At 67.6% G+C, this 57,671-nt stretch carries 48 protein-coding genes and 3 pseudogenes (1 of these 51 running past the window's edge); 32 read left to right on the forward strand and 19 right to left on the reverse strand.

From position 1 onward, the window contains the following. Positions 1-1,317: a replication initiation protein gene (locus tag ACWMMN_RS32185; RefSeq protein WP_021163671.1), complete on the forward strand. Its 1,317-nt coding sequence runs from the start codon at positions 1-3 to the stop codon at positions 1,315-1,317. Between the two features lie 94 nt (positions 1,318-1,411). Here the strand turns inward: ACWMMN_RS32185 and ACWMMN_RS32190 are convergent, their stop codons facing one another. The 4 genes from ACWMMN_RS32190 to ACWMMN_RS32205 all read right to left on the reverse strand — a co-directional run bounded on the left by ACWMMN_RS32190 (position 1,412) and on the right by ACWMMN_RS32205 (position 7,206). Further along, positions 1,412-2,443: a ParB/RepB/Spo0J family partition protein gene (locus ACWMMN_RS32190; RefSeq protein WP_059241084.1), complete on the reverse strand. Its 1,032-nt coding sequence runs from the start codon at positions 2,441-2,443 to the stop codon at positions 1,412-1,414. Then, a complete protein-coding gene (locus ACWMMN_RS32195) occupies positions 2,436-3,131 on the reverse strand; it encodes a ParA family protein (RefSeq protein ID WP_059241085.1) in 696 nt (231 codons plus the stop codon). Before ACWMMN_RS32195 ends, ACWMMN_RS32190 begins: the two co-directional genes overlap by 8 nt. A gap of 1,805 nt (positions 3,132-4,936) precedes the next feature. Next, positions 4,937-5,953 (reverse strand): AraC family transcriptional regulator, encoded by a 1,017-nt coding sequence (locus ACWMMN_RS32200; protein WP_486424296.1) that lies wholly within the window; start codon positions 5,951-5,953, stop codon positions 4,937-4,939. 128 nt (positions 5,954-6,081) lie between these two features. Further along, on the reverse strand, positions 6,082-7,206 hold the full coding sequence (locus tag ACWMMN_RS32205) for an MBL fold metallo-hydrolase (RefSeq protein WP_174994659.1): 1,125 nt from the start codon (positions 7,204-7,206) through the stop codon (positions 6,082-6,084). An 83-nt stretch (positions 7,207-7,289) separates the two neighbouring features. Between ACWMMN_RS32205 and ACWMMN_RS32210 the strand changes: the two genes are divergently transcribed. Next, on the forward strand, positions 7,290-7,946 hold the full coding sequence (locus tag ACWMMN_RS32210) for a TetR/AcrR family transcriptional regulator (RefSeq protein ID WP_059241088.1): 657 nt from the start codon (positions 7,290-7,292) through the stop codon (positions 7,944-7,946). 192 nt (positions 7,947-8,138) lie between these two features. Beyond that, complete coding sequence (locus ACWMMN_RS32215) at positions 8,139-8,630, forward strand: flavodoxin family protein (RefSeq protein ID WP_059242378.1); 492 nt, start codon at positions 8,139-8,141, stop codon at positions 8,628-8,630. A 97-nt stretch (positions 8,631-8,727) separates the two neighbouring features. Here the strand turns inward: ACWMMN_RS32215 and ACWMMN_RS32220 are convergent, their stop codons facing one another. After that, positions 8,728-9,312, reverse strand: coding sequence for a DUF2889 domain-containing protein (locus ACWMMN_RS32220; RefSeq protein WP_342706165.1), 585 nt, complete (start codon positions 9,310-9,312; stop codon positions 8,728-8,730). 651 nt (positions 9,313-9,963) lie between these two features. On the opposite strand from ACWMMN_RS32220, the gene ACWMMN_RS32225 reads away from it, so the two are divergent. Together ACWMMN_RS32225 and ACWMMN_RS32230 are read left to right on the forward strand one after the other, a co-directional pair. Continuing rightward, positions 9,964-10,719 carry a ProQ/FinO family protein gene (locus tag ACWMMN_RS32225; protein WP_486424297.1) on the forward strand — a complete coding sequence of 252 codons (756 nt, stop codon included), beginning with the start codon at positions 9,964-9,966 and terminating at the stop codon, positions 10,717-10,719. Positions 10,720-11,194: 475 nt separating this feature from the next. Continuing rightward, complete coding sequence (locus ACWMMN_RS32230; RefSeq protein WP_486424298.1) at positions 11,195-12,256, forward strand: DMT family transporter; 1,062 nt, start codon at positions 11,195-11,197, stop codon at positions 12,254-12,256. 140 nt (positions 12,257-12,396) lie between these two features. Here the strand turns inward: ACWMMN_RS32230 and ACWMMN_RS32235 are convergent, their stop codons facing one another. From ACWMMN_RS32235 to ACWMMN_RS32265, 7 genes are all read right to left on the reverse strand, one after another. Beyond that, on the reverse strand, positions 12,397-12,987 hold the full coding sequence (locus tag ACWMMN_RS32235) for a nitrogen fixation protein NifQ (protein ID WP_486424299.1): 591 nt from the start codon (positions 12,985-12,987) through the stop codon (positions 12,397-12,399). 75 nt (positions 12,988-13,062) lie between these two features. Then, positions 13,063-13,488, reverse strand: a complete 426-nt coding sequence (locus ACWMMN_RS32240; RefSeq protein ID WP_486424300.1) for a TOBE domain-containing protein — start codon at positions 13,486-13,488, stop codon at positions 13,063-13,065. Positions 13,489-13,668: 180 nt separating this feature from the next. Continuing rightward, positions 13,669-15,177: an efflux transporter outer membrane subunit gene (locus tag ACWMMN_RS32245; protein WP_486424301.1), complete on the reverse strand. Its 1,509-nt coding sequence runs from the start codon at positions 15,175-15,177 to the stop codon at positions 13,669-13,671. Continuing rightward, positions 15,174-16,145 (reverse strand): efflux RND transporter periplasmic adaptor subunit, encoded by a 972-nt coding sequence (locus ACWMMN_RS32250; protein ID WP_059241094.1) that lies wholly within the window; start codon positions 16,143-16,145, stop codon positions 15,174-15,176. Before ACWMMN_RS32250 ends, ACWMMN_RS32245 begins: the two co-directional genes overlap by 4 nt. Position 16,146: 1 nt before the next feature. After that, positions 16,147-16,359, reverse strand: coding sequence for a DUF1656 domain-containing protein (locus tag ACWMMN_RS32255; protein WP_059241095.1), 213 nt, complete (start codon positions 16,357-16,359; stop codon positions 16,147-16,149). A gap of 34 nt (positions 16,360-16,393) precedes the next feature. Beyond that, on the reverse strand, positions 16,394-18,535 hold the full coding sequence (locus ACWMMN_RS32260) for an FUSC family protein (RefSeq protein WP_486424302.1): 2,142 nt from the start codon (positions 18,533-18,535) through the stop codon (positions 16,394-16,396). Continuing rightward, positions 18,532-19,011: a MarR family winged helix-turn-helix transcriptional regulator gene (locus tag ACWMMN_RS32265; protein ID WP_059241097.1), complete on the reverse strand. Its 480-nt coding sequence runs from the start codon at positions 19,009-19,011 to the stop codon at positions 18,532-18,534. The genes ACWMMN_RS32260 and ACWMMN_RS32265 overlap by 4 nt, the downstream gene beginning before the upstream one ends. 324 nt (positions 19,012-19,335) lie before the next feature. On the opposite strand from ACWMMN_RS32265, the gene ACWMMN_RS32270 reads away from it, so the two are divergent. The 3 genes and pseudogenes from ACWMMN_RS32270 to ACWMMN_RS32280 form a co-directional block, all read left to right on the forward strand. Next, on the forward strand, positions 19,336-20,196 hold the full coding sequence (locus tag ACWMMN_RS32270; protein WP_486424303.1) for an HTD2 family dehydratase: 861 nt from the start codon (positions 19,336-19,338) through the stop codon (positions 20,194-20,196). A gap of 75 nt (positions 20,197-20,271) precedes the next feature. Further along, positions 20,272-20,496: pseudogene (locus ACWMMN_RS32275) on the forward strand (acyl-CoA dehydrogenase family protein); the annotation flags it as partial. Further along, positions 20,493-21,127 (forward strand): annotated as a pseudogene (locus tag ACWMMN_RS32280) (CoA transferase); the annotation flags it as partial. The pseudogenes ACWMMN_RS32275 and ACWMMN_RS32280, both read left to right, overlap by 4 nt. Position 21,128: 1 nt before the next feature. Here the strand turns inward: ACWMMN_RS32280 and ACWMMN_RS32285 are convergent. Continuing rightward, the gene (locus ACWMMN_RS32285; RefSeq protein ID WP_081052078.1) at positions 21,129-21,824 is read right to left on the reverse strand and encodes a TetR/AcrR family transcriptional regulator; all 696 of its coding nucleotides are present in this window, start codon (positions 21,822-21,824) and stop codon (positions 21,129-21,131) included. A gap of 762 nt (positions 21,825-22,586) precedes the next feature. On the opposite strand from ACWMMN_RS32285, the gene ACWMMN_RS32290 reads away from it, so the two are divergent. From ACWMMN_RS32290 to ACWMMN_RS32305, 4 genes are all read left to right on the forward strand, one after another. After that, positions 22,587-23,951, forward strand: a complete 1,365-nt coding sequence (locus tag ACWMMN_RS32290; RefSeq protein ID WP_059241100.1) for a DUF1329 domain-containing protein — start codon at positions 22,587-22,589, stop codon at positions 23,949-23,951. Positions 23,952-24,038: 87 nt separating this feature from the next. After that, entirely contained in the window at positions 24,039-25,868 is a 1,830-nt protein-coding gene (locus ACWMMN_RS32295) for a DUF1302 domain-containing protein (RefSeq protein ID WP_486424304.1), read from the forward strand. 61 nt (positions 25,869-25,929) lie between these two features. Then, a complete protein-coding gene (locus ACWMMN_RS32300) occupies positions 25,930-28,290 on the forward strand; it encodes an efflux RND transporter permease subunit (protein ID WP_256087623.1) in 2,361 nt (786 codons plus the stop codon). A gap of 31 nt (positions 28,291-28,321) precedes the next feature. Further along, the gene (locus tag ACWMMN_RS32305) at positions 28,322-29,290 is read left to right on the forward strand and encodes a WD40/YVTN/BNR-like repeat-containing protein (RefSeq protein WP_486424305.1); all 969 of its coding nucleotides are present in this window, start codon (positions 28,322-28,324) and stop codon (positions 29,288-29,290) included. Positions 29,291-29,580: 290 nt separating this feature from the next. Here the strand turns inward: ACWMMN_RS32305 and ACWMMN_RS32310 are convergent, their stop codons facing one another. After that, positions 29,581-30,477 (reverse strand): LysR family transcriptional regulator, encoded by an 897-nt coding sequence (locus tag ACWMMN_RS32310; RefSeq protein WP_059241104.1) that lies wholly within the window; start codon positions 30,475-30,477, stop codon positions 29,581-29,583. 157 nt (positions 30,478-30,634) lie between these two features. Here ACWMMN_RS32310 and ACWMMN_RS32315 point away from each other — a divergent pair, with 157 nt between their 5' ends. From ACWMMN_RS32315 to ACWMMN_RS32390, 16 genes and pseudogenes are all read left to right on the forward strand, one after another. Beyond that, positions 30,635-31,897, forward strand: a complete 1,263-nt coding sequence (locus ACWMMN_RS32315) for an MFS transporter (RefSeq protein WP_404823528.1) — start codon at positions 30,635-30,637, stop codon at positions 31,895-31,897. A gap of 71 nt (positions 31,898-31,968) precedes the next feature. Next, the gene (locus ACWMMN_RS32320) at positions 31,969-32,859 is read left to right on the forward strand and encodes an amidohydrolase family protein (protein ID WP_256087625.1); all 891 of its coding nucleotides are present in this window, start codon (positions 31,969-31,971) and stop codon (positions 32,857-32,859) included. An 8-nt stretch (positions 32,860-32,867) separates the two neighbouring features. Further along, positions 32,868-33,755 (forward strand): isocitrate lyase/PEP mutase family protein, encoded by an 888-nt coding sequence (locus ACWMMN_RS32325; RefSeq protein WP_059241107.1) that lies wholly within the window; start codon positions 32,868-32,870, stop codon positions 33,753-33,755. Between the two features lie 63 nt (positions 33,756-33,818). Then, positions 33,819-34,574 (forward strand): annotated as a pseudogene (locus ACWMMN_RS32330) (MFS transporter); the annotation flags it as partial. Then, on the forward strand, positions 34,566-35,147 hold the full coding sequence (locus ACWMMN_RS32335; protein WP_422674393.1) for an MFS transporter: 582 nt from the start codon (positions 34,566-34,568) through the stop codon (positions 35,145-35,147). The pseudogene ACWMMN_RS32330 and the gene ACWMMN_RS32335, both read left to right, overlap by 9 nt. A gap of 174 nt (positions 35,148-35,321) precedes the next feature. Next, positions 35,322-36,734 carry a KamA family radical SAM protein gene (locus tag ACWMMN_RS32340; RefSeq protein WP_486424306.1) on the forward strand — a complete coding sequence of 471 codons (1,413 nt, stop codon included), beginning with the start codon at positions 35,322-35,324 and terminating at the stop codon, positions 36,732-36,734. Then, the gene (locus ACWMMN_RS32345; RefSeq protein WP_256087628.1) at positions 36,731-37,876 is read left to right on the forward strand and encodes an NAD(P)/FAD-dependent oxidoreductase; all 1,146 of its coding nucleotides are present in this window, start codon (positions 36,731-36,733) and stop codon (positions 37,874-37,876) included. Before ACWMMN_RS32340 ends, ACWMMN_RS32345 begins: the two co-directional genes overlap by 4 nt. Next, positions 37,873-39,228 (forward strand): lysine N(6)-hydroxylase/L-ornithine N(5)-oxygenase family protein, encoded by a 1,356-nt coding sequence (locus ACWMMN_RS32350; RefSeq protein ID WP_174994578.1) that lies wholly within the window; start codon positions 37,873-37,875, stop codon positions 39,226-39,228. Before ACWMMN_RS32345 ends, ACWMMN_RS32350 begins: the two co-directional genes overlap by 4 nt. Before the next feature lie 15 nt (positions 39,229-39,243). After that, on the forward strand, positions 39,244-40,509 hold the full coding sequence (locus ACWMMN_RS32355) for an ATP-grasp domain-containing protein (protein ID WP_340625788.1): 1,266 nt from the start codon (positions 39,244-39,246) through the stop codon (positions 40,507-40,509). 13 nt (positions 40,510-40,522) lie between these two features. Further along, a complete protein-coding gene (locus ACWMMN_RS32360; RefSeq protein WP_059241112.1) occupies positions 40,523-42,118 on the forward strand; it encodes a methionine--tRNA ligase in 1,596 nt (531 codons plus the stop codon). Then, the gene (locus ACWMMN_RS32365; RefSeq protein WP_069254736.1) at positions 42,115-43,296 is read left to right on the forward strand and encodes a CaiB/BaiF CoA transferase family protein; all 1,182 of its coding nucleotides are present in this window, start codon (positions 42,115-42,117) and stop codon (positions 43,294-43,296) included. The genes ACWMMN_RS32360 and ACWMMN_RS32365 overlap by 4 nt, the downstream gene beginning before the upstream one ends. Beyond that, positions 43,283-43,633 (forward strand): cupin domain-containing protein, encoded by a 351-nt coding sequence (locus ACWMMN_RS32370; RefSeq protein ID WP_059241114.1) that lies wholly within the window; start codon positions 43,283-43,285, stop codon positions 43,631-43,633. Before ACWMMN_RS32365 ends, ACWMMN_RS32370 begins: the two co-directional genes overlap by 14 nt. Then, complete coding sequence (locus ACWMMN_RS32375; RefSeq protein ID WP_486424307.1) at positions 43,623-44,780, forward strand: NAD(P)/FAD-dependent oxidoreductase; 1,158 nt, start codon at positions 43,623-43,625, stop codon at positions 44,778-44,780. The genes ACWMMN_RS32370 and ACWMMN_RS32375 overlap by 11 nt, the downstream gene beginning before the upstream one ends. Then, complete coding sequence (locus ACWMMN_RS32380) at positions 44,732-45,655, forward strand: AEC family transporter (RefSeq protein ID WP_486424308.1); 924 nt, start codon at positions 44,732-44,734, stop codon at positions 45,653-45,655. Before ACWMMN_RS32375 ends, ACWMMN_RS32380 begins: the two co-directional genes overlap by 49 nt. Positions 45,656-45,725: 70 nt before the next feature. After that, on the forward strand, positions 45,726-46,637 hold the full coding sequence (locus ACWMMN_RS32385; protein ID WP_340625791.1) for an amidohydrolase family protein: 912 nt from the start codon (positions 45,726-45,728) through the stop codon (positions 46,635-46,637). A gap of 61 nt (positions 46,638-46,698) precedes the next feature. Beyond that, positions 46,699-47,169 (forward strand): hypothetical protein, encoded by a 471-nt coding sequence (locus tag ACWMMN_RS32390; RefSeq protein WP_256087632.1) that lies wholly within the window; start codon positions 46,699-46,701, stop codon positions 47,167-47,169. Positions 47,170-47,217: 48 nt separating this feature from the next. Here the strand turns inward: ACWMMN_RS32390 and ACWMMN_RS32395 are convergent, their stop codons facing one another. From ACWMMN_RS32395 to ACWMMN_RS32405, 3 genes are all read right to left on the reverse strand, one after another. Then, complete coding sequence (locus ACWMMN_RS32395; RefSeq protein WP_486424309.1) at positions 47,218-48,918, reverse strand: dihydroxyacetone kinase family protein; 1,701 nt, start codon at positions 48,916-48,918, stop codon at positions 47,218-47,220. Positions 48,919-49,143: 225 nt separating this feature from the next. After that, positions 49,144-50,280, reverse strand: coding sequence for a sigma-54 interaction domain-containing protein (locus ACWMMN_RS32400; protein ID WP_486424310.1), 1,137 nt, complete (start codon positions 50,278-50,280; stop codon positions 49,144-49,146). Between the two features lie 247 nt (positions 50,281-50,527). Next, positions 50,528-50,704 (reverse strand): hypothetical protein, encoded by a 177-nt coding sequence (locus tag ACWMMN_RS32405; protein ID WP_486424311.1) that lies wholly within the window; start codon positions 50,702-50,704, stop codon positions 50,528-50,530. 52 nt (positions 50,705-50,756) lie between these two features. On the opposite strand from ACWMMN_RS32405, the gene msuE reads away from it, so the two are divergent. Next, positions 50,757-51,317 (forward strand): FMN reductase, encoded by a 561-nt coding sequence (gene msuE / locus ACWMMN_RS32410; RefSeq protein WP_059241121.1) that lies wholly within the window; start codon positions 50,757-50,759, stop codon positions 51,315-51,317. A gap of 35 nt (positions 51,318-51,352) precedes the next feature. Then, on the forward strand, positions 51,353-52,456 hold the full coding sequence (gene sfnG / locus ACWMMN_RS32415; RefSeq protein ID WP_059241122.1) for a dimethylsulfone monooxygenase SfnG: 1,104 nt from the start codon (positions 51,353-51,355) through the stop codon (positions 52,454-52,456). A gap of 60 nt (positions 52,457-52,516) precedes the next feature. On the opposite strand, the gene ACWMMN_RS32420 is transcribed toward sfnG, so the two are convergent. After that, entirely contained in the window at positions 52,517-53,164 is a 648-nt protein-coding gene (locus ACWMMN_RS32420; RefSeq protein WP_059241123.1) for a LysE family translocator, read from the reverse strand. A gap of 110 nt (positions 53,165-53,274) precedes the next feature. Between ACWMMN_RS32420 and ACWMMN_RS32425 the strand changes: the two genes are divergently transcribed. Further along, positions 53,275-54,126, forward strand: a complete 852-nt coding sequence (locus tag ACWMMN_RS32425; protein WP_059241124.1) for a LysR substrate-binding domain-containing protein — start codon at positions 53,275-53,277, stop codon at positions 54,124-54,126. Positions 54,127-54,148: 22 nt separating this feature from the next. Here the strand turns inward: ACWMMN_RS32425 and ACWMMN_RS32430 are convergent, their stop codons facing one another. Continuing rightward, a complete protein-coding gene (locus ACWMMN_RS32430) occupies positions 54,149-55,039 on the reverse strand; it encodes a LysR substrate-binding domain-containing protein (protein ID WP_342706180.1) in 891 nt (296 codons plus the stop codon). Positions 55,040-55,192: 153 nt separating this feature from the next. Here ACWMMN_RS32430 and ydiJ point away from each other — a divergent pair, with 153 nt between their 5' ends. Further along, positions 55,193-57,671, forward strand: the 5' portion of a protein-coding gene (gene ydiJ / locus ACWMMN_RS32435) for a D-2-hydroxyglutarate dehydrogenase YdiJ (protein WP_174994568.1). 581 nt of this gene lie beyond the right edge of the window; the window shows 2,479 of its 3,060 coding nt (coding positions 1-2,479); the start codon lies at positions 55,193-55,195; the stop codon falls past the right edge of the window.

A 57,671-nucleotide genomic window follows, 5' to 3' on the forward strand; every position in this document is an offset into this window, starting at 1 on the left:
ATGCCGCGCAAGCCAGCAAGCAAAGGCTCAGACAAGCAGGTTTCGCTGTTTCAGACACCCGAGCCTCCCGACTTGCTGCGCAAGGCGGTCCAGGCGATTCATATCGCGCCCAAGTCGGGAAAGATCGGCCTGCAGCAGCGCAAGATGTTCAGTTCGCTGATCAAGAATGCGCTTCGGCAGGAGGCGTTCGAGCCGGGCCGGACGAGCTTCTCGATCTCGATTGCGTCGCTGTCGCACGAGAGCGGGTTGAACAGCAACAACACGAAGTACGTGAAGGACACGGTCAACTCGCTGATCAGTACCGTCGTCAACTGGGACTACCTGGCCGCGGACCGCTCGACGGTCTGGAAGGCGTCAGGCCTGCTCGCCGGCGCGGAACTCGAGCAATCGGTGCTGAAGTACAGCTTCTCCGACCAGATTCGCAGCGAACTGCTCAATCCCGAAATCTACGCGCTGATCGATATGCGGATCGCCCGCGAGTTCCGGCGGTCGCACTCGCTCGCGCTGTGGGAAAACACGGTGCGCTACGAAGGGATCGGCATCACCGCGAAGATTCCGCTGCCGAAATTCCGTGACCTCATCCTCGGCCAGGACAAGGCGTCGCAGTCGTACAAGGAATACAAGCTGTTCAAGAGCAAGGTCCTGGTGCCGTGTATCCAGGAGGTGAACGAAGTATCGGACCACACGCTCGAGTTGATCGAACACAAATCCGGCCGCAGCGTGGAAGCCGTTCAGTTCAAGGTGACGCGCAAGCAGAGCGCCGATACGGTCGAAGACGGCGACGTCAAGAACGAAGCGCTGGTCGAGGAAGTCGCCAAGTTCGGCATTCCGCGTTCGGAAGCGCGCCGGCTGATCACGCAATACGGCGTGCAGCGGATCAAGGCGGCGATCGCCTACACGCTCAATCGGACTACGAAGAAGAATGCGGCGCCGGTCGACAATGTAGCCGCGTATTTCCGCAAGGCGCTGACGCACGGCTACACGCTGGCCGACGGACAGGGTACCGAAGCGGCCGCACCGGCGAAGGAATCCGCGCAAAGCAAGCAGGAGCAGATTCGCGACAAGTATCTGGCGGCGAAGGTCGAGGAAGCCGGCGCGTATTTCCGCGAACTGGAGATCGACGACCAGACCAAGCTGATCGAGCGTTACAACGAGACGGTCGCGGGTTCGAAGGACCTGACGCTGTCGCCGAAGAAGAAGGCAAGCAAGCTTGCGCAGACCAGCTTCTTCCGATGGCTCGCGCTCGATACCTGGGGCGAACCGACCTCGGACGACCTGCTGGAATTCCTGCTCAAGAGCAGTCTCGCAGGCAACTGAACAGGGCCTCGCAGCCGGGGGCGTCGTTTGCCGGATTTGATGGTGGTCCGGCTTCGCGGCGCAACACGGAGGCGAGGCCTTTTGTTTGCGGTGCTTACTTGGGCGTGGCCGCCGCGAGATCCGCGACGTACGCATCGATGACGGTCTTGAGCTTGTCGGCGAGCGCTTCCTGGTGAGAGGCGTCGACGCCCTTGAGCTGCAGATCCAGACGTCCGTCCGGATAGGTCTTCAACTGACCGATCGCCCGCGATTCGAGCGCAAAGTCGTGACGAACGCTGTAGCGCGTGCGACCCGCCTTCTTGTTGCCGTCGCTCTGCGCACGCAGGAAATTCTCGAGGTCGCGGACCGATTTTTTCCGGTCGATCACGGCCGTCAACAGCCGGTCGGCCGTCGGCTCGCCCAGGCGCTCGAAGATCAGCTTCAGGAAGTACGCTGCCTGCAGGCCAACCACGTCGTTCGCGCTGGCCATCCGCTCCAGCAGCGTGTTCGGCAGCGCGTTGAGCGACAGCGTCTTGCTGATCGATGCCTTGTCCTTGCCGATCTTTTCCGCCAGCGTGTTCTGGTCGGAAAAGACCTTCTCGTCGAGGAGGCGCTTCCACGCTACCGCATCGTCGAAGATCGTCTGGCGTTCGTGGTCGTGGTTGGCCCGATACGCGATCGTGTAGAGCTGCTCGGGGGTGTGGTCCGTACGGAACGTGGCGTTGATCGTCTCGTCGCCGTTGATGCTCGTTGCGCGCAGCCGGCGTTGCCCGTCGATCACGACGAGCTTGCCGGGAAACTCCGGGAGCCGCGTGACCTTGATCGGCTCGATCTGCCCTTCCCGTTTCAACGTCAGTGCGAGCTCGTGCAGGCTCGACTCCGAGTAGAACACGCGCGGGTTGAACGGGTTCGGGATGCAGTCCTTGACCAGAACCTTCTGCGGCGCGCCAAGATCGGCCGCACCGGCGGGCGCGGCTGCAGCAGTCGTGCTGACGGGCGCCGCTTCGACGGCGGCAGCCGGTGCGACCGCCGGCTCGGGCAGCCGCGTTTCGAGTGCCGCATTTTCCTGCGCAAGTCCGCGCAACAGGCCGGCCGCGAGATGCAGGTTGCCCGTCGGCTTCTTGTCTTTCGATGTGTCCTTAGCCATGGGCGGCTCCGGTAGCGCGCGTCGACGCGATGTATTGGGCCATTTCCGTGACCAGCTTCTCGATTTCTGCACGGGCTTCCTTCAAGCCCTTCAGGTATCGATTGTGGTGATGGATCGTGGTGCCGAGCGCGAACGTCTGACGGTAGACCTCGCGTTGCGCGATCTGGCTGTCGAGCAGATGCTCCCCTATTTCTTCAGCCCTTAGAATTTTTAAAATTTCTTCACGCATTTTAGTTTTTCCATTAACACTATTCAGCATCAATGCGGAAGAAAGATTTGGGTTCCGAACGGTACGCATCGACTCGATCATGCGGATCATCGCGACGGTGCTGTACAGGTCGGCCGGCGAAGGCGACAGCGGCACCAGGCAGAAGTCCGCCACTTCGAGGACGGATGCGATACGCGGATCTTCGAGGTTGCCGGGACAGTCCACGACGATCACGTCGAAGTTCGCGTCCTGCTTCTTGATCTCGCCGCCGATGCCGCGGCCGGCGGGCGCCAGCGAAAGGACCGTCATCGGCAGCGTATTTTCACCGCTCGTGACCCAACGAACGGACGTGCCTTGAGGGTCGGCATCGATCAGCGCGACCTTGTTGCCGCCGGCTTCGAACGCAGCAGCGATGTTGACGGAGATGGTTGTCTTTCCAGTCCCACCTTTTTGATTACTGACGGCGATCTTGAAAGCCATTAAATTCCTCCACGGAGTTTTGCGTAATATATGCAGTTATTGCCGAAATGTCCAGAAAGGTCTTCGACATGATGGAAGTTTTGATGATCGGCGTGGTTGTCACGTGACAAGTAAGCCGAATGGCTAACGCACTATTCGAAATTAGCGATCGAGAAAAATAAAATTCCATCCTGTGTCTCTGGGAAAAATAGACCGTCAGCTAAAGAAAAGTCGACTGACTTAAACGTCAAATACGAATCTGCCTCATTGAGGCTGATGAACTCATCATGTCTTTGTCTCCCTAATCCTTGCCTTAACCCGATTCGCTGATGTTGTAGGTGTCCTCGAAGCGAGCGGTTGTTACGTGACAATCGCTAGAAAGCGATTCCGGCTTGTGATCTCCGTTGAGGGAAAAATTTTTAATCGGGGCGAGATCTGAGTTGCGGGCGCATTACTTCGGCGGCGGATATATGGTCGACGATCAAACGCGTACCGAGAAGAGTTGTCACGTGACAAACGGCTCGGAACACGGCTCGACGGTAACAACGCTATGGGTCTCAAGATCTGTCGCGGTTGAGCAATCCTGAGTGCGCTTCGGTTGATATGTTCGGATGCAAGTTGGCGCAGACGATTTGCTGTTCAACGCCGTTTGTTGTGCGAGTCGTTCAGTCAGTTGTCACGTGACAACAGGAGTGTGGGATCTCTGAAGGTCAAGCCATGAGGCGATATGAAACATCCGCTCTGTCAATGTAGAAGTGCGCCTGGACGGAGATGTCGCGGGATGGTTGTTCTGCTTGTCTCTGTCGCTGCGCGCCCACGCTTTTGTGCCGGGACGTGGCTGCAAGTCGCTTGGCGCCATCCAGAAAGGACAAGCCACGATCTGGCACGATATGACCCCATTTAAAGAGATGTCAAGAACCTGCATTGCTGATCGTGGCGGCCCGTAGGGGAGGGGGCGATTGAGCGTATCGGGACGGGTAGATGGACAACCCGGCAACCGCCAGCTCTGCCAAGGCGTACATGAGCCACGATGGAGGCAAATTCACGCGTCGAGTGTCGTGTGACAACTCAAACGGGTCAGGTCGTGAAACATTTGCGAGAAATGGCGCATTCTCGGAAATCCTTGTCCGGCAATGGCTTGCGCCATATTCTTCATGTTGTTTCACGCAAAATGGGCAAGATCGCTCGCGGAATTGGGGGCGCATGATTTTTCGTGTGTCGCCAGCTGCAATTGAGTCACGAATGGTGAGATTTGTCGTGTTTGATACGTAATTCGTGGTTTTCGAAACGATTTGAGGCCAGTGGTAAGACGGAGGTGCCGATCAGTTTGCTAATCAGTACATCGTCGGTTCTGATCTAGCCTCATATCCGGCACCTAAAGCATTGATATTCAGCGCCAGTTGTCACGTGACAACGCACGTGCGAGTCGCCTGATTCGTTGAACTGCGGAGTGTCGAGGGAACCTGACCGTCTGGGGGATCTGCGCCAGGGAAGCAGCAGGGCAACTGGATAGGTGTGATCTTTGGAGAGGTGTGACGCCGCCGGCTACTCCGAGAGCATCGGGATCAGGCGATCTATCTGTAGCAGCTCGAGGCGCACAAGCTCAAGTGCTCGCCTCGAACTCGACGCGCATCCGGCGCCATTCAACATTCAACTGGGATAGCCCCGGCAGACGCGGCCCCATCCCTCCCGGGCCGGCAACAAGTATGCATCTGATGGCGTCAATTAGACCGGATCGGACCGATCACGCATGTGACAAGGCCAACTTCTCCTCGCTGCGGATCCAGGCAAAGCCGGCATTTCACCCCTCCACTGCCGTTCCGCGATCAATAGCTGGCTGCGATCGACAGAACGACGTCCGTTCCCCCTCGCAGGCTATCGATGTCCCTCCGAGGTGAATTGCCGAACAACCGACTGTATTCGCGGTTGAACTGGGTCGGGCTTGCATACCCGACCCGGAACGACGCCGACGCGGCATCGAGCCGTTCGGACAGCATCAGTCGACGCGCCTCGTTGAGCCGTATCCATTTCTGATACTGCAGCGGACTCATGCCGGTGAGCTGGCGGAAGTGGTGATGGAAGGTCGAACTGCTCATCTGAACCTGCGCCGCGAGATCATCGACCCGCAAGGACTCGTCATAGTGAGCACGCAACCACTGGATCGCGCGTGACACGCGGTTGCACTGGCTGCCGGTGGATGCGATCTGACGCAGGCGGGCGCCTTGATCGCTCGTCAGCAGGCGATAGTAGATTTCGCGCTCGACATACGGTGCGAGAACGGCAATGGCATTCGGGTCGTCGAGCAATGCCAGCAACCGGTTCAGCGCGTCGTACAGCGGTTCGGTCATGTCGCCGACGACGAGGCCGCGACCGACCGGTGTATCGTCGTGATCCGGCGCGACCTGCATCATCAGTTCGGCCATGACGCGAAAATCGAGCTTGAGGCCGAGCCCGAGGAACGGCTTTTCGCGGCTGGCTTCGATGACCTGCGTCGAACCCGGCAGATCGAGCGACGTGATCAGAAAGCGGTTGGTGTCGTAGATATAGGCATCGCCGCTCTGGATGACCCGCTTCGTGCCCTGCACGACGAGGCCGAAGCTCGGCTCGACCATGCAGTCCATCGGCTGCGTCGGTGCTTCCCGTCGATGAAAGCTCAGATTGGGAATGGCCGTGACGAGGTGGTCGACACCTTCCGTCCATCTTGCGACGCGCTCGGCGAGTGTCTGCCGCAGTTCGCCTTCGCGGCTGACGCGGGGCGGCCGGTAGCCTGCCTGGTTGATTGCAGCGATGGCGACGTCGTCGTCTCGTTGCCGGGGGGGGTATCGGACGTGTGCCGGATGCATGACTTCTCTACTCGGGTAATCGGGTCGACGGGCTGGCCGTCGACGTGTTGGGGCTCCGGCAACGAAAACGCCTTCCGGAATCGCAGCATCGCCACGCTTCCGGAAGGCGCGTGCAGCGGCTGGCGAATCTACTTCGTTGCCTGCGACGCACAAAGCTGCCAGCGGCGCGATTTCGCTGCCGGCGCTGCCGCGCGCTCGTCGACCGTACGCCACCACCGCTCGCCGCGATGCGGTTCGTCGAGATCGACGCGTTCGCCTATCCTGGGTGTCGACAATTCGACGCCGCGCACGATTGCCAGCGCCGTGACGCGCTCGAACGGCTCCTGCCAGCGATGCATCGCGAGATCGAACGTGCCGTTGTGAATCGGGATCAGCCAGCGTCCGCGCAAATCGATGTGTGCCTGCACGGTTTCTTCCGGCTGCATGTGCACATACGGCCATTGCGCATCATAGGCGCCTGTTTCGATCAGCGTGATGTCGAACGGCCCCAGGCGCTCGCCGATCTCTCGGAATCCGTCGAAATAGCCCGTGTCGCCGCTGAAGAATATGCGCCGGTCGCCGTCGACGATCACCCACGACGCCCACAGCGTGCTGTTGCCGTCGAACAGGCTGCGCCCGGAGAAGTGCTGGGCGGGCGTCGCGGTCAGCGTCAGGCCGGCGACGTCAATGCTCTGCCACCAGTCGAGCTGGCGAATTTTGCTTGCGTCGATACCCCATTCGATCAGTCGATCGCCGACGCCGAGCGTGGTCACGAATACGTCGGTGGTGGCGGCAAGCGCGAGCACCGTGTCGCGGTCGAGGTGATCGTAGTGATCGTGCGACAGGATCACGCCGCGCAGCGGCGGAAGATCCTCCAGCGCGATCGGCGGCGCATGGAAGCGCTTGGGGCCGACTCGCCGAAACGGCGATGCACGCTCGGCAAACACGGGATCCGTCAGCCAGAATCCGCCGCGCAGCTTGAGCAGCAGTGTCGAATGGCCGAGCCGGTACAGGCTGCGGTCGGGGGCCGCGTCGAGTTCCGCGCGAGTCAGCGAATCGACGGGCAGCGCCCCGGTGGGCACGGTATTGCGCGGCTTGTTGACCAGCATGTTCCAGGCGATCCCCAGCGTCTTGCCGAATCCTTCGGCGGGACGCGGTGCGACATTGGCGAAGCGCTCGCCATTGTGCTGTGGCGAACTGCCGGACAGCGTGCGGCCGCGCCGGGCGGCCGCAAAACCCAGAATGCGGTGAATCAAAACGAGAGGCGATGCCATGTCGGTTCATCCGGAGAATAAAGTACACTAAACAGTGTAGTTTATTTTTTGGATAAGTAAACTGCCCGGTGTAATATTTCCATATGGATACCAGCACTCCCCCTCAGCGTCTGACCGATCGAAAGCGCGCGGCCATCGTCGACGCGGCGATCGAGGAATTTCTCGCAGCGGGCTACGATGCGACCAGCATGGATCGTATCGCGGCGCGCGCGGACGTGTCGAAGCGCACGGTCTATAACCACTTTCCGGGCAAGGAGACGCTGTTCGCCGCGATCCTGAACAAGCTGTGGGATGCGACCCGGACCGGTAGTTCGCCGAGCTATCGCGCCGACGTGTCGCTGCGCGAACAACTGCTCGGGCTGTTGGACCGGAAATTGCGATTGCTGAACGACGAGGCATTTCTGGCGCTCGCGCGCGTCGCGATCGGCGCAGCCATTCATTCCCCGGAACGGGCGCGCGACATGGTCGAGCGTCTCGGCGAGCGCGAGGAAGACGTCACGGTCTGGGTGCGTACGGCCGCGGCGGCCGGCCGTCTGTCGGTCACCGATCCGGTGTTCGCCGCGCATCAGTTGCATGGCGTCGTGAAGGCATTCGCGTTCTGGCCGCAAATCACGATGGGCCAACCGCCGCTCACCGCGCAGGAGCAGCAGAAAATTGCGGAATCGGCTGCGGACATGTTCCTCGCGTACTACGCGCGACCGGGCGACGACCGCGACGCATCGCATTGCACGCAGGATTGACCGCGTACCCGGACACATCCGGACGCATGCGCCAATCGACGCCGCTGCGATGCGCGCGCAGCATCGACAGACGGGCAAGCCGGCCGATCCGGGCAACCGAGCGCCAAATGACCCTCACACGTGACGACCGGCCATCGGGTGGAAACCGGCGATGCCGCCGGCGCACCTGAAGCCGAACGCGAGCGACTACCGATGAAAACGTTGTTGATCGTCTATCACACGATGACCGGCGGCACGCAACAGATGGCCGAAGCGGCTGCCGGCGCGGCTCGCGAGCAGCCTGGCGTCGACGTCAGGCTGCAGCGTGCGGACGCGACGAGCGCAGACGACGTGCTGACCGCCGATGCCTACCTGTTTGCGACGCCGGAAAATCTCGCGGCAATGTCCGGGTTGATGAAGGACTTCTTCGATCGCTGCTACTACGCGGCGCTCGATCGCGTGAACGGCCGCCCGTATGCGGCGATGATCTGTGCGGGAAGCGACGGGCAGAACGCGTTGCGCCAGATCGACCGGATCGCGACGGGATGGCGGCTGAAGAACGTGGCACCTGGCCTGATCGTCTGCACGCATGCGCAGACGCCCGAGCGGATCCTCGCGGCCAAGACGATCGACAGCGACGCGCTTGCGCGCTGCGCCGAACTGGGTGCCGGCCTGGCAGCGGGCCTCGCGCTGGGCGTTTTCTGACGGCCGGCGCGGCGGCCAGTCGAAGCGATGCAGGTGGATCTGCGGTTGTTCGCGCCGTACCGGTCTGCGAGCGCGGAACCGGCCGGACGCCGGAGCCCTAGCTGCCTTTCGCCGTTGCCGACGGCCGGTGGTATTCGGGCCAAAGGCGTTTCACGAGATCGCGCGACGCGCCGTATGCGTAGCAGCTGTCGATCTTGAGCGGTTTTCCTTCGCTGTCGCGGTAGTCGAGCGACGATCGCCGCATGCCGACCATCGTCTGATAGGCGGTGGTGGCGATCGGGCCGAGCAATTCCTTCAGGTGCGTGCACGTATCGCAGGACGGCAGGCGCTTGCGAACCTCGCTGTTCCAGCCGGCGCCGATGCTCAGCCCGACGAGCGCCTGCAGCGAATCGCCGCCGCCCGGGCACTGAGCATACGGATGCGAGCGGATGAACGTGGAGACGGTGCGGACGACCATGTCGGCGTCGAAGACCAGTGTCACGCCGAGATCGTGGATTGGCGACAGCGCCACGACCGTCCGCGTGCCACCCGGGGGGGTGAAATCGCTGGTCTTGCGGTCCGCGAGGCAGGCAGTCACTTCGAACAGGCCGTCGCTGCGGCGATAGCCGCGCATGTCGATCTGCCGATGGTGAATTTCCTCGCGCGTGATGCCGCCGTGCGGGGTGTTGTCGTGGGAATCCATGCATCCGCTCCGTTTCGTGTAACCGGTTCTTTTCGCTGGCAAACGTGAAATCGCGGGCTGACCGGGCGTGCAGTAAAACAGGCGAGATACGCTGCCGACGATGTCGATCCGGCCATACTACGCACTTTCCGGTATCTTCGTCCGCCACGCGATCGATGCGAACGCAACGAGTCGTGCAGCGGCGCCGGTGCAATTGAAGGGCGGGCAGGCTTGTCGCGCGACGTTGCGTCGATTCGGCGCGATGCGCGTGCTGCGACGATGCCCGACGTCCGTCGCGCCGAAGATCCCCCGTCGGGCGTCGGGCGGACCGGCGCCGGGCCTGGCCCGATTTCCGGCGGCAGCAGCGAACGGCGTGACATCCGGAAGCGGATCCCTATAATGCGCAACACGACCGCACGGACGCATTTCCGGCATGCAGAATCCGGCCAATGCAGACCGGCGAGTCAACCGGCCGTCGCGCGTACCGGTATACTTCCACTCCTGCCTTGTCCGGCATCGTGGCCGGGTGCCTGAAAACAGAGTGGCGTACGCGATGCGGCCCCGTAGCGCGCCGCATCGGCGGCAGACGGGCCGCATGCATGGCGGCGAAGCTTTTATGCCGCGCGGCATGGCCGCACGAACCACACCTTATATTCCTGGTGGATTGAATTTATGGGTTTTGAACAACTTGCCGAATTGCGGGCGCAGCTCGCAGCGAAGGCCAAACAGGAGCGCAACGCGAAGCGGCCGGCAGCACCGACGGATGTCGGCACGAAGCCGAAGTCCGGCGACCAGCCGCCTCGTGGCGCCAAGCCGGGTGCTGGCGCCAAAGCGGGCGCCGGTGCCAAGGCACCGCATCGAGCGAAGCCCGCTTCGGCGAAGCCGTCGGCGCCGGTCGATCCGGTTATCGTCGCGATCGGCAAACTGCAGCGGAAGTTTCCGCGCGCATTCCCGAAGAATCCGGCCCCGAAAGTGCCGCTCAAGGTCGGCATCTGGGACGATCTCGCACGCGAAGCGCAGGCTGTCGGCCTTAACGAAGCCGAACTGCGCGAAGCGATGTCGACGTGGTGTCGCGGTAACCGCTACTGGTCGTGCCTCGTCGAAGACGCGGTGCGTGTCGACCTGCAGGGCAACGAAGCAGGGCGCGTGACGCATGACGATGCAGCGCGCGCGCGCCGCCTGAAGGCTCGCCGTCCGGGCAAGGGCGCGGCACAGGCAGCCAAGGGTGCGCCGCAGCAGCCGAAGGCCGAGCAGCAGGCCGAGCAGCAGGCCGAGCAGCAGGCCGAGCAGCAGGCCGAGCAGCAGGCCGAGCAGCAGGCCGAGCAGCAGGCCGAGGCCGCGCCGCAACCGGCGGAAGCCGAAGCGAAAGCGAAGGTGCAAACCGACATCGCACCGCAGGTCGAACAGCAGACGGCCGGCAACGAGTAATCCGTACCGCGCTGCGGTCAACCGCGCGGCACGTACATGCAGCGCATGGCACGACAAACCGACCTGCCTCGACAGAGGCGGGTCGGGACCGCCTCCACCGGCGCCTGACTTGCCGGTACCCCCTTCCCACGTCAAACAGACCACGCGACCGGACAACGAACGTTCGTCGAACGTCGCTGCACGCACGATGTTTCGATTCTTCCGCGTCCGCATGAACGATTCGCATACCTGAATACAGCGTGGCTTCAGCAATATGTTTCGGTTTCCGAAATTATTGAGCGGAAATCATCGATTGCCGTGCGAGCGATCCCGCCCGGCCATCGTGACATGATGGCGCGCGATAATCTCGACTGGGTCGTCCGGCCACCAGCAGGTCGGCATGACGCATGCAGCTTGCATTCCGAAAGGTAAGGGCGGCCGGCCCCGGCACACCCGAAGCCCCGCCCAGTTCTTCAACGTCAATTCAAACCGGATCATGAATTCGAGACATTCCGCGATTCTCGTCGCGCTCGCCGCCGCCGCGCTGTTCGGTGCCGCGACTCCGCTCGCCAAGGCGCTGATCGGCGCGATGTCACCGTTCATGGCCGCAGGTCTCTTCTATCTCGGCAGCGGCGTCGGGCTCGGCATCGGGATCCTGCTTCGCGGATGGCGTAACCGTCGCGCACCGGCCGCGGATGCCGCGCCGCTGCAGCGCGCCGATCTGCCGTGGCTGGCCGGCGCGATCGCGGCGGGGGGCGTGGCCGGCCCTGCCTTGCTGATGCTCGGGCTGTCGAGCACGCCGGCGGCGACGAGTGCGTTGCTGCTCAATCTCGAAGGCGTGCTGACGGCGGTGATCGCATGGGTCGTGTTTCGCGAAAACGTGGATACGCAGATATTCCTCGGCATGGTTGCGATCGTCGCCGGCGGCACGCTGCTGTCGCGGACACCGGGCGGGGCCGGCGTGCCGGCCGGTGCGCTGCTGATCGTCGGTGCATGCCTGTGCTGGGCGATCGACAACAACCTGACCCGCAAGGTTGCCGCGAACGACGCGATGGTCATCGCTTGCCTGAAAGGGCTGATCGCGGGGCCCGTGAATATCGGCATCGCGCTGGCAACCGGTGCAACGCTGCCCGCGATACCGGTCACCGCAGCGGCGATGCTGACGGGGCTCGGCGGCTACGGGATCAGCCTTGTGCTGTTCGTCGTCGCGCTGCGTCATCTCGGCAGCGCGCGCACCGGCGCGTATTTCTCGATCGCGCCGCTGTTCGGCGTCGTGTTGTCGCTGCTGATCTGGCCTGCAGTGCCGCCCGCGACGTTCTGGATCGCCGCCGCGCTGATGGCGCTCGGCATCTGGCTGCACGTGCGCGAACGGCACGAACACACGCATGCGCACGAGCAGCTCGAGCATACGCATCGGCATCGGCACGACGAACATCACCAGCACGCGCACGACTTCCCGTATGACGGCGACGAACCGCACACGCATCCGCACGTGCATCTGCCGATCACGCACAGCCATGCGCATTTTCCGGACATCCATCACCGGCATCGGCACTGACGGCGCCATGCGGGGCGGATGATGCGCATCGCAGGGTAGCCGTTTATGGGGTGTGCGGCCGGCCCCTGAATGCCGTTCAAGGTCAGGTGTCTGGCTGGCGATGCGATGAAACAGGCGTGCGGCACGGGCCGCCGCCGTGGCTATCGCGCTTGAGGAAAGCAGAAGCCGAAATCCTCGCAGCCCGGGCATCCGGGTGCGGGCCCGGGTGGCACGCCGAGCGATACCGCCACTTCCTGGGCGAAGAATTTCTTCCAGCGCAAGTGGGTGACGTTGCGCGCGGCGAGCGCAGGGAAAAAGCGGTCGAGCATCGCCGATACCGCATCGCGCCCGTCGAGCCCGAGATCGCGCCACAGATGGTCGGGGCGCAGGCACGCATGCGCGATGATCGAGGCGAGGCAGTCGGCATCGTCGCCGGCGACGGCGGGATTCGCGTCGTTCATCAGCCGCGCATGCAGCGTCGCGACGAATGCCGAGTGGCTGGCGGGCAACAGCGCCAGCGCGACCGTCGGCATGAATGCGGCGGAGTCGGTGGAGGGCAGGTGTGGAAATTGCCGGGCGAGCAGGCCGGCGAACCGGGCGGGAGACAGGCCCAGCAGCGAGAGTTCGTTGCGGCACGCGCGTGCCGCAACGAGTGCGCCGAACAGGCGTGCATCGGCGGTGCCGGCGCCGGCCGCTGCCGCCAGCAGCGACTGCAACGCCTGTTCATGCGCGCGACCGGACGGGGCCGTCATCGCGCGCATCCGGACGACGACCCGGCCGCATGCCTGCGCGGCGCACGACGGTCCGCCATCGCGATCGTCACGCGATCACTCGACGCCGACGATCACGCTCGACGCCTTGAAGATTGCGGATGCCGCCGTGCCGTTCGCGAGGCCGAGACGATCGACGCTGTCGTTGGTGACGATCGCGACGATCTCGGCGCCGCCTGCCGCCTTGATCACGACTTCCGCATTGATCGCGCCCTTCGTGACCGACGCGACGGTGCCTGCGACGCAGTTGCGCGCCGATACCTTGCTGCTGTCGACGTCGACCATCACGATGACCGACGACGCCTTGACGAGCGCGAACGCCTTCGTGCCGGCCGCGAGGCCCAGCGACGCTGCGCTGCCGTGGGTGATCACGGCGACGATGTCGAGGCCGTCCTGCGTGCGGAGCGTGATTTCGTCGTTGACGGCACCGGGCTTGACGGCGCCGACCTGGCCGGCGAAATGGTTGCGGGCGCTGGTTCGCATGATGACTCTCCGAGTGGATGCGGCTGCCGGATCGGCAACTGCAGATGAATGGAAATGCATCGGTCAGTTTACCGTCAACGCAGGTGTTCGTCGCCTTCCGGATGCTATGGTGCGAATCAGGAAACCCTGCCGCTGCAGGGCATTTTGCCGCACATGCGCTATGTACTTAAGGTGATAACGCTATCGTGACGACTCGCTGCCGTTGGGCGTCGAGGCGGCACGCGCTGTGGCGGGGGCGCGATCCTGTGCGGCCGTTGTGCCGTCGCCATCCCACCCGCCACCGAGTGCGAGGAAGAGCCGCACCTGATCGGCCGCGACCTGGCCTTCGGCAGCCGCGACCTGCGCACGCACGCCCGTGAGGGTGCGCGTCGCGTCGAGATCGGAGATGAACGATTCGCGGCCCGCCGCATAGAGACGATGCGTTTCGTCGGCGGAATTGCGTGCCGATTCATACGCCGTGCGCAACGCATCCGTGCGCTGCACGTCTGCCGCGTAGGTCGCGAGGCTCGACTGCGTTTCGCGCAGCGCAGTCAGCACGACGCCGTCGAAGTGCGCGAGCGCGCCGCCCGTCGCGGCCTCGGCCTCGCGTACGCGCGCACGCTGGCCGTTCACGGGGAACGACCAGCTGATCAGCGGGCCGAACGACCAGCGGTTCGTGTTGGACGAGAACAGGTCGGCGGCGACGCCGACCGAGCCGGCCGACGCACCGATGCTGATCGACGGGTACAGCGCGGCGGTCGCCACGCCGATGCGCGCGGTCGAGGCGGCAAGCTGCCGCTCGGCTTCGCGCACGTCGGGTCGGCGGCGCAGCAGCGCCGCGCCGTCGCCGATCGGAATCGGCTGGCGCAGCGTCGGCAGCCGTTCGCATTCGGCGACGGCCTTCGGCAAATCAGCCGGCGCGCGCGCGAGCAGCGCGGCGAGCTGGTATTGCGCGACCTTGCGGCGGCCTTCGAAGCGCGGGATGTCGGCGGCGAGCGTGCGGACCTGCGTCACGCCGCGCGTCACGTCGGTCTGGTTGCCGCGCCCGGCGTCGCGCAACCGCTGCGACAGCGCGACGCGCTGCTTCTGCAGCGCGAGCGACTGCTTCGCGATGGCGAGTTCATCGCCGGCCGAGCACGATTCGACGTACGCGCGCACGACGTCGGCGACAACCGTGATGCGCGCGAGGTCGCCGGCCGCCTTTACGGCGTCGCTGTCGGCGCGTGCGGCTTCGACGCCGCGCCGCAGCTTGCCGAACAGGTCGATTTCGTACGACACGTTGATGCCGACCGAGCCTTCGTTGACGACGGGCAGCTTGTTTTCGAGCAGGTATTGCTCGGCCGATTCCTGCGCGCGCTGCACGGCGGCTTCGGCGCCCCCCGAGAACCCGCCCTGCTGGCTCGCGACGTCCAGCGCCGCGCGCGAGCGGGCGAGGTTGGCCGCGGCGACGCGCAGGTCGGTGTTCGACTTCAGCGCATCGCGCACGAGCGCGTCGAGCACGGGGTCGTCATACAGTTGCCACCAGTTGCCGGGCACCGCGTCGCGCGACACCAGCGTACCGTTCGCGTCGTCGAGCGCATGGTTCGCGAGCGGCGCATTCACGTACGCCTGCTGCGGCAGCGTGTAGTCGGGGCCGACGGATTTGCACGCGCCGAGTGCGAGCGCAAGCGGCGCGAACGCTGCCGCGAGGCGCAGACCGTGCTTGTTCATTGCGACGCTCCCGCCGCGCCGGCGGCCGCACCGACGGCCGCACCGGACGCCGCCGATGCCGAACCGGCAGCAGCCGGCTTCGCGTTGTCGTTCTGGCGCGTGTCGGCGCCGCGCATCGACACGGTTGCAGTGCGGCCCGCGATCATCCGGAAATCGTCGGGTACTTCATCGAGCACGACGCGCACCGGCACGCGCTGCGCGAGACGCACCCAGCTGAACGCCGGGTTCACGTTCGGCAGCAGGTTCGCGCCCTGCGTGCGGTCGCGATCCTCGATCGCGGCAACGATGCTCTGCACGTGGCCGCGTAGCGTATGCGGCTCGCCCATCACGATGATGTCCACCGGCTGGCCGATATGGATGCCGCGCAGCTTGGTTTCCTCGAAGTAGCCGTCGACGCGGAACGAGTTGCGGTCGACCACCGACAGCACTGCGCGGCCGGCCGGCACGTATTCGCCGACGCGTGGCGCGCGGTCGTTCAGGTAGCCGTCTACGGGACTCACGATCGTCGTGCGCTGCAGGTTCAGCTTCGCGGTGTCGAGCGACACCTGCGCATCGGCGACACTGGCCTCGCCCTGTTCGACGCGCGTGCGGCTTTCCTCGACCTGTTCGCTCGCGACCAGGTTGCCGAGCTGCAGGTTGCGCGCGTATTCGCGCTTCGCCTGGGCCAGCGTCGCGCGGCGCTGCGCGAGCGTCGCTTCGGCGAGGCGTTCCGCGAGCGCGTAGCGCGCCTGGTCGATCACGAACAGCACCTGGCCGCGCTTGACCTCCTGGTTGTCGGCGATCTGTACCGACGTGATGAGGCCCGACACGTCCGGTGCGACCTGGATCACGTCGGCGCGCACGTGCCCGTCGCGCGTCCACGGCGAGAACATGTAGTAATTGATGATCCGCCACAGCACGAGGCCGGCTACGACGACGACGATCAGGGTGAGCAGGATTTGCCCTGCCGAGAGCCAGGTTTTTTTCACGTTAGGTAGCCACGAGATGGTGGGAAGCGATCACGACGGCGGCAAGTACGAACACGTAGATGCCGAGGTCGAAGATCGAACGGTGCCAGACGAGGCGGTAGAAGCCGACGCGTTCGAGCACCGCGCGCACGACGATGTTGATCAGGTAGGCGATCAGCATCAGCACGAGCGGAGCCGGCACGAACACGCCGAAGATGTCGATTTCGCCGATCATGGTCGCGTTGGGAAGGACAGGGTGGAAAGCGGGATCATGCGTGCGCTCCGTCCGGCGCCTGCGGCGCTTGCCCGGCTGCAGCCGGATACAGCGACAGGCGCAGGCCGACGAGCGCGTGCAGCGTGTCGCGCAGCCGGCGGTGCGTCGCGGGCGTGGCCGGTGCAGCGGGCGTGGCAGGCGCGGCCGCGCCGTCGGCCGGCGCGGCGCCCGGCAGATTGCGGCCGGCCACGCGGTGCAGCGCGTCGTCGATCGTCGCGAGCAGCGCGGGCGGCGCCGGCTGGCGCGCGTTCGCGGCCGCGCAGCGCGTGTAGTGATCGGTGACGCCGGCCAGCACGCGGTTGATCGCGTCGGGCACGTCGCCCGACAGCCGGCGGCGCGAGCGGCGCAGGTCGAGCGCATTCAGCGCGATGCGCAGGTCACGGAAGCTTTCGATCGACGGGTGGCGGTGGTCGTCGGACGCGCCGAGGCGTGGCAGCAGCTGGGTGACGCGGTCGAGCATCCGCGATGCGTGGTTGCGCTGGTCGTCGAGCGGCTGCGTCGACGCGGAGCGTGCGACGTCCTCCCAGCCCGAGCGCAGCAGGCGCCGCACGGCGAGCTCCGCGCCGAACGGCCGGGTCGCCCGGGTCCAGACGTATGCGAACAGCAGCCCGGCGACACCCGCGAGATTGCTGTTCAGGAACACGAAGAAATCTGCCTCGTACGCGCTCTGGATGCTGATGAAGGTCGCCGTGTTCACCGCGACGAGCATCGTCACCATGTTGAACTGCGGGCGCGGCAGCAGCGTGCCGATCAGGATGAACGGACCCGCGAACATCAGCACGAGCATCGCGAAATCGTGCACGTGCGGCAGCACGACGAACAGGTAGAGCCCGGCGAACACGACGCTGGCGGCGGTCGACAGGAAAAACTTGAACACCAGCGGCGCGGGCTCGTCGAGCGCGGCGAAGAAGCTGCACGACACGGCGACGAGCGTGACGGCCGCCGCGCCGTCGTGCCAGCCGGACGAGATCCACAGCCAGCACGCGGACACGATCGCGAGCACGACGGTCAGCGTCGAGAACAGCATCATCCCGCGATCGAAGAAGCGCTCGGTGCCGCCGAGCCGCCAGTGCCGGTAGCGCGGCTGCCACACGCCCGCTTCATTCGCGATCAGTGCGCGCAACGAGCGGCAGTCCTGCCAGATGTCGATGACCTGGCGCAGTCGCCACAGCGCGTTCGACATCAGCGCGCCATCCCAGCTCGCGAGCGCACTGTCGGGCGGCTGCAGCGCGGCGATGCGCGCGCGCAGGTTGTCCGCGACCGGATCGTGGGCCATGTCGCCGTCGGTGCCGGCTTTCACGGCCGGCAGCGGCGCGTCGAACCACTTCGCGGCGTCGGCCAGCAGGGCGTCGAGCGCGGGCGGGCGCACGTGCAGGTCGCGCATCAGCGCGATCAGCGGATCGGCGAGCGACGACATCAGCGGCAGGAACAGCTGCATCCGGCCCGCGAGCGCCTGTGCGCGTGCGAGGATGCGCGGGTGCGCATGGTCGTAGCTCAACTGGCTCAGCAGGAACTCGAGGCCGGTGATCGTCGCCGCGAGCCGCTGCCGGCACGCGGACAGCGCCTTGCCGGCGAGGTGCCCTGACAGCGTCTCGCGGCCGTAGAACGCGGCGTCCTTGAACCATGCATCGGTGCGCTCGATCAGCGTCGGCGCAAGCCGGTTCGGGAATACCGCGCTGCCGACCACGCTCGCGCACACGATGCCGAGCACGATTTCCTCGGTCCGCGCGATCGCGACGTCGAACACGGTGGATGGATCGGTCACGGTCGGCAGCGCGATCAGGGGCATCGTGTAGCCGGCGAGCATGAACACGTAGCTGCGCGCGGTGCGGTCGGAGATCGCGAGGTAGAGCAGCGTGCCGCACCAGGTCGCGACGATGATGCTGAACAGGAGCGGTGTCTCGACGAACGGCGGCACGAAGAAGATGGCGGCGGCCGCGCCGAGCGCGGTGCCGAGCGCGCGGTACAGCGCCTTCGAACGCGTCGCGCCGACGAACGGGTTCGACACGATGTAGACGCTCGCCATCGCCCAGTACGGGCGCGGCAGCTGGAAATACAGGCCGAGGTACAGCGCCAGCATCGACGCGGCGAACGTCTTGCCGGAGAACAGCCAGTCGCGAAGGCTCGGATAAGTCATGACGCGGTGTCGTCGGCGTGGGAGGGACGCGCGGCGGGCGAGTGCGACTCGGATGCATTGAACGCATCGAGCACGCGCAGCGTCGTTTCGAGATCGGCGCGCGAGACGCCCTTGAGGACCTGGGCGCGCAGCGCGCGCAGGTCTTCCTCCATCTTCGCGGTGACCGCGCGGCCGGCGGCCGTCAGCGAGATCGTCTTCGCGCGGCGGTCGTGCGGATCCTCGTCGCGGCGCGCGAGGCCGGCCGCGCACAGCTGGTCGAGCAGGCGCACGAGCGACGGCCCTTCGATGCCGACGTGTTCGGCGAGCGTGCCTTGCCGCACGCCTTCGCCGAGACGCCCGGCGATCAGGAGCGGCGTCGCGCAGGCTTCGGACACGTTGTACGCGTTCAGCACGCCGTCACTGGTGCGGCGCCACTTGCGCGCGGACATCACGAGCAGGCTGCTGACGGCGAGGCGGAGATCGTGCAGATTGGTCATGGGCGAGATGATAGGGGCAAAAATATTCGATAGCAAACTATCGTTTTTTGTCACCCGGATGACATGTCGCTCGGGGCGCGGCCGGTCCGTCTGAAGCAATTTAGGCGGCGTGCCGGCGGTGGTCAAGCTGTAAGGTTGGCGGCCCGGAGCAGCGCGCAGCGGCCGCGGCGATTAGACTGAATAGTCAGACGAGAACCGTCCCGCAGGACGGAGCAGGGCCGCGCGTTAACCAAATCAGAAGCCCCGGTTCGCGAAAGCCGACTTTTCGAACCGGCGCGCGGCGTGCATATTAGGGTCATTGCAAGCGCACCGGAGACGCCGCCCATGTCGACCTCATCCCCGCAGCCTGCCGCCCCCGCGTCGCTCGACGCGTGGCTCGGCAAGACCGAAACGCTCGGCGACGACATCACTGCGTTCCCGCTGAACGCGCTGGCCGCTACGCTCGACCGCCCGCCACCCGGCGACGTCGTGCCGCCGATGTGGCACTGGCTCTACTTCCTGCCGGTCGCGCCGCTGGCCGAAGTCGGCCCCGACGGCCACCCGAAGCGCGGCGGCTTCCTGCCGCCCGTGCCGTTGCCGCGCCGCATGTGGGCCGGCGGGCGCCTGACGTTCCATGCGCCGTTGCGCGCGGGGCAGCGCGCAACGCGCGAATCGACGATCGCGAACCTCGAGGACAAGACGGGCCGCAGCGGCCGGCTCGTGTTCGTGACGGTGCAGCACCGGATCGAATCCGGCGGTGCGCTGTGTGTCGAGGAAGAGCACGACATCGTCTATCGCGACGCGCCGCAGCCGGGCGCGCCCGCACCGAAGCCGGTCGCGGCGCCCACGGGCGAGACGTGGGCGCGCACCGTCACGGCCGACGCCGTGATGCTGTTCCGCTATTCGGCGCTGACCTTCAACGGCCACCGCATCCACTACGACCGCAGCTACGTGACGCAGGAAGAAGGCTATCCGGGGCTCGTCGTGCACGGCCCGCTGATCGCGACGCTGCTGGCCGATCTCGTGCACCGCGAACGGCCCGACGCGACGCTCGCGAGCTTCGCGTTCCGCGCGGTGCGCCCGACCTTCGACTCGGAGCCGTTCACGCTGTGCGGCAAGCCGTCGGACGACGGTCGCACGATCGAGCTGTGGGCGAAGGATCGCGACGGCTGGCTGACGATGCAGGCCACCGCAACCCTCGCGTAACGCGCTTCCGTTCACTCATCGACGACGGACAGGCAGACGACGCGGCACGACCCGTATCAGGGCGTTCGCAAAGCGGTGCGTGACCTGTGCTGCCATTATTCCGGCGAGTATTTCCGCAAGATCGACGGCGCGCGCGGCTATCCCGATGCGTTCGTCGACGCGCTGACGAACGCCGGCTGGCTGGCCGCGCTGATTCCGCAGGAATACGGCGGTTCGGGCATCCGGCTCACCGAGGCTTCGATCATCATGGAGGAGATCAATCGCTCGGGCGGTAATTCCGGCGCGTGCCATGCGTGGATGCCCACGTGCTCGTGCAGAACCTCGCGCCGGTGCGGCCGAGCGTCTCGGGCTCGGCGACGACGCGCTGAAGGACGCGCATCCGCGCCTGATCGCCTGCGATCTCTCAGGCTATGGCGACGAAGGTCCGTATCGCGACCGCAAGGCCTACGACCTGCTGATCCAGAGCGAGGCCGGCTGCCTGTCGATCACGGGTTCGCCGGGACAACAGGCGAAGGCCGGTTGCTCGATCGCGGACATCGCGGCCGGCATGTACGTGCATACGAACATCCCGAGCGCGCTGCCGATGCGCGGCCGCACCGGTACAGGATGCCGGATCGACATGTCGATGCCGGAGAGCATGGTCGCGTGGATGGGTTATCGGCTCTACTACGCGATCGACGGGCAAAGCGCGCCTGCGCCGTCGATCGCATCGCACGCGACGATCTGCCCGTACGGACCGTTCCCGGCCGGCGGCGGCAAGACCGTGATGCTCGGGCTGCAGAACGAGCGTGAACGGAAGTTGTTCTGCGAACAGGTGTTGCGGCAACCCGCGCTCGCCGACGATCCGCGCTTCGACGCGAATTCGAAACGCCACGCGGCGCACGCGCGCGCCGGCGTGCCTGTTTGCCGTGGGGGCAGTCCGTTGCCGGCGTTCAGCCCGGCAACGACGCCACGGCGAGCACGGCCTTCACGGCTTCGTCTTCCATGCCCTTGATATCGGACGGGAAGCGGTTGCGCTGCGGGATCAAGACGCTCAGCCCTTCGATCTGCGCGGTGATCAGCGCCGACCGGCGCGCGAGTTGCTGCGGCGTCAAAGCGGGGTTCACCGCCGTCACGAAGCCGGCAATCATCTGGCGCTGGAACAGGTACGCGTCTTCCATGGCCTGCCGCGCGAACTCGTGCGCATGTGCGAGCGCCCAGATGTTCACGAACAGGCTTTGCGTGCGCGGCAGCTTCGCATCCTCGATCAGCATCCGGACCACCTTTTCCAGCCGTGCGGCGGGCGACAGCGTTTCGTCGGTCCGTACGCTGTCGTAGTTCCGCGAATACTCGGAGATGGTTTCGCTGATGATCGCCGCGTAGAGATCCTCGCGCGAAGGAAAGTAATGCTGCAGGTTCGACAGCGCGAGCCCCGCACCGGTCGCGACCTTGCGCATCGTCAGGCCGCCGTAGCCGTCGACGACGAAGATCTCGATCGCGCTCTCGAGAATGCGGCCGACCGTATGGCGGCCGCGCTGGGTCAACGCACGTGGGCTGTCGCTTGCCCTGGCGTCCGACGCGGGTTCCGATCGACGGGGCGACGCAGGTTCTGCGCGAATGTCGTCAGGGCTCGTCGCTTTCGGTTCCATCGAAGTTTCTCCTCCTGCGGGCAACACATGCCCGGGCTTGCAGATGTGTAAGGTGGATTGTAGGTTATTCGACCTAGTGTCTCAAGCCGGGCAAGCTTTTTCCGTCTGCCGGCTGGCGTGACGAATGCCGGCTGCGGCCCCTTGTGCCGGTCCGGTCCGGATACCGGTGTGCGAGATTCTACGCGTGTTCGCGGCCTCATCAGGTTGGCGCGCCACGCGTTGCGTCCCCCGCTGCGGCACCGTCGCCGCAACTTGACTTTACGCGACGTCCAAAAACAGGTCGATCAACCTATCTTCTGATGCCTGGCGGGTAACGACCCGAACCCTTCGCGCGTGCCGACGGCGAGTGCCGACTTGTCGAGGCGCGACACATGACCGCAAAAATACTCGATAAGTACGTGGAAAGCGCATGAATCGTCTTGCCTGAACAACGCGATACAGTCCCGTCGCATGCGAGGGTTTCACCCGACTTGTGACCGAAAATTGCCATGCGTATAACGCTAACTAGGTCATGTGACATAGTTATGGGATGGCGAAGATGCCGAGATCGCAAACCCCGGACGTGACCCGTTGCACCTTTCGGCGCGGGGCCGGCGCATCGATCGCGCGCCGACGATCTGCCGCCTGAACGTGTGCGCCGACATTCGACACGCGGGCCGCCGCCGCCGGCCCTCACAGGACGCGCCATCGAGCCGATGGTGGAGACAGCTTCGCGTTGCCCGGCGGCTGCCGGCAAACGGAGCGGGATTTGGAGCGAGAACCATGAACAGGAAGCATGCAATCGGAACGTTGAGCGCCGTCGCGGCGGCGCTGTTGCTGGCCACCGGCAGTGCGGCGGCCGAGGACCTCACGGCGACCGGCGCGGAGCGCGGGCCGAGCAAGGACGGCCTCGTGCCGGCGTTTGCCGGCCGGCAGGCGCCGCAAGCGGGCTGGGAGTACGGGAAAGTCCGCGGCGATTTCTGGAAGCACCGCAACGAGCAGCCGCTGTACTCGATCGACGCAGCGAACCTCGACAAATACGCGGACAAGCTGTCGCCCGGCCAGATACAGCTGATCAGGCAACTGAAGGGCTATCGGATGGACGTCTATCCGTCGCACCGCGAATGCCAGTTGCCCGACGTGGCCGAGCAGAACTCGAAAGCGAACCTGGCGGCAGCGAAGCCGGCCGCGAACGGCCAGTCGCTGCAGTCGGCCGCGCTGCCCGGCGTACCGTTCCCGCAGCCGAAGAATGGCGCCGAGGCGATGCTGAACTACGAGACGCGGTATCGCGGCGAAGGGATCGAATGGTCGCCGATCGCGACCGTCATCTCGCCGCGCCCGGGCAGCAGCGACTGGATCGACGGGATCGGCCCGCAGGCCGAGTACCTGCCGGCCGGCCGGCTCGGCAAGACATCGCCGCAGGACGTCGACCAGATGAACATGGCCGTCTACTTCTCGATCAATTCGCCGGCCGCGCTCGCCGGACAGTCGTTCGTGCAGCGCCAGTACTACGACAAGGATTCGGAGACGTACTACTACTTCCCGGGCCAGCGCCGCGTGCGACGCATGCCGGCCTATACGCACGATGCGCCGCTGATCGGCTTCGAGAATCAGTATCTGATCGACGACTCGAACATGTTCAACGGGTCGCTCGACCGCTTCGACTGGAAGCTGGTCGGCAAGAAGGAAATGATCGTGCCGTACAACGCGTTCGGCCTGTACACGTTCAAGAGCAAGCTGCATGACGTCGCGACCCCGAACGGCATTTCCGCCGACCACCGCCGCTATGAAGTGCACCGCGTGTGGGTCGTCGAGGCGACGCTCAAGCCGAGCGCGCGGCACGTCGCGTCGAAGAAGACCTTCTATCTCGACGAGGACAGCTGGCTTGCGCTGACTGCCGAGGACTACGACGCACAGGGCAAGCTCTGGAAAGTGCGCGAGAGCTATCCGATCCCGGTGTTCGAACTGGGCGGCGCGTGCGACAACCAGCCGTTCGTCCAGTACGACCTGAACAACGGCCGCTATGTGTTCGACGGCTCGTCGATCGGGCAGGGAAAGGACATCCGCTACTACGAACGCGCGAACGATCCGCGTTTCAAGCCGGACTTCTACACGGCGGAATCGCTGCGCTCGGTCAGCGAACGGTGACGCGCACCGCGTAGCGGAAGAACCGGCGCGCGTGCGACGCGCGCCGGCGTCGACAAGGGGAGGAGGCAGGTCATGAAACCAAGAATAATGATTAGGCGTACTGCAATTTCGCTCGCCGTGATGAGCGCGACGGCCACGAGTGCATTCGGCTACCAGTTCACGTCCGCGGGTGGCGACCTGCAAGGTTCGTGGGTCACGAACCTGACGGCCGGCGCCGGCATCCGGACCAAGAACCCGAGCTGTTCGCTCACCGGTGATCCGAACGCGTTCGGCTGCGGCGCGGGCGCGAATACGAATCAATGGGGCTTTGGCGACAACGGTGACCTGAACTACCGCAAGGGCCAGCCGTTCAGCACCTATGTCAGCGCGACCAGCGAGCTGCTGCTGAAGATGCCGAGTGAAGGGCTGAAGTTCATGGTGCGCGGCACTGGCATGTACGATTTCCTTGCCGGCAATACGAACCGCACACCGTTGTCGAGCACGGCGGCCGCACAGGTCGTGTACAACGCGCAACTGCTCGATCTGTGGGGCGAGAAGGATTTCACGATCGGCGGGCGCAATGCGCACGTGCGGGTCGGCAATCAGGTGATCAACTGGGGCGAGAGCATGTTCGCGCAGAGCGGCATCAACGCGACCAACTCGATCGACGTGCAGAAGCTGCTGATCCCCGGCTCGCAACTCAAGCAGGCGCTGTTGCCCGCGCCGATGGCAAGCTTCGCGGCCGACCTGTCGCACGGGTTCAGCACCGAGGCGTACTACCAGTTCCAGTGGAACGGCAACCGCTACCCGCCGGTCGGCTCGTACTGGTCGACGTCGAATATCGTCGGGCGCGGCGCCGAACCGTACACGGTCAACACGACCAACCCGAACGTCGCGGGCCCGAGCGCGGGCACGATCGCGAATGCGATCGGCGGCGCGAACGCCGCGGGCAATCAGGACACGCTGAACGCGATCAAGAACGGGCTCGTGAACGGCACGTACGCGGGGCCACCGTTCAACGACGTCGGCTTGCCGCTCACGACCACGCTGCCGGCGAAGTACCGGCCGCAGTTCGGCGTGAAGTTCAACTTCTCGCCGCGCTCGTTCGATGCGAACTTCGCGCTCTACTACGAAAACTATACGGACAAGTCGCCGGTGCTGACCGCGCTCGCGAACGGCGGCATTCAGGCGTCCTATCTCGGCAGCCGGCAGCTGTTCGGCGCGAGCGCGAACTTCGGCGTCGGCCCGTGGGCGATCGGCACCGAGCTGTCGTACCGGCCGCGCGATGCGGTCGCGCTGTCGGGCTGCTACGGGCCCGGCGGCCCGCTCGATGCGATCACGAACGGCGTGGCGGGCATCGACTGCCAGCAATGGGTCGACAAGAAGAAATTCCAGTACGACCTCAACGGGCTGCTGGCGCTCACGCGCAGCGAATACCCGTTCCTGAAGCTGCTCGGCGCCGATTCCGCCGCGCTGACCTGGGAACTCACGTGGATCTACTACCCGGGGCTGAGTTCCAGCGGCGTCACGCGGACCGTCGGCGGGCAGACCGTCACGCAGGCGCCGCAGGCCGGCTATGCGCCGTGGCTGAACAACGGCTCGGGGCTCGGCTATCCGATCGCGATGGCGCAGGGCACCGCGAGCTCGGTGGGCGCGACGATCGATTTCAACTGGACCTACGACGGCTCGCTGATCCACGGCTGGCAGGTCACGCCCGGCGTGACGTTCTCCGATGGCCTGTACGGCTACACGCCGACCTTCACCGCGAATTACCTGCAGGGCGCGAAGTCGGTGAACGTCTACGTGCTGTTCAACCAGAATCCGCCGACCTGGCAGGCCGGCATCAATTTCACCGCGTTCTTCGGCGGGCACAACACGGTCGGGCAGCCGTACGCGGACCGCAATTTCGTCGGGATGTTCGTCACGCGGAATTTCTGACGGTGACGGGTGGCAGGCGGCGCGCATCGTGCGCCGTCGCAATACATGAAGGGGTAAGGTCGTGCTCAATCGTCTGGTCAGTCGCCTGGAAAGGCTTTTCTTCGGTCATCGCGCGCTCGTGCTCGCGGCGATCGCGTTGTTCACCGTTGCGATGGCCGTGTTCGCCGTGCAGTTGCGCATGGATGCCGGCTTCGAAAAGCAGATGCCGATCGGGCATGAATACATCCGCACGTTCCAGCAGTACCGCAACGACCTGCTCGGCGCGAACCGCATCACCGTGGTCGTGCGCGCGAAGCACGGCTCGATCTGGTCGAAGGAAGGTTTGACGCGGCTGTACGACGTCACGCAGGCCGTTACGTATCTGCCGAACGTCGACCGGATCGGCGTGCGCTCGTTGTGGACGCCGAACGCGTTCGTGAATGAAGTGACCGACGAAGGGTTTCGCGCGGAGCCGATCATTCCCGGCACGGTCACGCCCGGCCAGTTGACGCCGGAGCGCGTGCAGGGCATTCGCCGCGCGACGACGCTCGGCGGCTACGTCGGCACGCTCGTGTCGCACGGCGAGGACAGCGCAATGATCACGGCCGAGCTGAACGAGCGCGACAGCGCCGGCAAGGTGCTCGACTACGTCGCATTCAATCACCTGCTCGAAAGCAGGATCCGCAAGCCGTTCGAGGACGCCGGCTACGACATCCAGATCATCGGCTTCGCGAAGCAGATCGGCGATATCGCCGACGGCGCGACGGCCGTGCTCGGCTTCTGCGCGGTCGCGCTGCTGCTGACCACGCTCGCGGTGTACTGGTACTGCCATTCGGTGCGCTTCACGGTGCTGCTGATCGCGTGCTCGCTGACGTCGCTCGTGTGGCAGTTCGGCACGCTGAAGCTGCTCGGCTTCGGGCTCGATCCGCTGGCGGTGCTGGTGCCGTTCCTCGTGTTCGCGATCGGCGTGTCGCACGGCGTGCAGCAGGTGAACTTCATCGTGCGCGAAATCGCGCACGGGCAGAGTTCGTTCGATGCGGCGCGCCACAGCTTCAGCGGCCTGCTGATCCCGGGTGTGCTCGCGCTCATTACCGCGTTCGTATCGTTCATCACGCTGCTGCTGATCCCGATCCCGATGGTGCGCGAGCTGGCGATCACCGCGTCGCTCGGCGTCGCGTACAAGATCGTCACGAACCTGATCCTGCTGCCGGTCGCGGCGTCCTGCTTCAACTTCACGAAAGCCTACGCGGACAACTCGCTGAAGCGCGCGCAGCAGCGTGCGAAGCCGCTGCGCGTGCTGGCCCGCGTGGCCGAGCCGAAGTATGCGAGCGTCACGGTCGCGCTGACGGTGGCGATCTTCGCGCTCGCCGCGTGGCAAAGCCGCGACCGCGTGATCGGCACGCTGCAGCCGGGCGCGCCGGAGCTGCGCGCGGATGCGCGTTTCAACCGTGACGCGACGTCGATCGCCGGCAACTACGACATGGGGCTCGACTGGCTGACGGTTGCAATCGAGTCGAACGGCAAGGCTTGCGACAACGCGGCGGCCGGCCTGTACGAAGACGACTTCTCGGCCGCAATGCGCACCGAACCGGGCGTCGTATCGGTGCAGTCGTACTCGTCGATGCTGCGCGCGTACAACCAGGGCTACAACGAGGACTTCCCGAAGATGAAGGTCGTGCCGATCGATGCCGAGAACTACGGCGCGGTGTCGGTCGACGTCGGGCGCGCGAAGGGGTTCATGAAAGCCGATTGCAGCATGACGGCCGTTCACCTGTTCCTGACCGATCACAAGGCGACGACGATCAACCGGATTCTCGACGACGTGAAGCAATACCGCGCGTCGCATCCGTTCCCGGGCATGACGGTGCGGCTGGCCGCGGGCAACGCAGGCGTGCTCGCTGCGACCAACGACGAAGTCGAGAAGAGCGAACTGCCGATGATGCTGTACGTGTACGCGGCGATCCTGATCCTCGTGTTCCTCGCATACCGCGACTGGCGCGCGATGCTCGCGTGCTGCGTGCCGCTGTCGGTCGCGACCTTCATCGGCTACTGGTTCATGAAGGCGCTGCAGATCGGGCTGACGGTTGCGACGTTGCCGGTGATGGTGCTGGCCGTGGGTATCGGCGTCGACTACGCGTTCTACATCTACAACCGGCTGCAGGTGCATCTGGCAGGCGGGCAGGACATCGTGAAGGCCGTGCAGCACGCGATGCTCGAAGTGGGCGTGGCGACGATCTTTACGGCCATCACGCTGGCGATCGGTGTCGCGACATGGAGCTTCTCGGCGCTCAAGTTCCAGGCCGACATGGGCAAGCTGCTCGCGTTCATGTTCGTGGTGAACCTCGTGATGGCGATGACGGCGTTGCCTGCGCTCGCGTCGCTGCTGGAACGCGGGTTCCCGCGCCGCAAGCCGGCCCGCGCGCCGGGCCTGTTCAGCCACTGATGCCCGCGCATACCACTGCAGAGGTCAATCGATGATCAAGACGCTCGTTGCCTGTACCGCGCTCTGCGCTGCCGCGGCGGCCTTCGCGCAACCGCCGGACGGAACGGTTGCGGCCTGGGCCGCGAAGCCCGCACACGCATGGACCGCGCCGGCGCACATGATGCTGATGGACGCCACCCGCGCCGGCTCGCGGATCGTCGCGGTCGGCGAGCACGGCATCGTGCTGCTGTCCGACGACGACGGCAAGACCTGGCGGCAGGCGCGGCGCGTGCCGGTGTCGGCGACGCTGTCGGCCGTGTCGTTCGCGGACGCGAAGCACGGCTGGGCCGTCGGCCAGTGGGGCGCAATTCTCGCGACCGACGACGGCGGCGATACATGGGTCACGCAGCGGCTCGATACGTCGGTCGACCAGCCGCTGTTCTCGGTGCTGTTCACGAATGCGCAGGACGGCATTGCGGTCGGCCTGTGGTCGCTGATGCTGCAGACGCACGACGGCGGCAAGACGTGGGCGCGTACGACGCTGCCGAAGCCGCCGGGCGGCGGCAAGGCCGACCGCAATCTCTATCACGTGTTCGCAGACCCTACGCACGCGCTCTACATCGTGTCCGAACAGGGGATGGTGCTCAAGTCGGCCGACGGGGGCGCGAACTGGACCTATCTGCCGACGGGCGGCAAGGGCACGTTGTGGTCGGGCGTCGCAATGCCCGATGGCCGGATCGTGGTCGGCGGGCTGCTCGGCAGTCTGTTCGAAAGCCGCGACGGCGGCACGACGTGGGCCGCGCTGACCACCGGCACGCGCAGCTCGATCACGGATCTCGTCGCCACCGGCGGCGGGCTGGTCGGCGTCGGCCTCGATGGGCTGACGTTCGCGCAGCGCGTGGCAGGCGGCCCGCTCGGCGTCGCGCAGCGCGCGGATCGCGCGACGCTTACCGCTGCGCTGATCGATGCGCGCGGCAAGCCCGTGTTCTTTTCGCAGGCAGGCGTGCTCGACACGCCGTGACACGCGTTTCGCCAACGCGTGACTGCACGCCGGGATTCCAAGAGGATGCCCGGCGCCGCGTGCTGCTGGCGCACGCGCGTCCGGCGTCTCGATCGTTCCCGTTGCTCGACGACGTCGACACAAGTCTGCATTCGCACTGCACAGCCGGTGCGATGCGGCGCTGAACCGCGCCGGACTCGCTGGGGCTGCGGTTGCGGGCCGCAAGGCAACCGTTGCCGGGTTGGCGCGGGGCAACGGCCATACCCGGCAGGTACGCCGCGCGCACGCGATCGCGCCGGCCGGCGGTGTGTTCAGGCGCGCGGATCGGCCGACGGCAGCAGCGCGGCGAAGCGGTCCGCGAGCGTGGGGCGCGACCGTGCGGGCCAGATCGCGCTCAGTTCGAAATTCGGCAGCGCGGCGCCGTCGCGGATCGGGCTGTAGGCAACCCCGTCGAACGCGAACGCGTGGATCGAGCGCGGCAGCAGCGACACGCCGCACCCGGCGGCGACGCATGCGACGACGGTCAGCGTGCGGTTCACGTCGAGCACGATGTCCACCGGATGCCCGGCCTGGCGGAACGCGCTGAGGATACCGGCGCGGATCAGCGGCAGCTGATCGTGCGGAAACCACACGAGGCCGGCCGCGGCGAGATCGGCCAGCGTGACCGTGCCGTCGGGCAGGCGCGGGAACTCCTTCGGCAGCACCGCGACGAGCGGGTCGCGCCGGATCAGCTTTTCGCGCATCCGGCCGTTGACCGCGACCGGCGTATGCAGCAGCCCGATGTCGATCTCGCCGCGTTCGAGTGCGATCGCCTGCTCGGCATTGCTCATCTCGCTCATCACGAGCTCGACGTCGGGCGCACTCTCGCGCAGCGCACGGATCGCGCGCGGCAGCGTGTCGAACAGCGCCGCGCTGACGAAGCCGATGGTCAGGCGCCCGGCGCGCTGCGCACCGATCTCGCCCGCCCGGTGCGCGGCCGCATCGAGCCGCGCGACGCTCAGGCGCAGGTCGTCGACCATCGCGAGCCCGGCCGGCGTGAGCGTCGCGCCGCGCCGCGACCGGTCGAACAGCCGGACTCCCAGCTCCTTTTCCATCCGGTTCAGCGCCTGGCTGAGCGCCGGCTGCGCAATACCCAGTTCGCTGGCGGCGCGCGTGAAGCTGCCGGAATCCGCGATCGCGAGAAAGTAGCGGACGTGCCTGATTTCCATAAGCGTGTGTTATGAATAATTATTCGAAACATAGTAGCGAATTATCCAAATGATTCATAGGATGCACTTCGGGCGTCGTCGATACCGGCTGCGCCTCCGATAGCGGCGCGATCAGGCGGCGCACGGCGACGACACGAGGAGACCTCCGTTGACCTGGATGCGCGAACTCTCGACGACCGAACGGCGCACGTTGCGCGGCTGCTTTGCCGGCTGGGCGCTCGACGGCCTCGACACCCAGATGTTCAGCCTCGTGATCCCGGCGCTGCTCGCGACCTGGAGCATCGGCAAGGGGCAGGCTGGCCTGATCGGCGGCGCGACGCTCGTGTCGGGCGCCCTCGGCGGCCTGCTGGCCGGCGTGATCGCCGATCGTTACGGGCGCGTGCGGGCCCTGCAGATCACTGTGTGCTGGTTCTCCGCATTCACGTTCCTGAGTGCGTTCGCGCAGAACTTCGAACAGCTGCTGGTGTTGAAGGCGCTGCAGGGGCTCGGCTTCGGCGGCGAATGGACGGCGGGCGCGGTGCTGCTCGCGGAAACGGTCGGCGCGCGTCATCGCGGCAAGGCGATGGGCGTCGTGCAGAGCGCGTGGGGGTTCGGCTGGGGAGCGGCGGTGCTGCTGTACATGATCGTGTTCGCGTGGCTGCCGGCCGAATGGGCGTGGCGCGTGCTGTTCGCGATCGGCGCGTTGCCCGCGCTGCTGGTGCTGTATATCCGTCGCGCGATTGTCGAGCCGCCGCGCGCGCAGCCTGCGTCTGTGCGGGCGGACGATACGCCGACGGTCGGCATCTTCGACCGGTCGGTGCTGCGCACGACGGTGGTCGGCGGCCTGATCGGCGTCGGCGCGCATGGCGGCTATCACGCGATCACGATCTGGCTGCCGACCTACCTGAAGACCGAGCGGCACCTGTCGGTGCTCGGCACCGGCGCGTATCTCGCGGTCGTGATCGTCGCGTTCATCTGCGGCTGTTTCCTGAGTGCGTACCTGCAGGACCGGATCGGCCGGCGCCGCAACGTGATGCTGTTCGCCGCGTGCTGCGCGGTGATGGTGAACCTGTACGTGTTCCTGCCGCTGAACGACGTCGCGATGCTGTTGCTCGGGTTTCCGCTCGGGCTGTGTTCGGCCGGCATTCCGGCGACGCTCGGCACGCTGTTCAACGAGCTGTATCCGCAGAACGTGCGCGGACGCGGCGTCGGCTTCTGCTACAACTTCGGCCGCATCGTGTCGGCGGCCTTTCCGGTGCTGGTCGGGCGCATGGGTGAATCGTTGCCGCTCGGCACGGCGCTCGGCATCGATGCCGGCATCGCGTACGGGCTGGTCGTGATCGCGGTGTGGTTCCTGCCGGAAACGCGCGGTCGCCGCCTGCCCGACGCGGCCGCCGGGCCGGGCGCCGACGGCGACGCGCGCGCCGGTGCCTCGCTGTAGGTTTCGTCTTTCGTTCATTCCGTCGCCTGTCGCCCGTTGCCGGGCCGGGCATCTCTTGCAGGCAAGTCGTCATGGATCGAGCAGTGAATCCGCCGGTCGAACCGGTTTCAGCGGCGCCGGACACGGCCGCGTGGTACGCATCGCCGGCGGCCGTCGCGGCCGTCGACGCACATGCGCACGTGTTTGCGCGCGGCCTGCCGCTCGCGCCGGTCGTGCGCCACGCGCCCGATTACGATGCGTCGCTCGACGCGTACGTCGCGCATCTCGCCGCGCACGGCATCACGCACGCGGTGCTGGTGCAGCCGAGCTTTCTCGGCACCGACAACGCGTTCTTCGTCGACGTGCTGCGGCGCTACCCGCACCGCTTTCGCGGCGTCGCGGTGGTCGATCCGGTGATCGACGACGATGCGCTCGCCGCGCTGGATCGCGCGGGCGTCGTGGGCATGCGGCTCAACCTGGTCGGCCTGCCGATTCCGGATTTCGGCACGCGGGTGTGGCGCGCACTGTTCGCACGCGTCAACGCGCTCGGCTGGCATGTCGAGATTCATCGCGATGCAGCCGACCTGCATGCGATCGCCGCGAGCCTGCTCGCGCAATCGTGCACGCTCGTGATCGACCATTTCGGCCGCCCGTCGCCGACGCTCGGCGAGCGCGATCCCGGCTTCCGTCACCTGCTGTCGCTCGCCGATACAGGCCGCGTGTGGGTCAAGCTGTCGGCCGCATACCGCAACAGCCTGGCCGGCGACGGCACCGATACCGCGCTCGGCGCCGCGCAGGCGCTGCGCGCCGCGTTCACGGCCGAGCGGCTCGTGTGGGGCAGCGACTGGCCGCATACGCAGCATCGCGAGCGGGTCGATTTCGGCGCGACCTGTGCGGCGCTCGAACGCTGGCTGCCCGACCCCGGCGAGCGCACGCGCGTGCTGCGCGACTCGCCGCGAACCCTGTTCCGTTTCGACCAATGAGGCCCTGCATGACCGATCAAACCGCCCTTCGTCGCGCCGCGTTCCGGCGCAGCATCGCCGCCCGCCAGGGGCTGCTCGTCGCCGGCACGTTCAATGCGCTGAGCGCGCGGATCGCCGCCGATCTCGGCTTCGGCGCGCTGTACCTGAGCGGCGCCGGCGTCACCAACATGTCGCTCGGCCTGCCGGATCTCGGCTTCGTCGGGCTCGGCGAGCTGGCCGAGCACACCGCGCGCGTGCGCGGCGCCGTCGACCTGCCGCTGATGGTCGATGCCGATACCGGTTTCGGCAATGCGCTGAACGTGCTGCATACGGTTCGCACGCTCGAGCGCAGCGGCGCCGATGCGATCCAGCTCGAGGACCAGGTGCTGCCGAAGAAGTGCGGTCACTTCGCGGGCAAGGAAGTGATTCCGGCCGCGGAAATGGTCGGCAAGCTGAAGGCGGCCGTCGACGCGCGCGTCGATCCGAACCTGCTGATCGTCGCACGCACCGATGCGGCCGCCGTGCACGGCATCGACGACGCGATCGAGCGCGCGCACCGCTATGCGGCGGCCGGCGCCGACGTGCTGTTCATCGAGGCGATGGACACGCCGGAGGACGTCGAACGGCTGCCCGCGCTGTTCGACACGCCGCAGCTCATCAACATCGTGATCGGCGGCAAGACGCCGACGCGCTCGCGCGACGAACTGGCGCGCCTCGGCTACGGCGTCGTGCTGTACGCGAATGCGGCGCTGCAGGGGGCCGTGCACGGGATGCAGGCCGCGCTGACCGAATTGCGCGACACGGGCCGGCTCGATGAAAACCCCGCGCTCGTCGCGCCGTTCGCCGAACGGCAGCGGCTCGTCGACAAGGCGCGCTTCGACGCGCTCGACGCGCGCTACGCGGCCGGGCAGCCGTAAGGCCGGCACGCAGCACGGGCGGCGCATGCCGGCCGCCCGCTACCGAACAGACAGGAGACACCCGTGGCAACTTCCCCAACCGGGGCGGCCGACGCGCCGCCACGCATCGGCTCGATCGTCGGCGGGCTGGCCGGCAACCTGATCGAGTGGTACGACTTCCTCGCGTACAGCATCTTCTCGATCTACTTCGCGCCGTCGTTCTTTCCCGCCGACCGGCCGACCGTGCAACTGATGAACACCGCGGCGATCGCGGCGGTCGGCTACGTCGCGCGACCGGCGGGCAGCTGGCTCGTCGGCTTGTACGCGGACCGGCACGGGCGCAAGGCCGCGCTGACGAAGTCGGTGCTCGCGATGTGCGCGGGCTCGATGCTGATCGCCGTCACGCCCGGCTACGCGACGATCGGCATGCTCGCGCCGGCACTGCTCGTGGCCGCGCGCCTGCTGCAGGGCCTCAGCATGGGCGGCGAATACGGCACCAGCGCGACCTACCTGAGCGAGATCGCGCCGCCGAACCGGCGCGGCTTCTACGTCGGCTTCCTGCAGGTGAGCGTGGTGGCTGGCCAGCTCGTCGCGCTCGGCTTGATGCTGGCGATGCAGCGGATCTTCGCCGGCACGCACGACATCGAGCGCTGGGGCTGGCGGATTCCGTTCTTCGTCGGCGGCGTGCTCGCGCTGTTCGCGCTGTACATGCGCCGCAACGTCGTCGAGAGCGACGCGTTCGTCGCGAGCCGCGCGCGTGCGGCGAAGACGCGCGTGACGGCCGATCTCGCGGCCCACTGGCGCGAACTGCTGCTCGCGATCGGCATCACGATCGGCGGCACCGTCGCGTTCTATACGTACACCGTCTACATGCAGAAATACCTGGTCAATTCCGTCGGCCTGCACAAGGAAACGGCGACCTGGATCTGCACGCTCGCGCTGCTGCTGTACATGCCGCTGCAGCCGCTGTTCGGCCTCGTGTCGGATCGCGTCGGGCGCCGGCCGGTGCTGCTGTGGTTCGGGCTCGGCGGCACGCTGCTGTCGGTGCCGATCTTCACGGCGCTCGCGCACGTGCACGAGCCGCTCGCCGCGTTCGCGCTGGTGTTCGCCGGGCTCGTCGTGCTGAGCGGATTCACGTCGGTGCACATGCTGGTCAAGGCCGAGCTGTTCCCGCCGCAGATCCGCGCGCTGGCGGTCGGGCTGCCTTATGCGCTGACGACGGCGATCCTCGGCGGCACGACCGAATTCGTCGCGCTGCGGCTGAAGGCGGTTGGCAACGAATCGATGTTCTTCTGGTACGTGGCGGCGTGCGCAGCGATTTCGCTGGTCGTGTACTGGCGGATGCCGGAAACCCATCCGGCCAGGCGCGCGCGGCCGGCTCGGCCGGCGGTGGGCGCCGCCGCACCCCGCTGAATTGGTGCGAAGCCGCATGCGAAACGCTTATGGATAAATAACACGGACGTAATGCTTCGCCGCGGCGATTGCTTCTAGTATCTGCAGAACGCCGACGGGCTGCCTGGCCGTCGGCGGCGAGCAGACGAGACACACGACATACATTAGTACATCTAAAAAAATGGAGTCGAGTCAATGATCGAACTATCCGAGGGCCAACGGATATCCACGCGCGATGGCGCGCCGGGCGGTGCGCCGCCACGGCCGTCGATCGCGGTCCATCCCGTGTTCAAGGCGTACAACCGGTCGAAGCTGGACGACATTCCGCAGCTCGCGGTATTGCCGCCGTCGATGCGCGAGCAGATCGGGCTGGTCGCACGCGTGCTGCCGTTCAAGGTCAACCGTTATGTCGTCGAGCAACTGATCGACTGGACGAACGTACCGGACGATCCGCTGTTCCGGCTGACGTTTCCGCAGCCCGACATGCTTGCGCCCGACGAGCTCGGGGAGCTGGCCGAGCTGTCGCGCGACGCGGCGCGCCAGGCGGACCTGGACGCGCTGGTCGGACGCCTGCGCGCCCGGATGAACCCGCATCCGGCGGACCAGCGGCTCAACGAGCCGGAGCTGGACGGCGAGCCCTGCCCGGGCATCCAGCACAAGTATGCGCAGACGGTGCTGTACTTCCCGAGCCACGGGCAGACCTGCCATGCGTACTGCACGTTCTGCTTCCGCTGGCCGCAGTTCGTCGGCGACGCGTCGCTGAAATTCGCGTCGAGCGAAGCCGGGCGGCTGCACGCGTACCTGCGTGCGCACGGCGAAGTGACCGATCTGCTGATGACGGGCGGCGATCCGATGGTGATGAGCGCGGCGCGCCTGCGCGAATACCTGATGCCGCTGCTGGAGCCGGGGCTCGAGCATGTCGGCAACATCCGGATCGGCACGAAGGCGCTGACCTACTGGCCGTACCGTTTCGTCAGCGATCCGGATACGCCCGAGCTGCTCGCGCTGCTGCGCACGCTGATCGATGCCGGGCGCAACGTGACGGTCATGGCGCACCTGAACCACTGGCGCGAACTGTCGACGGAGATCGCCGAGCAGGCCGTGACGAACCTGCGCCGCATCGGCGTCGTGATTCGCTCGCAGGGGCCGGTGCTGCGCCATATCAACGACGACGCGGAAGTCTGGCGGCGCAACTGGGTCGGGCAGGTGCGGCTCGGCATCGTGCCGTACTACATGTTCGTCGAGCGCGACACGGGGCCGCGCAGTTATTTCGAGCTGCCGCTCGCGCGGGCGCTCGACATCTACAACACCGCGATCGCGTCGGTGTCGGGGCTCGCGCGCAGCGCACGCGGCCCGTCGATGAGCGCAGGCCCGGGCAAGGTCGAAGTCGCGGGCACGCTCGAGTTGCAAGGGCAGCGCTACTTCCTGCTGAATTTCCTGCAGGCGCGCGATCCGCGCTGGCTGCGCCGGCCGTTTCTCGCGAAGTATTCGGCGACGGCCTGCTGGCTCGACCAGCTCGAACCGCCGGACGGCGAACCCGCGTTCTTCTTCGATGCGGCGTATCGCGCATTCGTCGACGCGCATCAACACCAGCCGGAGCATGCATGAGAACGCCCGGCACACGAACCGCCGACGTCGCGATCGTCGGCGGCGGCTACACGGGGCTGTCCGCCGCGATCCACCTGGCGGAGCAGGGCGCGACGGTTGAGGTCTGCGACGCCGATCCGCCCGGCGACGTGCCGAGCGCATTCAACTTCGGTTCGGTCGCGAGCGTCGCGCCGGCGCTGCCGCGCGGCCCGGTTTCGGCCGCGCAGGCGCAGGCCGCCGAGCGCACGGCCGCGCAGGCCATCGCGTACCTGAAGCGCTTCGTCGACAGCCGCAACCTCGCGTGCGGCTGGGCGCATCCCGGCCACATCACGCTCGCGTGCGACGACGCGTCGGCGGTGCAGCTGGCGCACCGCTTCGAGTACTACGCGACGCAGCAGGATGCGTGCGTCGCGTGGCTCGACGCGCAGGCGGTCACGCAGGAAACCGGCGCGGCGCATGCGATCGCGGGGCTGCTGAACCTGAGATTCGCGCTGATCCGGCCGCGCGCGCTCCGCGATGCGATGCGGATGCGGGCGGTCACGCTCGGCGTGCGGATCCGGCGCGGCGCGCGCGTGAACGCCGTGCGGCTCGTGCCCGATGCGGCCGTGCTCGACCTCGGCGACGCGACGCTCGACGCGGGCACCGCGCTGGTGTGCGCGGAGGACGCGTGGCCGCTGCTGCCGGCCGACCTGCGCCCGCCGCTCGAACGCTACGGCACGCACCTGCTGGCTACCCGCATCCTCGACGACGCGACGCAGCGCCGCATTTCGCGGCAGCCGCGCGTGTACGGCACGTTGTCCGCCGACAAGGATTATTTCCGGCTCGACGACAGCGGGCGGCTGTTGTTCGGCAGCCGGCTCGGCCTCGCGGCCGACGGGCCGCCCGCGGGTGTCGAGGCCGCGTTGCGCGCGCGGCTGGGCGCGTATTTCCCGGCGCTCGAGCACGTGGGCGTCGAGCACGTGTGGTCCGCGCCGCTCGGCTTCACCGCGCTCGGCGTGCCGCATGTCGGCACGGCCGGGCGGCTGGGCTGGTGCGGCGGCTATTGCGGCAGCGGGATCGCCACGGCCGTTCACGGCGGCGCGGCGCTGGCCGCGCGCGTGCTCGGCCACGCCGACGACGGTGCCTTTCACGATTCGATCACCGGTGCCGGGGAGGCGCGATGAACACTTTCGAATTCCAGACGCTCGACGGCGCGAAGCCGCGGGCCTTTGCCGGAGAAGAAGTCGACGTGCTCGGTATCGGCGTCGGTCCGTTCAACCTGAGCCTGGCGGCGCTGCTGGCGCCGCTGGACGGGCTGCGTTCGCTGTTCGTCGAGCGCCGGCCCGGGTTCCGCTGGCATCCCGGGCTGATGCTTGCCGATTCGTCGTTGACGACCAGCTTCCTGAAGGACCTCGTGACGCTGGCCGATCCGTGCAGCCGCTACTCGTTCATTGCGTTCCTGCAACGCACCGAACGGCTGTACGCGTTCGCGAATGCACGCTTTCCGACCGTGCGCCGCCGCGAGTTCGAACAGTACATGCAGTGGGTGTGCGCGTCGCTCGACAACCTGCGGTTCGACTGCGAAGTCGAAAGCGTCGTGCGCGACGGGCGCGCACTGCGCGTCACGACCTCGCACGGCGTCGTGCGCACTCGGAACCTCGTGGTCGGCGTCGGCCTGCGCCCGAGCGTGCCCGCGTGCGCGCGGCCGCACCTCGGGGCCGACGTACTGCATTCGTCGCAGTTCTGCACCGTGCGGCCGGCGCTTGCCGGCCGGCGCGTCGCGATCGTCGGCGGCGGCCAGAGCGGCGCCGAGCTGGCGTTGCACCTGCTCGGGTTGACGGGCGATGCGGCGCCCGCGCACATCGCCTGGCTGACGCGGCGCGAGAACTTCCTGCCGATGGACGACTCGCCGTTCGTCAACGAATGGTTCGTGCCGCAATACAACGCGCATTTCTCGCGGCTGTCGCCGGAGCGCAAGCGCGACGCGCTGGAGACGCAGCGCCTCGCGAGCGACGGCGTCACGTTGCCGCTGCTGACGGCGATCTACCAGCGGCTCTACGAGATCACGCACATCGAGGGGCGCACCGGCCATTGCGCGCTGATGCCCGGCCGCAGCATGGCGAACCTGCACCGCGCGGACGGCGGCTACGTGCTGAGCGTCGACGACGGCACCGGCGTGCATGCGCCGCTGCATGCGGACGTCGTGCTGCTCGCGACGGGCAGCGAATTCCAGATGCCCGGCGCGCTCGAATCGCTGCGCTTCGAGATGCACACGCGCAACGGCGTGCCGGAGCTAGACGACGACTACGCGGTGCGCTGGAACCGGCCGAGCGCCGCGCGGATTTTCTTCCAGAACGCCGCGCGCACGACGCGCGGCATCGCCGACCCGAACCTGAGCCTGGCCGCGTGGCGCAGCGGCCGCATCGCGAACGCGATCGCGGGCGCGTCCATCTACGAGGTCGGCACGCCGCCGGGATTCGTCGACTGGCCGCACGGCGACGCGCCGCAGGCTGCCACCCAACAACTCGTGAACTGACAGGAGCACCCCGCCATGACCCATGCACCGGCCATGCTGTATCTCGACACGCGCGCGCTTCCGGGCGAGCGGATCGCCGAAATCGACGCGGCGCGCAGCCTCGGGCTCGATCTTTATGTGGCGACGCCGACGCCGGACGCGTTCCGCTCGTTCGGCTGCGCCGGCATCATTCCGACCCGGCTCGGCGATTACGACGCAGCCGAGCGGACGATTCTCGACTACCTGCGCGAACATCGCGTCGAGCTGTCCGGCGTCGTCGCGTGGAAGGATCTCGAAGTGGTGCTCGCGAGCCGGCTGTCGCATCGTCTCGGCCTGCGCGGCACGGCGCCGGACGCCGCGCTCAACGTGCGCGACAAGGCCGCGACCCGCCGCGTGCTCGACGCGGTGCCGAACGCGAACCCGCGCTATGCGGTCGTCAGCAGCGAAGCCGAATTCACCGCCGCGCTGAAACGGATCGGCGCACCCGCGCTGCTCAAGCCGGCCGGCAACTCCGGCAGCCGCGGCATCTTTCCGGTCGATGCGCACGCCGACCCCGTCGACGTCTATCGCGCGTTTCGTGCGTACAACTCGCCGGAGAAGGGCGAGATGTTCAGCCTGTACGGCGATCACGCGCTGCTCGAGGAACAACTGACGGGCAGCGAGCATTCGGTGTCCGGCGTCGTCGCGCACGGGCGCGTCGCGATCAACGCGATCATCGACAAGACCTTCGACCGGTCGATCCCGATCCAGTACGAGAACGTGACGCCGTCGCTGCTGCCGGCCGACACGCAGGCGGCGATCCGCGACATGGTGCGCGCGGGCGTCGCGGCGACCGGCATCGACTGGTGCGGCTTCCACGCGGACGTGATGGTGACGCGCGACGGCCCGAAGATTCTCGAGATCGGCGGGCGGCTCGGCGGCGAGTTCATCAACTCGCATCTGATCCCGTACAGCGTCGCGGGCTTCTCGCCGTACCGCACCGTGCTCGATCTCGCGCGCGGCGCGATCGACGGCCCGCTCGACGACCGGCTCGGCACCGCGTCGACGCGCGCCGGACAGCGCATCGTGATGCCGCCGGGGCTCGGCCGCATCGCCCGTGTCGAGGGCTTCGAGCGGCTGTGGCGGCGGCCGGAGCTGCGGTTCCTGCAGGTCGTCGCCGGCAAGGGCGCGCAGATGGCGCTGCCGAAGGACGTGTTCAAGGCGTACGAGATCGCGTACCTGATCGCGCAGTGCGAACTCGACCGCGACATCGTGGCGCTGCTGCGCGAACTCGCGGCCGACGTGACCGTCACGCTGGACTGACCCGGAGGCCATCATGCCGATCGACACGATCCGCGACCCGCGCCACTACCTGCTCGTGCCCGCGATGCCGGCGCCGAACGGGCGCCTGCACCTCGGTCATATCGCCGGCCCGTACCTGCGGCTCGACATGCTTGCGCGCCACCTGCGCAGCCGCGGCGAGGTCGCGCGCATCGCATGCGCGAGCGACCCGTACGATTCCTACATCCCGCTGCGCGCCGGGCAGGCCGGCATCGACGCGGCGGCGCTCGCGCGGCAGAGCTGCGCGGGCATCGTCGACGATCTCGCCGCGATGAACATCGACGTCGACCTGTTCGTCGATCCGCTCGGCGATGCGCATCACGACGCGTACCTCGCCGCGCACGACGGGCTCGTCGCGCGGCTGGCCGCGCAGCGGCGCGTGTCGACGGTGCGCGAGCGCCTGCCGTATTCGGCCACGCGCGATGCTTACGTGACCGGCAGTTTCCTGCTCGGCCGCTGCCCGCAGTGCGCGCGCGACGTGTCGGGATTCTTCTGCGAGGACTGCGGCGCGCATTTCCAGCCGGAGGACGTGCGCGAACCGTCGGCGCGTTGGGGCGAGACGCTCGCGATGCGCGAGCAGGACAACCTGTTCTTCGACATCGCGGATCCCGCCGCGCTGGTCGCGCAGCTGGCCGGCACCGAGACCGCACCCGAGTTCGTCGATATCGCGCGCCGCCATCTCGCGCGCGACGGCGCGCGTTTCCGCCTGACGAGCCATGCCGGCTGGGGGCTGCCGTATGCGCTCGACGGCGCGCCGCGCACGCTGTTCGGGCACGGGCTGCTGTTCGGCGCGATCCGCTTCGTCGGCGATCTCTATGCCCGCCAGCACGGGCTGCGCGCGAACCCGTTCGATCGCGAGTCGGACGTGATCACCGTCAACGGATTCGGGATCGACAACTGCGTGTCGCATCTGGTCGGCATTCAGGCGATGGCAATGGCCGACGGCGTGTCGAAACCGTTCGACCGCTTCGTGATCAATCACTTCTACACGCTGGAAGGGCGCAAGTTCTCGACGAGCCTGCGCTGGGCGATCTGGGTCGAGGATCTCGCGGCGCGCACGCGCGTGCCGGCCGACGCGGTGCGCTTCTTCGTCGCGTCGACCAATCCGGTCGACGCACGCACCGACTTCGATCGCGATGCATTCTGCCGCTTCGTGAACGGGCCGTACGCGACAGTGCGGCGGCACGTGGCCGAGTCGATCGGCGGGCCGCTTGCGGCGCGCGTGCCGGCCGACAAGACGGCGCGGGCAGCCGAGGCGGCGTGGCGCGACGCGCAGCGCGCGATGGATTTCGCGACCTTCGACCCGACGGCGCTGGCCGGCATCGTCGAGCGCTGGAGCGCGCACTTCGACGGCGCGCGCGCGGCCGGCGACCTGTACGGCTGGACCAAGGGCTTCGCGCTGCTCGCATGGCCGTTGATGCCGGCGCTCGCGCAGACCGCGTGGCGCGCGCTCGGGTTGCGCGGCGAGCCGAACGCGGGCGACTTCGCGCGGCTGTCGGCGCCGGTCGTCACGCCGCTGGCGAACTTCGACCCGGTCACGCCGGGAGACCTGGCGGCGGTCCTGCCGCCCGGCATGCGGGAGGTTGCATGATGGAAGGCGCACTCGAAGGGCTCGTGATCGTCGACCTGACGCGCGTGCTGGCCGGGCCGTTCTGCACGATGCTGCTGGCCGATCACGGCGCGCGCGTGATCAAGGTCGAGCGGCCGTCGACCGGCGACGATGCACGCGCGTACGGCCCGTGGTACGGCGGCAAGTCCGCGTATTTCGCGTCGCTCAACCGCGGCAAGGAGAGCATCGCGCTCGACCTGAAGGACCCGTCCGACCGCCGCGTGCTCGACGCGCTGCTCGAGAAGGCCGACGTCGTCACCGAGAACTTCCGGCCCGGCACGATGGCGCGCATCGGCTACGACTGGGACACGCTGCATGCGCGTTTCCCGCGCCTGATCTACGGCAGCGCATCGGGGTTCGGTCACACCGGGCCGTATCGCGACCACCGCGCATACGACATGATCGTCCAGGGGCTCGGCGGGATCATGAGCGTGACGGGCGAGCCCGGGCGCATGCCCGTGCGGGTCGGGCCGTCGATCGGCGATCTCGCGGCCGGCCTGTTCCTGACGACCGGGCTGCTGATGGCGCTCGTGCGGCGCGGCCGCACCGGGCAGGGTTCGAAGGTCGATATCGGCATGTTCGACTGCCAGCTTGCGCTGATGGAGTATTTCATCGGCCGCTACTTCGCGACCGGCGAAGTCACGGGGCCGGTCGGCAGTTATCGGCCGGCGATCGCGCCGCCGTTCGGTGTCTACCGTGCGGCGGACGGCCCGCTCATCATCGCGGCCGGCAACGACAAGCTGTTCCGGCTGCTGTGCGACGCGCTCGGCGTGCCGGCGCTCGCGGCCGATCCGCGTTTCGCGGGCGGCGAGGCGCGCAAGGATCACGAGGCCGAACTCGAACGCACGCTCAACGCGCTGCTGGCGGCGCACGGCGTCGAAGCCTGGTGCGAGCGGTTCGCGCGCGCGGGGCTGCCGGCCGGCCCGATCAACCGGGTCGACCAGGCCGTCGTTCATCCGCAGACGGCCGCGCGCAACATGCTGATCGACGTCGACGATCCGGACGTCGGCCCGTACCGGCTCGTCGGGACGCCGATCAAGATCTCGGGCTGCCCCGATCCGGCCACGCGCCGGGCCGCACCGGCGCTCGATCGCGACCGCGACGCGATTCTCGCGGAACTGGGCCTGGTCGGGGAGGAGGTGCACGATGAACGCGCGTAAGTTTCCGCATGTCGGCGCGTTGCCGCCGGAGTCGCATGTGCCGGGCGTCGTGTTGCGCCAGGCCGATTTCGCCGGGCTCGGCGACGGCGAGATTCCGTTTCGCGGCGGCCTGTTTACGGTCGAGCCGAACTGCACGTCGCGGCTGGACGTCCACGCGGTACGCGAATGCTGGATGATCGCGCAGGGCAGCGGCCGGCTGACCTACGACGGCGAGCCCGTGCGCGTGCGGGCCGGCGACGTGCTGTATTTCGAATCGCACCGCTCGCACCAGGTGCAGAACGACGGCGCGACGCCGCTCGTGATCAGCACCGTCTGGTGGCAGGCCGATGCGGGTTGATCTCGCGATCGTCGGTGCGGGCGTGACGGGGGCGACGATCGCGCACGTGGCGGCGCGGCATGCGGGCGGGCTGCGCATCGCGGTGTTCGATGCGCGGCCGGCCGTGCAGACGGCCACGGCGCTGTCGGCCGGCGTGATCACGCCGTTCTGCGGCAGCGGCGAGCGCCGCGCGCGCTCGCTGGTCGCCAACGCGTACTACGGTGCGTGGGCACGGGCCGGATGCTGCGTGCGCGACGCGCCGTTCGCATTCGTTGCGGACGTACCGGACGCGGGCGGCCCGTTGCTCGCGCCGCCGGTGGCCGACGATCCGCCGGAGACCGGCGCCACACCGCTCGGCGCGCTGCCGGCCGGCGCGCGTCTGTGGCGCAGCGGCCGCGCGTGGCTGGTCGACGTGCCGCGGCTGGTCGCGCACTACCTGACGGGCGCGCACACCGTCGAGCGCTTCGATGCGCCGGTCACGCACGTGACGCACGATGCCGGCGGCTGGACCGTCGTCGCCCACGGCGTGACGCTGCGCGCCGACCGGCTCATCCGCGCCAGCGGCCCGTGGCCGGCCGTCGACGGCGAAGCCGGCGGTGGCGCGCGGACGGATATCGTCACGAAGAAGATCGTCGCGTTCGATGTCGACGGCCGCGCATTGCCGCCCGCGCCGGATGCACCGGTCGTCTACCTGCCCGACGCGCAGGCGTTTCTCGCGCCGGTGCACGCGCGGCGCGGCTGGCTGCTGAGCATCACGTCGCACGTGTGGGGCTGCGACGCCGGCGCACGCGTCGCGCCGAGCGCCGACGAGCGGACCCTCGCGCACACGCTGCTTGAACGTCATTTCCCGGGCCTGCGCGATGCCCATCTCGCCGCGCGCACGGCGGTCGACGGGTACACGGCCGACCGCAATCCGCGGGTCGCACCGATCGGCCGCCACGGCTGCGCGGTGGCGGGCGCGTCGGGTTCCGGCGTGCGTTTTGCGCCGGCCCTCGCCTACGAGGCGCTCGCGGCCGTCGGCCTGCCGTTCGACCCCGATCCCGCGACGACCGCACCCGAGCCACCACTTCGCCCGCGGGCTGACCTGCCCGCTGCTTCCCTCTCCGAATCCGTCCAACCATGCATACCGAACTCGCCTGGATCGCCGTCGCACCCGCCTTCGCCCTGATCTGCATCGGCATCGCCGTGCGTCGCATCGCGCTGGTCGATGCGGCATTCTGGCCGTCCGCCGAAAAGCTCACCCACTACGTGCTGTTTCCCGCCTTCCTCGTGCATTCGATCGGGCTGGCGGGGCCGCTCGACGCATCGTCGAAATCGACGATCGTGCTGTTGACGGGGCTCACGCTCGCCGTGCTGGCCGCCGTCGTGCTCGGCTGCCGATGGTGCGCGGTGCCGCACGCGTCGTTCACGTCGATCGTGCAGGGCTCGATCCGCTTCAACAGCTACATCTTCCTGTCGGTCGCGTCGGGGTTGCTGAGCCGCGGGGACTACGGGATCGCGGCGGTCGTGGTCGCGTACATGGTCGCGATCTCGAACACGCTCGTGCTGCTGTCGTTCGAGCATGGCCAGGCCGGCGGCCGCGGGCTTGTGCGGATCGTCGGCAAGGTGGCGGCGAATCCGCTGATCGTCGCCAGCGCGTTCGGGATCGTGCTGAACCTGACCGGCTGGCGCCTGCCCGCCGCCGTGGACCAGACCGTCGACGTGCTCGGCGGCGCCGCGCTGCCGCTGAGCCTGATCTGCGTGGGCGCCGCGCTGCGGCTGCCGCTGCCGCGCAAGGAAGCGGCGCTCGTGCGCGCGGGGCTCGTGACCACCGCGATCCGGCTGGTCGGTTTTCCGCTGCTCGCGCTGACCGCGACGAAGGCGTTCGCGGTGACGCCGCTGTCGGGGAACCTGATCCTGCTCTATTCGGTGCTGCCGTGCGCGAGCAACTCGTACGTGCTGTCCACGCAGTACGGCGGCAACCATCGGCTGATGGCGTTCGTCGTCGCGCTGTCGACGGTGCTGTCGTTCGTCCCGATATTCCTCGTCGCGCGCACGATGTAGGCTGATGCGCCGCTGCGCGGCCGGCGGGGCCGCGCCGTTCACCCTAATCGAATAAATACAGGAGACACCCATGATTTCGAGGCGCTCGTTCAACCGCGCACTCGCCGGACTCGCGATGGCCGAAGTGCTGGGCGGATGCGCCGGCGCGAGCCCGGGCCGACGCACGATCACCGGCGTCGACGCGCACGCGCACGTGTTCCTGAAATCGCTGCCGCTCGTGCCGGGCCATCGCTACACGATCGCGTACGACGCGTCGCTCGACCAGTACCTCGCGATGCTCGACCGGCACGGCATGTCGAACGGCGTGCTGATCCAGCCGAGCTTTCTCGGCACCGACAACCGCTATCTGCTGGCCGCGCTGCGCGCGCAGCCCGAGCGCCTGCGCGGCATCGTCGTGATCGATCCCGCCCGCGATGCGGAGCAGGTGGCCGCCTGGACGCCGCTCGGCGTGCGCGGCATCCGGCTGAACCTGATCGGCGAACGCGATCCGGATTTCGCCGGCGCGGCGTGGCGCGCGCTGTTTCCGCTGCTGCGTGCGCATCGCTGGCAGGTCGAGCTGCATGCGGAGGCCGCACGGTTGCCGGCGCTGATGCCGCCGCTGCTCGACGCGGGCGTCGACATCTCACTCGACCATTTCGGCCGGCCCGACCCGCGGCTCGGGATCGACGATCCCGGCTTCCGCTATCTGCTGACGACGGCGGCGAGCAAGCGCGTGTGGGTCAAGGTGTCGGGCGCCTACCGGAACGACCGCGCCGACCGCTGGCAAGCGTCCGGGCTGACGGCGATGCGCGCGCTGCGCGAAGCGCTCGGCACGCAGCGGCTCGTGTGGGGCAGCGACTGGCCGCATGTCGGGTACGAGGCGGCCGTGAACGATGCGCTCGCGTACCAGTACATGGCGACGCTGTTGCCGGACGAGGCCGGACGCCGGCAGGTACTGGTCGATACGCCGGCGGCGCTGTACCGGTTCGACGGAAACGGTTGAGCGGGCGGGCGGCCCGGCGCGTATGGCAGAATCGCGGCGATCCCCCGTCCGCGACGCCACCATGAACCCGACGACGCCTTCCTCCGCGCCCATCCGTCCGCCGATGGGGCACACGGCCACCGTGCTGCTTGCCGCCAGCATGCTGTTCTATCTCGTTGCGATGTTCAGCGCACCGTTCCGCACCGGCGCGCCGGACCCGCATCCGTGGGCGGACGGCTGGCAGGTGCTGCTGACCGGCTGGATGGGCGTGCTCGCCGGGATCCCCGCGTGGCTTGCGAATCCGCTCGTGTTCGGCGCGTGGCTACTGACCGTGAAGCGCCTGCGCGTGCAGGCGGCCGTGCTGGCCGCGCTAGCGCTGCTGTTCGGGCTGAGTTTCCTGTCGCAGCACCAGATCGTCGTCAACGAGGCGGGTAGCCTCGAGCCGGTTCATCTCGATGCGATCGGCTACTGGTGCTGGCTCGCGAGTTTCGGCGCCGTGCTGGTCGGCACGGTGTTCTTGCCCGGGCGGACGAAGGGCGGCGCGGCAGGCTGACGCGCGCGGCACGGCGGGTCCGCGTCGCGCGCGCCGCTTTTCAGCCGCTCAGCGTACGTGCGGCTGCAACGCGCGCAGCCAGTACGAGACGGCCACGGCGCCGCCATCCGGCGTACCGATCGCACGCTCGCCGAGATAGCTCGCGCGTCCCGCGCGCGGCGTCATGCGCGCCGTGTCCTCCGCACCCTGTTCGGCCGCTTCGACGGCCGCCGCCCATGCGCTCGCGGGATCGCGATCGCCGTCGAGCGCGCGGTCGAACGCATCGGCGGCCGGCACCAGCGCATCGAGCATCGTCCGGTCGCCGGCATGCGCGCCCCCCAGTTCGCCGATCGAATCCACGGCTGCGCGGAACGCCGCGGCCCAGTCGCGCGCCGACGGCTCGGCGATCTCGGCCAGCCGGCGCGACGCGCGCAGCAGCGCGGTCGCGTAGAACGGCCCCGAGCTGCCGGCGATCGCGCGGCGCAACGCGGCGCCGAGCGCCGCGAGCGCGCCGGCCGGCGTGCCGTAAGCGGTGTCGGGCAATGCGAGGATCGCCTGCGCGGCGCGCAGCATGCTCGCGCCGAGATCGCCGTCGCCGGCTGCCGCATCGAGGTCGGTCAGCGTTTGCTCGTGGTCGATCAGCGTCTGCGCAACCGCGTGCAGCGCGGGCTGCAGGCGCGCGGCCCATGCGCTGCCGGCCGCATCGAGCGGCGCCGGCGGCGCGTCGTGCGACGCGGCCGCGGCTACGCGGATCCGGGTGTTCACGGCGCCGCCGCCCGGCCACGCACGCGCCTGCGTCGGTGCGTCGAGCAGCGCCGCGCGTTCGTCGTTCAGCCGCAGCACCGAGATCGAGCAGCCGGGCATGTTCAGCGCGGACAGGAACGTGCCGGCCCATGCGCGTGCAACGACGATGCCGCACCGGCTCAGGTTGTCGTACGCGGCGCGCAGCACGATCGCGAGTTCCATGTCCGGCGTCGCGCCGAGGCCGTTGACGAACAGCGCGACGCGTTCGTCGCGGTCGAGCACGAGATCGGCGACGATGCTCGACAGCAGCGTGTCGGCCAGTGCGTCGGCCGCCAGCGGCGCGCGGCGCTCGACGCCTTTCTCGCCGTGGATGCCGAGACCGAGTTCGATCTCGTTGTCGCCGAGGCTGAAGCCCGATTTGTCGGCGCCCGGGATCGTGCAGCCGTCGAGCGCGACGCCCATCGTGCCGAGTTCGGCCGCCGCGTCGCGTGCGATTCCCGCGACGCGGGACAGCGGCAGCCCGCGCGCGGCGGCCGCGCCGGCGAGCTTGTGGATCAGCACGGTGCCGGCGATCCCGCGCCGCTGGCCGCGTTCGACGCGGCCGCGCAGCGACACGTCGTCGGCGACGATCACCGTTTCGACCGGAATGCCTTCCGCGCGCGCGAGCTCGGCCGCCAGCCCGAAATTGAGCCGGTCGCCCGTGTAGTTCTTCACGATCAGCAGCGCGCCGTTCGGGCCGGCGCTCGCGCGGATCGCGGCGAGCACGGCGTCGGTGGACGGCGACGTGAACACTTCGCCGCACACGGCCGCGCTCAGCATCCCTTCGCCGACATAGCCGCCGTGCGCAGGCTCGTGGCCGCTGCCGCCGCCGGACAGGATCGCGACCGGACGCTGCGACGGTTCGGGCAGCGGCTGGCGGACGAGCACGTGCTCGTCGCCGAGGATCGCGAGATGCGGCGATTGCCGCGCGATGCCTTCCAGCATTTCTCGCACGACATCGGACGGGCGGTTCACAAGCTTTTTCATGGCGACGGATTCCGGACGGGTGAAAAGGGCACGGCCGGGCCCGCGCGGGCGCCGGACGGCTTTCGTGTTGCGGAGAATCGTGCGGATGCCCGGTCGCCGGGCGCGGGCGGCCGCATGGCGGGCGGCCGGTGTGCAGGAGCGGCGACGAAGCATGCGCTTCGCGCCACGATACCTCAGGTTCGGACGTTGCGGCACGGATCGCGGCGCGCTTGCGCCGGGGGGCGGCTACTTCGCTGCCGCAATCTCCTTCGCCCGGATCAGCCGCGCCCGCAGCACGTTGCGGCTGATGCCGAGCAACTGCGCAGCCCGGATCTGGTTGCGGTGGCTGAACTCGAACGCGACGCGCATCACCGTGTCCTCGATGTGTTCGAACAGGCCGCCGTGGGCGTCGTCGAACAGGTCGCGCAACGCGCTTTCAAGCGACGCCTGCGCGTCGCCGGACGAACCGGTCACGCGCGCGGCAACGGCCGGGATGCACGGCGGCGCGATGTGCAGGTCGGTGTCCTGCAGCGCGTCGTGACGGCACACGAGCAGCGCGTGATGGATCACGTTCTCCAGTTCGCGGATATTGCCGGGCCAGCCGTGTGCCGCGAGCCGGCGCTCGGCGCGCGGATCGATGCAGCGCGGCCCGTCGCCGAGGCGGTTGCGGTACACGTCGAAGAAGTGACGCGCGAGCGGCAGGATGTCGCCCGGCCGCTCGCGCAGCGGCGGGACCGCGAGCTGCACGACATTGAGCCGGTAGAACAGGTCGCCGCGAAAATGCCCGGCCGCGACGGCCTGCTGCAGGTCGACGTTGGTTGCGGCCACCACGCGCACGTCAACCGGAATCCCCGTGCGCGAACCGAGCCGCACGACCTCGCGCTCCTGCAGCACGCGCAGCAGCTTGACCTGCATCGACAGCGGCAGGTCGCCGATCTCGTCGAGAAACAGCGTGCCGCCGTGCGCGGCTTCGAACCAGCCGGGCTTCGCGCTGAAGGCGCCCGTAAACGCGCCTTTCTCGTGACCGAACAGTTCGCTGTCGACCAGCGTCTCGGAGAACGCGCCGCAGTTCACCGCGACGAACGGCCCGTCGCGGCGCTTGCCGAGATCATGCACGTGGCGCGCGATCAGCTCCTTGCCGGTGCCCGTTTCGCCGGCGATCAGCACGTTCGCGTCGCTCGGCGCAACGCGGCGAACCTGTTCGAGCAGCGCGAGCGAACGCGGATCGGCGAACACCTGCGCGCGCGCCGGGGCCGGTGCGTGGCGTTCGGGCAGCGCGAGCACGGGCGCTCCGCGTCCCGCCGCGTGCAGCGCAACCGGGTCGCGGGGTGCGGCAACGACGCGAAGGGTGAGCGGGCGCGGCGATGCGGAAATGGAAGTCATGGCGGTGAACCGTAGGAAGGCCGGACGAAGCGGACCCGTGCCGACGGGCGGCGGGGTCCGGCTGCTGCGTGGTCAGCAAAGTGTTCAATGTTTTGCCGCACGCGGAAAGCATCGATTTCTGATAACCAATGCGCGATTGCTGCGGAACCTGCAACGGTGCGGACGAGCGGGCATGTGTGGTGCCGGAGCGCCGGATTCGATGTCGTTGCGTGCAACACGCTGCTGCCTGAGCAGCAGCTCGCCAGCATTACCGCTTCGCTCCGTTCATCACGCGCTGGAATATCGATGTGACGCGCTCGCCGGAACGCTTGCCACGATCGCGCATTTGAGCGAACGCCGTGCCGGGCGGGTGTTCGATAAAAATTTCGCGATGCAGACGATCGCGCTGCGAAACGGCCGCACGAATGGCACGTTCCTTGCTCACCCGGAACGGTATCGCCGCATCGACACGCGGCTCCACAACGGGAACGCATCGCATGAGCAACACCCTCAACGTGGTCGCGATATCGGGCAGCCTGCAACGGCCATCGCGCACGCTGGCGCTGACCAACGAGATCGTCGCGGCATTCGGCGCCGCACTGCCGATCGACACGCGGCTGATCGAACTCGGCGAGATCGGCAGCCGGCTGGCCGGCGCGCTGACGCGCGCGCAGGTGCCGGCCGACCTCGAAGCGCTAATCCGTGCGATCGAGACGGCCGATGCGCTCGTCGTCGCGAGTCCGGTGTATCGCGCGTCGTACACGGGCCTTTTCAAGCACCTGTTCGACCTCGTGCGCCACGACGCGCTCGTCGACGTGCCCGTGCTGCTCGCGGCCACCGGCGGCAGCGAGCGTCATGCGCTCGTGATCGACCATCAGTTGCGACCGCTGTTCAGCTTCTTCCAGGCGCGCACGCTGCCGATCGGCGTATACGCATCCGAAAGCGATTTCGACCAGTACCGGATCGCCAGCCCGGCACTGCGCGAGCGCATCGCGCTCGCCGTGGATCGCGCCGTGCCGCAACTGCGTCCGCACGCCCGTTCCGCCGCGGCCGCGTAAGCCGCTTCCGTTTCCCCTTCGACCAGGACACCTTCATGAGCCTCACCGACCTTTCCGCCGACGGCGTCAAATTCGCGTACTGGGTGCCGAACGTCAGCGGCGGCCTCGTCGTCAGCACGATTGAGCAGCGCACCGACTGGAGCCTCGAATACAACCAGCAGCTCGCGCGTACGGCCGAGGCGGCCGGCTTCGACTATGCATTGAGCCAGATCCGCTTCACGGCCGGCTACGGCGCCGAATACCAGCACGAGTCGGTATCGTTCAGCCAGGCGCTGCTGCATGCGACGACGAAGCTCAAGGTGCTCGCCGCGATCCTGCCGGGGCCGTGGCATCCGGCCGTGGTCGCGAAGCAGCTCGCGACGATCGACCACATCTCGAACGGACGCATCGCGATCAACGTGGTCAGCGGCTGGTTCAAGGGCGAATTCACCGCGATCGGCGAGCCGTGGCTCGAGCACGACGAGCGCTATCGGCGTTCGAAGGAATTCATCCAGGCGCTGAAGGGCATCTGGACACAGGACAACTTCACGTTCAAGGGCGATTTCTACCGCTTCAACGACTACACGCTGAGCCCGAAGCCGGTGCAGAAGCCGCATCCGGAGATCTTCCAGGGCGGCAGCTCGCGCGCGGCGCGCGACAACGCGGCGAGCGTGTCGGACTGGTATTTCACGAACGGCAATACGCCCGAGAACCTGAAAGCGCAGATCGACGACATCCGCGCGAAGGCGGCCGCGAACAACCATCGCGTGCGCATCGGCGTCAACGCGTTCGTGATCGCGCGCGACACCGAGGAAGAGGCGCAGGCCGTGCTCGACGACATCATCCGGCACGCGCATGTCGAAGCCGTGCACGCGTTCGGCGCTGCGGTGAAGGAGGCCGGCAAGGCGTCGCCCGAAGGCGAGGGCAACTGGGCGAAATCGACGTTCGAGGATCTCGTGCAATACAACGACGGCTTCCGCACGAACCTGATCGGCACGCCGCAGCAGATCGCCGAGCGGATCGTCGCGCTGAAGGCGATCGGCGTCGATCTCGTGCTGGCCGGGTTCCTGCACTTCATCGAGGAAGTCGAGTACTTCGGCCAGCGCGTGCTGCCGCTCGTGCGCGAACTCGAGGCGCGGCGGCAGGCGATCGCCGCGTGACGATGGCCTGACGAACGCGCACGGCCCGCGATTGCGCGGGCCTGCGCGGTGGCGTGTCGCTTATGCGACGCCCGCCATCTTCGACGCCTCGACCACCATCTGCACACCGAGACCGCCGAGGATGAGGCCCATCGCCCAGCGCTGCGCGAGCAGCAGCATCGGGCGCCCGTGCAGGAACTTCGCGATGCTGCTCGAACAGATCGCCACCAGCCCGTTGGCCGACGCGAACGCGGCAATCAGCAGCGACCCGAGAAACAGCGACTGGCCGAACACGCTGCCTTGCCCGTAGTCGATGAACTGCGGCAGCAGCGACACGAACAGCATCGCGAGCTTCGGGTTCAGCACGCTGGTCGTCGCACCCATCGCGAGCAGCCGCAGCGGCTGCTCGTTCGGCAGCGCCTTCACCTCGAACGGCGAGCGGCCGCCGGGCCGCACCGCCTGCCATGCCAGGTACAGCAGGTAGGTTGCCCCGACCGCGCCCAGCACGCTGCCCGCATAGGGCACGCTCATGAACAGCGTCGTGATGCCGAAGGCCGCGCCGAACATGTAGAACAGGTAGCCGATCATCACGCCGGCGAGCGAAATGAGCCCGGCCGCCCGCCCTTGCGCGATCGAGCGCGACATCACGTAGACCATGTTCGGCCCTGGCGTGACCGCGAGCATGCCGCCGACGACGAGAAACCCGTAGAGCGATCCGGACGTGTGCATTTTTTCGCTTCCTGCATCGAGTGAGTGCTGACGGGACTCATTGTCCGGCCGTGGAGGCGAACAGTAAAACGGGATAAACTGAATGAATTGATCAGTTTTTCTGAAGAGAAATGAAGAAGCTCGACCTCGATGTGCTCGCGATGGTGGTGGCCGTCGCCGAAACCGGATCGTTCGCGCAGGGCGCGCAGGCCGTGCACCGGTCGCCGTCGGCGGTGAGCATGCAGATCAAGGCGCTGGAAGACGCGCTCGGCAAGCCGCTGTTCATTCGCGACACGCGCAACGTGACGGCGACCGGCGACGGCATCGTGCTTGCCGATTACGGCCGCCGGATGCTCGCGATGCGCGACGAGGCGTGGGCGTCGGTGGTACGCCCGGAGATCCGCGGCCGCGTGACGATCGGCGTGCCCGACGATTACATTTCGTCGCTGCTGCCGCAGGTGCTCGGCAAGTTCGCCGCGATGCATCCGCGCGTGGAAGTGCGCGTGATCGGCCAGCCGAGCAGCGCGCTCGTGCCGATGCTGAAGGACAACACGGTCGACCTCGCGTGCCTCACGCGGATCAAGGGCGTGACCGGCGAGCTGATCCGGATGGAGCCGCTCGTCTGGGTCGGCTCGCCGAAGCGCAACGTGTGGGAAGAGCGGCCGCTGCCGGTGGCGTTTTTCACGCACGGCGGCAGCATGGCGCGCGATCAGGCGGTCAAGGCGCTGAACCGGCAGAAGATCCCGTACCGGATGTCGTACGAAAGCCCGAGCCACCTCGGGCTGCTGAGCATGGTGGAGGCCGGGCTCGCGGTCGCGCCGCTGGCGCGCTGCTGCATTCCGGATCACCTCGTGCAGCTTTCGGAAAGCCACGGGCTGCCGCCGCTGGGCGAGCTCGAAGTCGTGCTCGCGCGCAGCGCGCAGTCCGCGCGCCCGCCGTGCGATTACCTGGCCGAGCAGATTCTCGGCGAATGGCGCACCTGACCGGCACGCCGCCAGTGGCGTATCAGCACGACGTCAGCAGCCATTCGCGGAACGCGACCAGCGACGGCAGCGTCTCGTTGCCGGGCGGGTAGACGAGGTAGTAGCTGCGCTGGCTCGTGATCGCGTCGCCGATCGACACGAGCTCGCCGCGGCCCAGTTCGTCCTCCACCAGCACCTTCGGCACCAACCCGATCCCCATCCCGGCCCGCACGGCCTGGATCAGGTGCGACGTCAGCTCGAAGCTCGGGCCGATGCGCATCTGCCGGTGATCGAGCCGGCAGTGCGAGAACCATTCGGCCCACGCCTGCTGATTGCTCGTCACACCCAGCAGCGTCTGCTTCGCGGCCCACGCCGGCGTGCGCGCGTCGGCCTTGCGGCCGCGGCCCGCCTCCGGCGGCGCGATCGCGATCAGGAACTCGTTGTACAGCCGGTGCGCGTGCAGGCCCGGCCAATCGCCCGCGCCGACGGTGATCGCCGCGTCGAGATCGTCGTTGAGGAAATCGATCGCGCCGATCCGCGAATGCAGGTGCACGGTCATGCCCGGATGCGCGGCGTAGAAATCGTGCAGGTGCGGCAGCAGCCATTTCGAGCCGAAGGTCGGCAGCGTCGCGAGCCGCAGCGTGCCGGCGCCCGCCTGGTGCGACATCGCCTGCAGCGTCGCGCCGCGGATGCGCCCGAGCGCGCCGCTCAGCTCGGCGAAGTAGCGGCGGCCGACTTCGGTCAGCTTGACCGAGCGGCCCTCGCGCCGGAACAGCGGTACGCCGAGCTGATCCTCGAGCGTCTGGACCTGCCGGCTGATCGCGCTCTGGCTCAGCGACAGTTCCTCGGCCGCGCGGGTATAGCTTTCATGCCGCGCGGCGGCCTCGAACACGAGCAGCAGCGACATCGACGGGGTGAGGCGACGGTAATTCATGAGTTTTATGCAACTTTTGCCGGACGAGAATTCGTTTGTTTCTCAAGGAATATCCAAAGATACTGGAATTCCCGGTCGCGCGGAAACTTGCCAAAAAATCATGTTTCGGCGCACATGAACCGGCCGGCTCCACCCACACTGCGTTTTTGCCCCATGTCGATCGCCCCGTTGCCCCGTCCCGTCAGCCCGCCCGCGAACGTTTACCGGGATTTCCTCGCCGCGCTGCAGGCCGCCGGCTTCGCCGGGGAGATTCGCGCGGATCACGCGAACCGGACGGTGCAGGCCACCGACAACTCGATCTACCAGCGCCTGCCGCAGGCGGTGATCTGTCCCGCGCATGCCGACGACGTCCGGCTGCTGGCCCGGCTGCTGGCCGAGCCCGCGCACCGCGACGTCGCGGTGGCCGCGCGCGGCGGCGGCACCGGCACCAACGGGCAGTCGCTGACCGACGGCATCGTCGTCGACCTGTCGCGGAACATGAACCGGATCCTCGAAATCGACGTCGCGCAGCGCTGGGTGCGCGTGGAGGCGGGTGTCGTCAAGGATCAGCTCAATGCGGCGCTGAAGCCGCACGGGCTGTTCTTCGCGCCGGAGCTGTCGACGTCGAACCGCGCGACCGTCGGCGGGATGATCAATACCGACGCGAGCGGGCAGGGCAGTTGCACGTACGGCAAGACGCGCGACCACGTGCTCGAACTCGATTTCGTGCTGATGGGCGGCGAACGGCTGCACAGCGCCGCGCTCGATGACGACGCGCTGGAACGCCGCTGTGCGCAACAGGACCGCATCGGCAAGGTGTATCGCACCGCGCGCCGCATCAGCGACGACAAGGCGGCGCTGATCGACGCGAAGTTTCCGAAGCTCAACCGCTGCCTGACCGGCTATGACCTCGCGCACCTGCGCGAACCCGACCGCCGTTTCAACCTGAACAGCGTACTGTGCGGCGCGGAAGGTTCGCTCGGCTTCGTCGTCGAGGCGAAGCTCAACGTGCTGCCGATCCCCAGGTATTCGGTGCTGGTCAACGTGCGTTACGCGGGCTTCATGGACGCGCTGCGCGACGCGCGCGCGTTGCTCGAGCACCAGCCGCTGTCGGTCGAGACGGTCGACTCGAAAGTGCTGATGCTCGCGATGAAGGACTTCGTGTGGAGCAGCGTCGCCGAGTATTTTCCGCAGGACGACGCGCGCCCGACGCTCGGCATCAACCTGATCGAATTCAGCGGCGACGACGAACACGACGTCGATGCGCGCGTGCGTGCATTCGTCGAGCATCTGCGCACCGATACGAGCGTGGAGCGGCTCGGCCATACGCTCGCGGCCGGCGACGATGCGGTGAAGCGCGTGTATGCGATGCGCAAGCGCGCGGTCGGCCTGCTCGGCAACGTGCCGGGCGAGGCGCGTCCGCAGCCGTTCGTCGAGGACACCGCCGTACCGCCCGAGAATCTCGCCGCGTACATCGCCGAATTCCGTGCGCTGCTCGACGGGCATGGGCTGCAGTACGGGATGTTCGGCCACGTCGACGCGGGCGTGCTGCACGTGCGCCCGGCGCTCGACATGAAGGACCCGAGGCAGGCCGCGCTGGTGCGGCCCGTGTCGGACGCGGTGGCCGAGCTGACGCAGCGGCATGGTGGCCTGTTATGGGGCGAGCACGGCAAGGGCGTGCGCTCCGAATACGCGCCGGCGTTTTTCGGCGAGCTGTATCCGTCGCTGCAGCAGCTGAAGGCCGCGTTCGATCCGCACAACCAGTTCAACCCGGGCAAGATCGCGACGCCGCCGGACCACACGATGCGGCTGCTGAAGATCGACGAAGTGCCGACACGCGGCGAACACGACCGGCAGATCGACGAGCGCGTGTGGCAGAGCTACGGCACCGCGATGCACTGCAACGGCAACGGCGCGTGCTACAACTTCGATCCGGACGACGCGATGTGCCCGTCGTGGAAGGCGACGCGCGAACGCGTGCAGTCGCCGAAGGGGCGTGCGTCGCTGATGCGCGAATGGTTGCGCCTGCAGGGGCAGGCGGGCATCGACGTCGTCGCGGCGGCGCGCGCGCGGCAGCCGTTCCTGCGCGGCCTCGCGACCCGCTGGCGCAACAGCCGCGCGGCGCGCAACGGCGACGCCGATTTCTCGCACGAGGTGTACGACGCGATGGCCGGTTGCCTTGCGTGCAAGTCGTGCGCCGGGCAGTGCCCGGTCAAGGTCAACGTGCCCGAGTTCCGCTCGCGCTTTCTCGAGCTGTATCACCAGCGCTACCTGCGGCCGCTGCGCGACTACCTGATCGGGTCGCTCGAATTCACGATGCCGTGGATGGCGCGCGTGCCTGCGCTGTACAACGGGCTGATGGGCACCGGCTGGGTGCGCACGCTGCTCGAGCGGCAGGTCGGCATGGTCGACAGTCCGCTGCTCAGCCGCTTCGATCTCGCGGCCGCGATCCGGCAATGGAGCGTGAAGCCGGCCGATCCGCGTGCGCTCGCCGCGTTGAGCGATGCGCAGCGCGCGCGCAGCGTCGTCATCGTGCAGGACACGTTCACGCGCTATTTCGATACCGAGCAGTTGGCGACGCTGATCGAGCTGGCGGCGCGCACGGGCTTCCAGGTGTGGCTCGCGCCGCTCGCACCGAACGGCAAGGCGCTGC

Source organism: Burkholderia cepacia complex sp. TUM26381 (assembly GCF_057439935.1).

Coding starts and splice junctions, on each gene's coding strand:
- msuE (WP_059241121.1), top strand. CDS start 50,757: ATGAGCAACACCCTCAACGTGGTCGCGATATCGGGCAGCCTGCAACGG.
- ACWMMN_RS32365 (WP_069254736.1), top strand. CDS start 42,115: ATGATGGAAGGCGCACTCGAAGGGCTCGTGATCGTCGACCTGACGCGC.
- ACWMMN_RS32260 (WP_486424302.1), bottom strand. CDS start 18,535: ATGACTTATCCGAGCCTTCGCGACTGGCTGTTCTCCGGCAAGACGTTC.
- ACWMMN_RS32345 (WP_256087628.1), top strand. CDS start 36,731: ATGAGAACGCCCGGCACACGAACCGCCGACGTCGCGATCGTCGGCGGC.
- ACWMMN_RS32205 (WP_174994659.1), bottom strand. CDS start 7,206: ATGGCATCGCCTCTCGTTTTGATTCACCGCATTCTGGGTTTTGCGGCC.
- ACWMMN_RS32310 (WP_059241104.1), bottom strand. CDS start 30,477: ATGGAAATCAGGCACGTCCGCTACTTTCTCGCGATCGCGGATTCCGGC.
- ACWMMN_RS32315 (WP_404823528.1), top strand. CDS start 30,635: ATGCGCGAACTCTCGACGACCGAACGGCGCACGTTGCGCGGCTGCTTT.
- ACWMMN_RS32210 (WP_059241088.1), top strand. CDS start 7,290: ATGGATACCAGCACTCCCCCTCAGCGTCTGACCGATCGAAAGCGCGCG.
- ACWMMN_RS32185 (WP_021163671.1), top strand. CDS start 1: ATGCCGCGCAAGCCAGCAAGCAAAGGCTCAGACAAGCAGGTTTCGCTG.
- ACWMMN_RS32430 (WP_342706180.1), bottom strand. CDS start 55,039: ATGAATTACCGTCGCCTCACCCCGTCGATGTCGCTGCTGCTCGTGTTC.
- ACWMMN_RS32375 (WP_486424307.1), top strand. CDS start 43,623: ATGCGGGTTGATCTCGCGATCGTCGGTGCGGGCGTGACGGGGGCGACG.
- ACWMMN_RS32350 (WP_174994578.1), top strand. CDS start 37,873: ATGAACACTTTCGAATTCCAGACGCTCGACGGCGCGAAGCCGCGGGCC.
- ACWMMN_RS32220 (WP_342706165.1), bottom strand. CDS start 9,312: ATGGATTCCCACGACAACACCCCGCACGGCGGCATCACGCGCGAGGAA.
- ACWMMN_RS32295 (WP_486424304.1), top strand. CDS start 24,039: ATGATTAGGCGTACTGCAATTTCGCTCGCCGTGATGAGCGCGACGGCC.
- ACWMMN_RS32395 (WP_486424309.1), bottom strand. CDS start 48,918: ATGAAAAAGCTTGTGAACCGCCCGTCCGATGTCGTGCGAGAAATGCTG.
- ACWMMN_RS32200 (WP_486424296.1), bottom strand. CDS start 5,953: ATGCATCCGGCACACGTCCGATACCCCCCCCGGCAACGAGACGACGAC.
- ACWMMN_RS32425 (WP_059241124.1), top strand. CDS start 53,275: ATGAAGAAGCTCGACCTCGATGTGCTCGCGATGGTGGTGGCCGTCGCC.
- ACWMMN_RS32385 (WP_340625791.1), top strand. CDS start 45,726: ATGATTTCGAGGCGCTCGTTCAACCGCGCACTCGCCGGACTCGCGATG.
- ACWMMN_RS32400 (WP_486424310.1), bottom strand. CDS start 50,280: ATGACTTCCATTTCCGCATCGCCGCGCCCGCTCACCCTTCGCGTCGTT.
- ACWMMN_RS32255 (WP_059241095.1), bottom strand. CDS start 16,359: ATGATCGGCGAAATCGACATCTTCGGCGTGTTCGTGCCGGCTCCGCTC.
- ACWMMN_RS32355 (WP_340625788.1), top strand. CDS start 39,244: ATGACCCATGCACCGGCCATGCTGTATCTCGACACGCGCGCGCTTCCG.
- ACWMMN_RS32325 (WP_059241107.1), top strand. CDS start 32,868: ATGACCGATCAAACCGCCCTTCGTCGCGCCGCGTTCCGGCGCAGCATC.
- ACWMMN_RS32420 (WP_059241123.1), bottom strand. CDS start 53,164: ATGCACACGTCCGGATCGCTCTACGGGTTTCTCGTCGTCGGCGGCATG.
- ACWMMN_RS32340 (WP_486424306.1), top strand. CDS start 35,322: ATGATCGAACTATCCGAGGGCCAACGGATATCCACGCGCGATGGCGCG.
- ACWMMN_RS32235 (WP_486424299.1), bottom strand. CDS start 12,987: ATGACGGCCCCGTCCGGTCGCGCGCATGAACAGGCGTTGCAGTCGCTG.
- ACWMMN_RS32360 (WP_059241112.1), top strand. CDS start 40,523: ATGCCGATCGACACGATCCGCGACCCGCGCCACTACCTGCTCGTGCCC.
- ACWMMN_RS32270 (WP_486424303.1), top strand. CDS start 19,336: ATGTCGACCTCATCCCCGCAGCCTGCCGCCCCCGCGTCGCTCGACGCG.
- ACWMMN_RS32195 (WP_059241085.1), bottom strand. CDS start 3,131: ATGGCTTTCAAGATCGCCGTCAGTAATCAAAAAGGTGGGACTGGAAAG.
- ACWMMN_RS32190 (WP_059241084.1), bottom strand. CDS start 2,443: ATGGCTAAGGACACATCGAAAGACAAGAAGCCGACGGGCAACCTGCAT.
- ACWMMN_RS32380 (WP_486424308.1), top strand. CDS start 44,732: ATGCATACCGAACTCGCCTGGATCGCCGTCGCACCCGCCTTCGCCCTG.
- ACWMMN_RS32240 (WP_486424300.1), bottom strand. CDS start 13,488: ATGCGAACCAGCGCCCGCAACCATTTCGCCGGCCAGGTCGGCGCCGTC.
- ACWMMN_RS32230 (WP_486424298.1), top strand. CDS start 11,195: ATGAATTCGAGACATTCCGCGATTCTCGTCGCGCTCGCCGCCGCCGCG.
- ACWMMN_RS32290 (WP_059241100.1), top strand. CDS start 22,587: ATGAACAGGAAGCATGCAATCGGAACGTTGAGCGCCGTCGCGGCGGCG.
- sfnG (WP_059241122.1), top strand. CDS start 51,353: ATGAGCCTCACCGACCTTTCCGCCGACGGCGTCAAATTCGCGTACTGG.
- ACWMMN_RS32225 (WP_486424297.1), top strand. CDS start 9,964: ATGGGTTTTGAACAACTTGCCGAATTGCGGGCGCAGCTCGCAGCGAAG.
- ACWMMN_RS32320 (WP_256087625.1), top strand. CDS start 31,969: ATGGATCGAGCAGTGAATCCGCCGGTCGAACCGGTTTCAGCGGCGCCG.
- ACWMMN_RS32215 (WP_059242378.1), top strand. CDS start 8,139: ATGAAAACGTTGTTGATCGTCTATCACACGATGACCGGCGGCACGCAA.
- ACWMMN_RS32285 (WP_081052078.1), bottom strand. CDS start 21,824: ATGGAACCGAAAGCGACGAGCCCTGACGACATTCGCGCAGAACCTGCG.
- ACWMMN_RS32390 (WP_256087632.1), top strand. CDS start 46,699: ATGAACCCGACGACGCCTTCCTCCGCGCCCATCCGTCCGCCGATGGGG.
- ACWMMN_RS32305 (WP_486424305.1), top strand. CDS start 28,322: ATGATCAAGACGCTCGTTGCCTGTACCGCGCTCTGCGCTGCCGCGGCG.
- ACWMMN_RS32370 (WP_059241114.1), top strand. CDS start 43,283: ATGAACGCGCGTAAGTTTCCGCATGTCGGCGCGTTGCCGCCGGAGTCG.
- ACWMMN_RS32245 (WP_486424301.1), bottom strand. CDS start 15,177: ATGAACAAGCACGGTCTGCGCCTCGCGGCAGCGTTCGCGCCGCTTGCG.
- ACWMMN_RS32265 (WP_059241097.1), bottom strand. CDS start 19,011: ATGACCAATCTGCACGATCTCCGCCTCGCCGTCAGCAGCCTGCTCGTG.